This is a genomic window from Bacteroides sp. Phil13 (genome assembly GCF_001940965.1).
In the GTDB taxonomy this organism is placed as follows: domain Bacteria; phylum Bacteroidota; class Bacteroidia; order Bacteroidales; family Bacteroidaceae; genus Bacteroides; species Bacteroides intestinalis.
Genome location: NZ_MSHA01000096.1, coordinates 1 through 57671, shown reverse-complemented (window position 1 = coordinate 57671; position 57671 = coordinate 1). Strand labels below are relative to the sequence as shown.

The following is a 57671-nucleotide window of genomic DNA, read 5'->3' as shown; positions in this document are numbered from 1 at the left end:
TGCCAGCGGTGATACACAGAGTTGGAAACGTGTTTCCATCATCTACCGTTTGGCCGAGTTCTACCTGTTCTATGCCGAAGCACTCAATGAAATAGATCCGGGCAATGCGGACATCATCAAGTATATCGACATAGTACGCGAACGCGCAGGTATCCCAGGCTACCAGACCATGAACGATAACGGCATAAAGACCGGTATAATCGGCAATTATGACAAACAGTTCGATGCCATCCAGCACGAACGCTACGTAGAACTCTATTGTGAAGGACAACGCTACTTCGATATCCGCCGCTGGATGGTCTGCGGTGACGAGGGCAGAATAGGTTGCGACCAGACACGCTTCTACGGAATGAATATGAAGGGCTCGAAAGATAAAGCTCCGGGCGAACCTACCTCCTACTATACGCGTACGAAGCTGGAAAACCGCCAATGGACAGACAAACTTTATCTCTATCCTATCCATCAGAATGTGATAGAATTGTCCGAAGGGCGTATTCCGCAGAACTACGGATGGTAAAAAGACAGCTTTTTTGATTCGTTTTCAAAGGATATAAGTAGAAAGATTGAATGAAGGTTTGGAGGCAGCAACTGGCATAACCGGCCTGGTTACTGCCTCCTTTCTTTCTCAGCTAACAAATCAACAATAAATATACCATGAGTAAAGAGAAAACATTTCCAGCCCGGAAACTCCGGATACTGATACCCATGATTCTGTTCCTGTCCCAGACAGTTTGCGCACAACAAGAAAGTAAGACAATCAACGACGGTTGGAAATTCCATAAAGGTGAGTGCGAGACCGCAGCCTCTCCGGCTTACGACGACAGTGCGTGGAACAGCATACATCTCCCGCACACATGGAATACGGATGCATATACCGAAAAAAAGTATTACCAGGGAACAGGCTGGTATCGCCGTACACTGATGTTGCCGCAACATTGGCAAGGCAAACAGGTATTCCTGAAACTGGATGCAGCCAGCAAGGCCGCTACCATCTACATCAACGGTAAAGAAGTAGGCGAACATAACGGCGGATATACCGCCTGCACATTCGATATCACTTCGCTCTGTTCGTTCAACTCTCCCAACTCTCTCGCTATCCGTGTAGACAACGCCCGACAGGATATCCCCCCTATCTCCGCCGACTTTACATTCTTTGGCGGCATCTACCGGGATGTATGGCTCACAGCAGTCTCCAAACAGCATTTCCATCTGACCAACCACAGCTCGGACGGGATATTTATCAGTACCCCGCAAGTGTCCGAAGAAAAAGGCACGATACTTATTCGCGGAGAGATCAAGAACGATGCAGTACAGAAAGCATCTCTTGAACTGGAGCATATCGTATACAATCCCGACGGAAGTATTGCCCAAACCCAGAAACAGTCTATCCAGATAAAAGGTGGAGAATTATACTCTTTTCATACCGAAACCACCCCTATCCTGTCCCCCCGATTATGGACACCCGAGACACCTCATCTCTACAGGGTAGAAAGCATTCTGCGCGATAAAAAAACAAAAGTCATCCTCGACCGCAGTAATCATCATACAGGTTTCCGCTGGTTTGGCTTCGATGGCAAGACAGGCTTCTCCCTCAACGGAAAGCCTTATAAATTACGCGGCATTTGCCGCCACCAGGACCAAAAGCCCATCGGAGTCGCACTGACGGACGAGATGCACCGCCGCGACATGATGCTGATGAAAGAAATGGGCGCCAACTTTATCCGCATCTCCCATTATCCGCAAGATGATGCCCTGTTGGAAATGTGCGACAAACTCGGTATGCTGGCCTGGGAAGAAATACCCATCATCGACATTGTGCCCGACACTCCGGGTTACGCAGAAAACTGCGAAAGCAATCTGCGAGAAATGATACGCCAACACTATAACCACCCCTCCATCATCACCTGGGGACACATGAATGAAATATTGCTCGTCACCCAGCGCCGCTATAAAAAAGAAGAAGAACTGAAGCCCGTGCTGGAACGGACACTGGCACTCGCCAATCGTCTGGAGAAAGTTTTGAAAGAAGAAGACTCCACTCGTGTCAGCACTATGGCCTTTCATGGCAGCAACAGTTACAACGAGGTAGGATTGGGCAGTATTACCGATATTGTCGGCTGGAACCTGTATCAAGGCTGGTATGGAGGCAACCTTACAGGCTTCGAACGCTTCCTGGCAGAACAACACAAAAAGTTTCCTTCGCACCCCATGATTGTCAGCGAATACGGTGCAGGTTCTGACAAGCGCATACATTCGCTACAACCGAACGCCTTTGATTTCAGCATCGAGTATCAGCAGAAGTACCTGGAGCATTACCTGCCCGTACTGGAAGAAACGCCCTACGTCTGTGGCGGAACGCACTGGAACTTCATCGATTTCTCTTCCGCATTGCGTGATGAGTCTATGCCACGGATCAACAATAAAGGATTGGTATACTCAAACCGTACTCCTAAGGATATATACTATTATTATAAAGCTGCCTGGCGTCAAGACATTCCAGTATTACATATCGCCAGCCGCGACTGGACACATCGTTCCGGTATACAGCATGGGAAAGAGCCGGTCATATTACCGGTTAAAATATATACTAACCTTCCTGAAGTAGAGCTTTTTATTGATGGGAAGTCTTTGGGCAAACAGAAAACCAAGAATTTTGCAGTAACATTTGAGGTGCCATTCTGCCAAAAAGAACACTTTATCGCTGCTAAAGCAGAAAATAGAAAAGCCGTCCAAGATATCTCTTTTGTAGAAGACGGAATCCGCTTAAACTTTACCCCTATCCCTGCAAATTTAAATGGAACAAATCTACGGGACTTAGAACTTGCCATCAATGTAGGAAGTTATTGTTTCTATACTTCAGACGAAAGTAATCTCACCTGGCTACCCGATCAGCCTTATACTGAAAATGGCTGGGGATATATTGGCGGAGAAAGTAAAAGTAGCCAGATACAAATAAAGAATACCAATGACGGACCTCTATTTCAGACTCTTCGCAACGGAATTGAAGGCTACCGTTTCGATGTTCCCAACGGAGTTTATGAAATAGAATTTCTTTTTACAGATATATTCCGCGAGAATGCAACAACAGTCTACCAATTAGGTCGTAATTCTGATGTGGAAAACCGTGAAAACAGATTCGACATAATAATCAATGATCAAACTATCGAAGAAAGCTTTTCCCCTTGTCGCGAAAGTGATTATTTTCATGCTCTGCGGAAAAGATACAATATTACAAACTTTCGGAATAAAATTGAAATACGCTTCTCTGTTCGGAATGGAAAAAGCTTTCTGAACGGTATAAAACTCAGGAAACTTTATTAACTTCAAAACAAAAACACCATGAGAGTCAGAATTAACTTATTCATTATCTGTTTATTACTTGCAGTAGGCCATATTCATGCACAATCTATTTGGGATGGAGCACATCTGCAAAAAGTAAAACAATCATTACATCAACCTTACTTTGCTACCACATATCAAGAGTTGGTAACAGAAGCAGAAAAATTACTGGATGTACAACCTCTATCTGTCGTGATGAAAGAGAAGACGCCCGGCAGCGGAGATAAACACGATTACATGAGTCAGGCACGCTATTATTGGCCCGATCCCTCCAAACCTGACGGTCTACCCTACATCAGCCGTGACGGTGAGTCGAACCCGGAACTGAATAAGCTGGATCGAAACCGTCTTGGAGCAACTGCCCAGCGCGTCACCACTCTTGCACTTGCGTGGTATTTCAGCAATGACGAGAAGTATGCTCAAAAGGCAACTGAACTGATTCGTGTATGGTTCTTTAATAAAGATACGCGCATGAACCCGAATTTAGAATATGCCCAGATGATACCGGGACATCATAACAACAAAGGCCGCTGTTATGGTGTCATCGATACTTATTCGTTCGTTGAGATGCTGGATGCCGTACAACTATTGGAGAAGTCGAAGGCTTTCACACCCAAAGACAGTAAACAACTGAAAGCATGGTTTGGCAAACTGCTGACATGGATACTGAATAGTCCGCAAGGACAGGAAGAAGCTAACCAGGCTAATAACCACAGTACAGCACATGATGCACAAGTTATTGCTTTCGCCCTATATGCAGGAAATGTGAAAGTGGCACAGGAAGTCATCAATGCTATCCCCCAAAGACGTATCTTCACTCAGATCGAGCCGGATGGTAGACAACCACATGAGTTGCGCCGTACCCTTGCATTCGGTTATTCACAGTTCAATCTGTCCCATTTCATCGATATTTTTCTTATGGCTCAGAAGATTGGTATTTCAATTGATAACGCCACATCAACGGACGGCCGTAATTTCTACAAGGCAATGGACTTCTTAGCCCCATATGTTGGCAAAGATGTAAAAGACTGGCCCTACCAGCAAATCAGCGAATGGGATTACAAACAACAAGAATTCTGCAAAGACCTGTATCGTGTTTTCCTGTTAAATCCGGAACGTACGGACTATCTGAAACTTTATAGAGCACATCGCACCATTGATTGGAAGGATCGTTTCAATCTATTGTGGGTAAAACCTGATGATGTAGACAATGCATATGCTTTTGCTTGTGGCCAACTGCAATTTGCCATGAAATGTGCAAATAAGGCCAGAAAAGAAGCTGAGAATCAATGCAAACACCGCGTAATTCCCCGGAGTATCAACAAAGACGGTTCACTGCGAATGATACATCCGCACGACTGGTGTTCGGGCTTCTTCCCCGGTTCATTATGGCAAGTATATGCTTATACAAACGATGATTTCTGGCGTCAGGAAGCTATCAGCAATACCTGGATGATAGAAGAGGCTAAGTGGCACAAAGGTACTCACGACCTGGGTTTCATGATGAACAATAGCTTTGGAAAAGCTTATCAACTAACAGGTGAACGTTCTTATAAAGATGTAGTATTACAAAGTGCCAAGACTTTGATTACCCGCTACAATGACAAAGTAAAGAGCATTCGTTCATGGGATCATAACCGTGATAAATGGAAGTATCCCGTCATCATCGACAACCTGATGAACCTGGAAATGCTATTCTGGGCTACCCAGGAAACCGGCGATTCCATCTACTGGAAAATTGCTGTAAACCATGCCAATACTACCATGAAGAATCATTTCCGTCCGGATTACTCTTCATATCATGTAGTAGATTACGACCCCGAAACAGGAGAAGTGCGTGCCAAACAGACAGCACAAGGCTATGCCGATGATTCTTTCTGGAGCCGTGGACAAGCATGGGGATTATACGGATATACCATGTGCTATCGTTTCACAAAGAATCCAGCCTATCTACAACAGGCACGCCATATTGCAGACTTCTTTTTTGGCTTACCGAACCTGCCGGAAGACTTTATTCCTTACTGGGATATGAAAGCACCTGGTATTCCCAACGTCCCCCGCGATGCCTCTACTGCTGCCATCATGGCTTCAGCCCTGTATGAACTCCGAACCTATGTTTCAGCAGAAGATAGCAACCGTTATCAAAGCATTGCCGACAAGATCGTAGATAGCCTCAACAAACACTACCAAGCTGAACCGGAAACAAACTATGGCTTCCTGTTGCTACACTCCACCGGACACCATCCGGGAGGTGATGAAATCGATGTTCCTCTCAACTATGCAGACTATTATTACCTGGAAGCATTGGCCAGAAAAGACGCTTTTAAGCAATAATTAATACTTTTTAATATAGGAGTTCACCTTTTTGAGACGTTTGTTATAGTAAACGAACTACTTTTCCACTACTTTTGTAGCACAGAGATTTAGAATAAACTTATAAATGAAAAGACATGAAAAACTTATTCGACATTAAAGACAAAGTGATTATCGTTACCGGCGGTTGCGGTATCTTGGGTAAAAGTATTGCTAACTACCTTGCAGAACAAGGTGCCAAAATCGTAATTCTCGACCGTGTAGAAGAAATTGGTAAGGAACTGGAAGCAGAACTGAATCAGAAGACAGAAGCCATGTTCCTTGTAACAGACGTTCTGAATAAAGAAATATTAGAAGAAAACAAAAAAGCCATCCTGGAACGTTTCGGTACCATTGATGTCTTGCTGAATGCTGCAGGTGGAAATATGGCAGGTGCTACTATTGCTCCGGATAAAACCATTCTTGACCTGGAAGTAGATGCTTTCAGAAAAGTAGTAGACCTGAACCTTTTCGGTACGGTATTGCCTACAATGGCATTCGTAGACGTGATGGCAAAGAATAAAAAAGGAGTTATCGTTAACTTCTGCTCTGAATCAGCTCTGCGCCCTCTTACACGTGTGGTAGGATATGGTTCTGCCAAAGCTGCCATAGCTAACTACACCCGTTATATGGCTACGGAACTGGCCACTAAATTCAGCCCTGAGCTTCGTGTAAATGCTATCGTTCCGGGCTTCCTGCTGACCAACCAGAACCGTGCCCTGTTGACTAACCCGGACGGGTCTTATACTGATCGCGCAAAGACTATCATCGCCCACACCCCATGCGGACGTTTTGCCGAACCGGAAGAACTGTTCGGAACCATCCACTACCTTATCAGCGATGCTTCCAGCTTCGTAACGGGTGCCTTGTCTGTAGTAGACGGTGGTTTTGACGCTTTCTCTATCTGACACTTACAAAGTGAATATGGAACACTTACGTAGTACAAATCAATAAATCAAGCCCATTCATTATGATATTATGTGAACAAACCTGGCGCTGGTACGGTCCTAACGATCCGGTCAGCCTGTGGGACATCAAACAAGCCGGTGCAACCGGTATCGTGAACGCCCTGCACCACATCCCCAATGGCGAAGTATGGACAGTAGAAGAAATCATGAAACGCAAAGAAATGATCGAAGCTGTCGGTCTGCGCTGGTCTGTAGTAGAAAGCGTACCTGTACATGAACATATCAAAACCCAGACGGGAGAATTCCAGAAATACATTGATAACTATAAAGAAAGCCTGCGCAACCTCGGCAAGTGTGGCGTGAACATCGTAACTTACAACTTCATGCCCGTACTGGACTGGACGCGTACCGATCTCGCTTATGAACTGCCTGATGGTAGCCGCGCCCTGCGCTTCGAACGTGCCGCTTTCATTGCTTTCGACCTTTTCTTGTTAAAGCGTCCCGGTGCTGAAAATGACTACACCGACGAAGAAAAAGCAAAGGCAAAAGCCCGCTTCGAACAAATGACGGATGCCGACAAGCAACTACTCGTTCGCAACATGATTGCCGGACTGCCCGGTTCGGAAGAGAGCTTCACACTGGAACAATTCCAGCAAGAGCTTGATCGCTATAAAGACATCACTCCGGAAAAGTTGCGTGCCAACCTGATTTATTTTCTGCAAGAAATCACTCCTGTTGCCGATGAAGCCGGTGTAGAGTTGGTTATCCATCCGGACGATCCTCCTTGTTCTATCCTTGGATTGCCGCGTATCATGAGCAGTGCTGCCGATTTCCAGGCATTGATTGACGCTGTTCCTAATAAGAGCAATGGTCTTTGTCTCTGTACCGGTTCTCTCGGAGTCAGCAGTTCCAACGATCTGGAAGGTATGATGAAACAATTCGGTGACCGCATTAACTTCGTACACTTCCGCAGCACACAGCGCGATGCAGAAGGTAATTTCTACGAAGCCAACCACCTGGAAGGTGATGTAGACATGTACCACGTTATGAAAGCTTTCCTCGAATTACAGCAAAAAAGACAAGTATCCATTCCTATGCGTCCCGACCACGGCCACCAGATGGTAGACGACCTGAAGAAGAAAACCAATCCGGGATACTCCTGCATCGGTCGCCTGCGCGGATTAGCAGAATTAAGAGGTTTGGAAATGGGTATAGCAAAATCTATCCTCAAAAAATAGATTCTCAAACCATATAGTTCAGAATGAAATAATAAGGGTATGCCTAAGGAGAAAAGCACATCTCCGGCATACCCTTCGCTCATTTCATAGAGAACTTAAATCAAAATAGAGAGCTTATATTAAATCACTACAACTTCTTCTGGCAAGGAGACTTACATATCTCTCATCAAGCACCTTCAATCTTGTTGGCAGGGTATAGGTAAAATCAACCTTTCCGCCTGCGTGAATCATCATTACCGGGGAATATTCTCCCGGCTCCAATGTGGGCAGGATCACCAACACCTCTGTGTCAGTATACTTAAACACTCTTTTAACATGTATCAATGTGCCCTTATCGGAGACGGGAGAAAGCCCCAGGTAAATGGTTCCAAGTGAAGACAGGCACAGGTTCTCACCTGTAATGACTACCGGAGCATTAGGAGTAATAGTACCGTCACGCAAACCTGTCAACGGATCATATATCTCCTTAATAACAGGAACATTCTTTCCGAGAATTACCGGATATTCATTTCTTTCCTGTTTATTATGATGCAACTCAGCCACTATTTTTTTTCTATCTTTCCTCACCATTCTATTCCTTTTTAGTTAGTCATTACAGTTTCCTAAACTGCACTACAAAATTACACCACAACCCGTATACTTTTGTGGCAAGAAAAAGAAAGGTCAAGCAATCCGGCTTTCTATATATGACTAAACAAGCTTCACCAAACATATTTTTCGGAAATACACCCTATCTCGAAAAGAAATGTTACGAATTTCGAAACAAGTAAGCTGCCAAAAGTGTTAAATAGACAACAGACAAACCTCTAACTCAAACAGAAGATTATGATAACAAACGAGTTAAATACAGGATTAGTTAATGCTGTCAGAGAGAAACTTCCATCCAAAGAAAATCTTGCCAATACTTTAATGGACATTCTTTATATAGGCAAAGAAGCTATCTACCGCCGGCTTCGGGGTGAAGTACCCTTCACCCTAGCCGAAGCAGCCGTTATATCCCGTAAACTGGGTATATCGCTGGATAAGATGATAGGCGTGAGCTTCCAGAACAATGCCGTTTTCGACATGAACATAGTGGATAGCAGCCAGCCGCTCGAAACCTACTACTCCATCTTGGAAAAGCAGGTGGAGCTGTTCCGGAAAGTGAAAGAAGAAGAGAACTCGGAAATCGGGACTTCATCCAACATTATTCCGCTAACTCTCTCATTGAACTATAATATGCTTTCCAAATTCCGGCTATTCAAATGGATGTATCAGAATGAAAACATAAAATGCAGGCATTTTGAAGAAATGGAAATTCCGCAGAAGATAGTAGATAAACAAAAAGAATATGCCAGTGCGGTAGCCCATATCCGTTCTGTAGATTATATCTGGGATAATATGATCTTCAGTCATCTGGTGAATGACATCCAGTACTTCTGTGATGTACACCTCATATCCGATGAAGACAAGAACCTCCTGAAGGAGGAACTGCTCTCGGTAGTAGACGACCTGGAAGAGTTGGCTGCCCGGGGAAAGAGCAAAACGGGCAACGACATCAAGATCTATATTTCGAATATCAACTTCGAGGCTACCTACAGTTATCTGGAGACTGACACAATACAGCTCAGTCTGATCCGGATATATTCCATCAACTCCATCACCACGCAAGATAGCGAAATGTTCCGGGGCCTGAAGGAGTGGATTCAGTCATTGAAGAAGTTCTCCACGCTGATATCGGAAAGTGGCGAAATGCAGCGCATCCAGTTCTTCAAGCAACAGCGAGAAATTATCGATGCACTATAGCTCCTTTTTTCCGAAAACTGAAATTTTTCAAATAATAAGTGCCTGATTTCGAAAACAGATAGAACTACTATCTGTTTTTTTTCATCTTTCAACTATTTACCTTCGCATTCTTTTCAATCAGAAAAGACTATCGTTTTCACCACATGATTTCAATCACAAAAGTTCCGTTAACAAGCTCTATATTTGTATATGTCACAAATTCGTCCTATGACATTTGATTATTAACAAAAAAGAAAAGGCTATGACCAAAAATTACATTGTAAAAGAGTTGATTAACGAAATGAAAGAGAGAATTCCCCCAGGGCAGAACTTAGCCAATTATCTGACAGATACATTATATATGGGGAAAGAGGCCGTCTACCGCAGATTGCGGGGGGAAGTCGCATTCACCTTTGATGAAATAGCCGTAATTTCCCATAATCTGGGTATTTCCATCGACCAGATTATCGGAAACCATCTATCCAACCGGGTCACTTTCGATGTGAATCTTCTGCATTCACCCAATTTATATGAAAGTTATCATGAAATAGTAGAGCGTTACCTGCGAATCTTCAATTCCATGAAAGGAGACAGTGCCACTGAAGTGTATTCTGCAACCAATACAATTCCTTTTACCTTTTACTCGGCCTATGAGTATTTGTCCAAGTTCCGCCTGTGCCGGTGGATTTACCAGAATGGGAAAGTGAAGACTCCCAATTCTCTGAGCGACATGCATGTGCCCGACAAAATAGTCGCTTCTCACAAGAAATTGAGCGAAGGATTAAAGAGAGCCGGAAAAACCTACTTTATATGGGACAGCAACGTATTCAGTTCTTTTGTAAAAGAGATTAAGTATTTTGCCGGATTGAATCTGATATCTACGCCAGACGTCATGTATCTGAAGAACGAACTGCAACAGTTACTCATCGACCTGGAACATTTATCAGTGAAAGGAGAGTATAGCAATGGACATGAATTGTACATTTACCTGTCGAACATTGATTTTGAAGCGACTTATACCTATGTTGCCAATAAGGATTACCAAATCAGCCTTTTTAGGGTATATTCCATCAATTCCATGGATTCGCAAAGCCCGCAAATCTGTGAGATACAGAAGAACTGGATACAGTCGTTGAGAAGACATTCTACTCTGATTTCAGGTAGTGGAGAGGCACAGAGGATTGCGTTTATCGAGAAACAAAGAAGTATTATTGAGACGTTATAGAAAAAAGGAACACCGAAGTAGTATAAAAATGAGTTGTATCAAGATGCTTTTGAAAAGTATCTGATACAACTCATTCAGGTTTTAATCTACAACAGACCGCACACAGCGATAGCTGGGCCAGGTCGATGTTCCTGCACCTGTCCATGCACTAAATTCATTACGACTACGGGCTGACTCCCAATTATATCCTACTAACCAATAAGTATTATCCCGTGCGGTCAATGCCCAATGCATGGTGGCAATTTTTTGAAAATTAGTTCCCCAGTCTGCCGAAGCACCAAATCCTTGATTATCGAGACTAAGTTCAGTTCCCCCCAGACTAACGATCATATACATTTCGCGCTGGGTAGGCAGACGCCATCCGGTCCCTATACTCTCACACGCTTCCTTTGCTTCTGACCAACTCTTACCGCTGAGACTGGTGTTTCCCACCAGAAGTTTCGGAGCAATCTTATTCATTTCATTACTTGTATCAGGAGTATCACCCGAAGCAAACAATAACGTAGGATCTACTCCTCCATCCGCATCGCGGGAGACGATAGTAACTCCTGAAGAAGCTACCGAGAGATAGGGATACTTTTTCCCGCTATTTTTATTATCTCTCACACAACGAAAAAAATTAGTGGCAGACCCTGATTTCGGGTATCCTGCTCCAAAGTCGAGTTCAAAATATGCACCTGTACTTCCTTCGGAATAATACGAGGACGACCAATAATTACCTGTCCAATTCTGATACCATCCATATATATTCTGCCCATATGCTTCACTGCTTCCCAACGCATTACCACCCAACGCATCTGCATAGGCAAATGACAGCAACAATTCACTTGCAGTAGGCAAACGCCAGCCATCACCTATATTATTACATATAGTTTCCGCATCAGAAATACTCGCCACACGTCCCTTGTTTTGACCACTCGTAACCAGGAGCCGATTGTCATGCCTGATAGGGTAAAGGTAAAAAAGAGGGTTTCCGGCAGTTGTATAAGATTTTGTTTCAGATACCATCTGAAGGTCAATCGTGCGATAAAATGGGAAATATTCATTCGCTACAGTATGCATCACATTCTTAAATGTTATTCTTATCGTTCCGCTTTTTCCTTCCTTCCATTTTCCGGGATGGAGCTTCAGTCTGAAGTCATATCCACGGTTTACCACATCATTAGCCTTACCATCATCATCATTATCTACTACAGAGCCCTGATACATCTTCGACTCCGCATTCGTTCTGCCCACAACTATATCGCTATCTGCGTCAGGTCTGAGCAATCCGGTTCCGTCATCACCAACAATGTTCAATTCCTCAACGTTCTCAATTGTCCAGTTATTATTGACAAACAACTGCAAATATTGCTCCGCCCCTAAATGAACTTTATAGGTGCGACTATTGTCAACAGTGGGGTAATACCGGAATGAGAACTGCAGTTCGCCCTGATTGATTGGCAAAGTAATAGAACCAGTATAACTGCCATCCTTATCATAGAGATAGAAATTGAATATATCCCAACGCCACCACCAGCCAGAGGTACTTGCACTGGTGCCATCCCCCGCAAGCCTCGGATTGGGATGCACTGTAAACGCTTGCACCTTTTCAGTGAATGACTTCCTGCTGTCTCTGTACAATTGTGGAATAAGACCATCTGTAGGATACTGAATCGTGGACAGATCCTCAGATCCAAAAAGCTGGACATTGATTTTATCCACAGAAAACATCACATACACCGTCTGTGGCTCGATAGGCAATTCATCTCCATCAGGATTTCTGATAGGGAAGAAAAGGCCATTTTCCAGTTCATTCCCGTATGCATCGACAAATTTGATAATCCCCGGGTCTATCACTCCCTGCGTCACTTTAATATCGTAAGTTAACCGACCCGCTGTCAGCGTAACCGTTGCCATACGGGTCATTCCGGTAATTCCGTTATTAAAATAAGGAATCCTCAATAGAAGTTGCGTGTCTGCATTCGCAGCCCCTGAGGCCTCGGCCATTCCACCTGTGAAACCAAGCCAATCATTACCTTCCGTAACAGTAGCCTTCCAGCCGCCGGGATTGTCAGTAAAAACATTGATAGCGTAACCATTATTCTGATGTTGCGTCACACTGACCTCCGATTCACCCACACCAAGCATATACTGCCCATTGTAAACCACATCCTTGACCATATCCCGGTCATAATGTATCAACCGGAACTTAAGATTGGACATGACTGTATAAGATGCCAATGCCTCCCTGAAACTTTCATAGCCAATGCCCGAAGCTTCCGTTACGGTGATGATGTATTTATAGTTTCGCTTCAAAGACAGATATTCAACTTCCTCTCCTATCTTTCCGGTTTTTGTGAAATCCACGCGGTAAAAAGTGGATTTACCATTACCAATCTTTCCCTTCACAATCAAGCAAACAGCATCCTTGCGGCTCGAAGCTCCGTCTTGCCCCACACCGCCGGCATCCACTGCAGCAGGTGCTTCGAATGTATAAATCTCCCCGTTGTAGGGTGTGCTTCCATCCACGGAATAAAGAATTGCCTCCCCTTCCCCCATCTTCTTGCCACCGTCAGCCGGAAGGTTCGTAGCATCCGGAGCCGGATCGATAACCTTTCCGGCTGCATCCCATGCCGGAGCAATATATCCTATGGTATTGTAATTGGCCAGATAAACTTCCTCTACTGTGAAGTTAGATGCAGAATTACGAATATCAATACGCGCCAGCATGCGTTTCATATTGATGCCGGTTATCGGGTTCATCGAAGGAGCTATTTTCGCTATTTCCTTTTCACCGTACATAGGAATCCGTGTGTAACCACCAGTCGTCGAACCGTCTGCCGTCCATTTGCCGGTGTGGGTATGGAGCAGTGCTTCCATCGCCTCAACTTTAGTGGTTTCCCCCTTCTTGAATTCCGACGCAATACCGTCAAGTTCCCTATTTGCCACAACCACGATGCATGTCGATTCGGTAGTGGGATAAAGTACGGCAGAGAAATTCACAGTAGAGTTATTATTTGCCAAATCCTGTGTAACTCCCGTGCCACGAACCCATTCCAAAAATACCACAGGTGTTTTTGACGCATCAAATACAAGGACATCTACAGTCTTTATTTCGTCTTCTTTCTTGGCTGTCCCCGCTCCGGCCATTGTGCGCGAAGTCACCGACGGAATATCCACATCAGGAACCGTCAAGGTGAATTGTACTCCATTCCCTGTTTGGGGAGGCATTGGTTCAAAGTCTTCTTGTACGCATCCGATAAACCCCATCAATGCCAACAAAGCCGACAAAAGAAAAATCGTTCTGAATATTGAAGTCCTATATTGCATATTTTTATTTCCTTTCTTAATCTATTTCTATATCCTCCATTAGGGTACAGTCAATGTTACTGTCATAGGGGGATTATCACCATTCGTATTGTTTAATGTCAGCGTGGCCGTCTTATCGGATATTGCGTTAGCCTTGAAGTAGAAAAAAACCGTACCACCGCTCGAACCGTGTGCTTCTATCATGGTCTCACGGTTAAGCAAGATATCATCCGGATCATTCACATCGGTTATTTCCCACTCCCACCAGCCAGGGCTACCTGAAGTAAAAACGATCTTGCGGCGTTGCATGATTCCGGTTCCTGTATCACTGCTATCCAGTTGTACATCATAATTCATCCATATTCCGTCTCCGCCCCATTGCTGAAGAGCCACCTGATGATGCAGATTACCTGCTTTAATGTAGCACCTTGTCCACCGCTCGGTTCCTACTCCCGAATCAAACTCAGGCATCACAACACTAACATTATAAGTATACACTCCATCCGAAAAGGACGTCTGAGTCATGTTGACCGTTACCCACAATTCCATACCATTCTTATCCAGCAATGCACCCGCCGGATAGCCTGTATCCGGATTTGCATCATAATTTGTTTTCACCTCTATATCAACAGTAGCAGCATTACGGGCTGTCTGCACCTTGGTCTGCGACAACTTAAGATAGTACTGTTTGTCGAAAATCACATTTACCGGACTCTCGTCCCACTCAAGGGGAGTGGCTGACAGTTGATAGGTCTCGTTTGATATCGTAAGGTTATAGTTGATATACTCTCCTGACTCCCACGAGTGTGGATTAGCATCGAGAATATCCTTGAGCAGGAATTCCCGTTCACCAAAATTGGTAGTAATAACAATCTTGGCCGTAGCAGGAAAGTCGTCGGCATCAGTGGGTAACATAAGAAACGTGTCCCCCATCAGAACGGCTTCTTCGGTCACCGTGTTGTTGTCGGCGAGAGTAGAAGAAATGTTCCCTGTCGTGATATCGTTCCACACGAAATCAGGCTTGTTATGTTCGGTAGTGGTAGCCGGTATATTGGGAATAGTAAGTTTCCCGCTTTTCCCCACATTTTGGAACTCTATCTTTTCGATGGTTACCACATCGGGCACCGGGTCTACCTTTTTAAACGTGAAGGTAACCTTGGTCAGCGTGTGGTAGAAATGTATGCTCACCCCTTCGCTCCATGCAGGTTCCGATATAGCAGCCAGCACATCAACATGGTTGGCGGCATCGGTGTTTGCCGTATAATTCAGCACCATTTGCCCAAGATTGGAGAAGTTCGCAGTGGGTGCACCGGTTCCACTGTAGGGATACCACGAGAAAAACTTCATACTGGCACCCAGCAGTGCCGGCCAGTATTGTTCGGGCGATATGGTTGCCGTGAGGTCGGGATTCACCACGGCACTTGCATTGAAGTATTGTTCCGGAGTGGATGAGGCAGGCGTCAAAGAGGCAAAAAAGCCGAATGTCTCCCCTTTCAGATCGGTATTTGAAGAAATAACCGTACCACGGGTTCCGGCATTTCCACCTTCTCCGATACGTTGCACGACAATCAACTTCCCACATGGCATCATCTCTTCGCCGATACACGAAAAGAGAATGAACGGAAGGATAGCCGCCATTACAGTCATCTTGATAGTATTTCTAAACTTTATCATCGTAATTTCTTTTCCGACATAAACAAAACATCCAGTGAAATGTATTATAAATCCATATTCAAATCGATGTTTTTTACTTCACCCCAGTCTTCCACCGTTATCGTCAATATCTGAATACCGATTTTCCCTACCCGGGCCGTTATCTGATACACATTATTCCTCCGTATTTCCGTAAAAGGTTGTGCTACCGGGGTCCCTTTATCATCAACTTTTGTTATTGTCTCTATCACCTTCCCAGTTACTCCGGTAACATCCGGAGGTCCCTTCAGGATGTTGGTCATGCTGACGGCCAACCGGTCGGAATAGTCCGGTCTGAACGTGCGCTCGGCAACATAGAACGAACTGAGCAGTTTCCGGTTCTTAGCTCCGGTAGCAGACGAATATGCCCACATTTCCGAGGTTGCCGCTGTCCAGGTTCCCGTTAATAAATCGCTTTGTGATACGTTACCCTTCACTTTTCCATAATTTTTCGAAGGCTCAGTATTATCGCGCGTACCATTTGCCTCGTTTCCCATCACAAAATAACTGTCATGCGAGAGGTTATGCAAAGTGACACTGGTGCTACCGGCAGTATATCCGGTCATCGCTCCACCATCTATGGCTTCGAGAAATATATCTACTCGGGCCACGGCACGTTCGATAACCATTTCTACTTTTTGGGTTTCATCAGGTGCTATAGATATATCCCGAATCACTCCTGTCATGGGCATACCAGTCGTAGAAATTATCTGCCCGTCATTGTTCAGTATATCAGCAATATCATAGACCATATCTTGTAACGCCCAAAGACTGGCAATACCATTGAGTTTGCTCGTGAGACTCTGTGGTTCGTTGGCAATAACTACGACCAGAATATCATTGCTGGAAGTCACTTCGAGAAGCTGCGCATCTATATCGGTAGCTGTTCCCGGAGTACTCAACAGGATGTGCTTATTCACATCCAACCTCACACCACTGGGCGTGCTGCCGAATACGATAAACCGCATGGAGTTTATCTCCTCCTGTTGATCCACCTCACCGTTGTTCACCAAGTTGATGCTAAGTTGTGCCCGGGTAAGGGCAGGCAACTCGTCAGTCGCATCTCTGCTGCATGAGAACAAAAGGATTGTGGATACCAGACAAATAATATGTAATAGTCTTTTTCTCATTCTTAAATTTCAATCCCATGAAGCCAGTAAATCCAAGTGCCTACCACAAGTCCGATCTGGATAAATTCTCCTCCTCCGGACTTCTCGGTGACAGTGAATATCAGATTCCATTCGCTCTGGCGGTCAAGGTATTCCTGGAAAGGAAGTTCTGTTCCGTCATGACGGGAAGTCGGTCGGGCAATACTCAGTAACTTCATCAGGTCGTAGCTCCATATTTTGGTTCCGGTATCCGCATTTTTTATAATGAACTGGTAATCCCATCCATCCCTGTTGAACAGGCGCATGGTGTTGAGACGTGCGGATACAAACACGTCGGAAGTTTCTCCCTGACCTGTATAATGAGGCACGTAATGAACCGGTCCTTGGTGTGTAGGTTCGTTCTCCCAAGAATAGGTTGCACTTTCCGGTGCCTGAATTTCAAATGTATATTGTGTTCCGTTCTTTTGGCCTTCTCCATACTTCATCAATGCGATATTGAACCGATTGGTGTTGCGTATCAGATTCACCCGGTAAACCTTGTGGTCGGTATTGGATGGCAAATGGTCCACCTCCACCACACCGCTAAAATAGAGATGCTGGAACTCGAAGTCTACAATATCCGATGCACGCTTCAGGGCTACAGTTAGTTGTCGGAGGGTTGTTGTTCCCGGAACCAATTCACGCCCGGCATTGTCCAAAGCATGGAAGTTGTCGGACAAACTACCAACGGTCAACACTTTGTAGTTTCCGAAATCGAGTTCATTGGTCAACGACATACGGTTGCCGCCAATCAGTGCGGTAGCCTCGGCTCTTTTGGAAAAGAGCAGTTTGTCATCGCTACCGAACACGAATACGTCCACCGATTTCACCTGTGGGTTGAATGCGTCCGCATATTCCATATTATAGTCGAATGCAAATTCCAGCCAAAGTTCACACCGGGGCAAGTCTTCGCGTATAGTGTCACACGAGGCCATACACAGCATCGAGGCGATGATAAGGAACAGCTTAGTTTTTCCGAACATATCTTTTCTCTTTTTAGGGGGCAGCGTTGTTCAACTGCCGTTTATATTGTCAGAGGAGATGTTTAATGACCTCCGGTTACTTTCACTTTTAGGGGCGCTTCTCTATTCATACTATTTAGAGTGCGCAAGGGGGTTCAGTGCTGTTTTTGGGAAGCCTGTCACCGGCTCGTTTTTCACTCTTATCGGCGGCCAGTACCACACAAAATGTTCTATAAAGAAAAAGACAGGGCAGGCAGTCCGCACTACCCTGTTCTTTTTATAAAAAAAGTATATTAAATTTCAAAATTGGTTTGCCAGTATACCCACGGAGCAACTTTAATCTCGAAGTGGAGGTAAGCCCCCAGCTTGTCGATGTCTTCTTCCTCCTCCGGATCTTCAGGACCATCACCAGGATACCACGGTGTACCGTTTCCATTTACTTTCGTCAATGTCAACGTGTAGTAGTTATTACGCACTACACCATATTTTCCATACTCCATATGATCGTTAGCTGCGTTATCATGACGAATCTCATAGTAGTAATAGTTGAGACTATTCTGGTACCAGTAGATACAGCCATCTTCTTTAGTCAATTCACCACCGTTTGCACTAATATTGTCAAGAATATCTTGAGTAAGAGCTGCAAAGCTACCCGGATCATTACTGCCAAGTGCTGTTTTTACCTGTGTATAGAACTTATCGCATGCATTCACCAGGAGTTTCTCCAAAGCGGTTCTAGCATCTTCATTTTTGGCAGCAGCAGGTGTGTAAGCATCCTTCAATTTAGTAAAGTTCTTAAAGTTTATAGAGTTAGTACCATTGGAAAGGCGATACCAGTCATCACCTAAAGTAAAATCGGCATCATCCTTCCAAGGTGCATACTTGCCTTTAATCACCAAACGCGTGGCGGCACCAAATTTCTGATAGTCTTTAGCCATTGTATTTTCGATACAATATCTGTAATTCTCACCTGCAATCGAACTTTCACTAACCCAATCTACTTTAGGTTCACGACTTGCATCAAGTACATTCTTTATAATGCCTGTCAGGTATTCGGTGCCGCTGTTTTTTGTAAAGTTCGGGTCAACCGTGTAGAAGTTACTCTTGTAGAACCCGGTAGTATGGGATGATCTTGTCTTTGTCTTCTGTGCAAAAGGAAATAACAAAGAGTTGTAATAATCAATAGTCCAGTTTCCGAACTCAAACTGACCAAGAGAATTACCAGTACCTTCTTCAAAAGGTCCGATTTCCAACACATTGAGCATAACTTCCAGTTTAGATGCAAGACGCTCTATATCCAGTTGAGCCGGTTTACTTTTTGCCGCATTTAAGGCTTCCTGTTCGGTTTTATAGTCACTGGCTTTAAAGATGTTGCCCGATACATCGAGTAAGCAGTCTGCCTTCCATGCATGGTTATTAGGATCTAAATCGCTATCATCATAGAAACCGGCATTAATCATTGCGCAACCATTGGCGTGCACCACCTCATCTACAAGATAAGAATTATTAGCTTCACCGCTCTTTGTAGTTACTGTTATCAGAGCGTTGATATCATTAAAAGTTGCACCATTCGCAATGTTATCCAGACGTGCCTGCAGCACAGTTCCCGGATTGGCAACCACAAGTAAATACTGGGTATCCGTACTTACCTTAACCGGAGTGTTCGGAGTAGTAATTCCAGCATTTGTTCCAAATTCAGTTGTTCCCAGCACAGTAGCATACTTAAGTGCATCTGCGTCTTTGACTACTACTTTACTTGCGTTAAACGTAATCACATACAGTTCTTTAATTGCACTTTCTTCCGGCAAAGACGGTTGCTCGCCAGAGGCACGTGTTCCCGATGTTTTAGGATTAGTCAGACTGATTGACACATAAGCTACATCATAACCTTTTGTCACCCCGCCATCAGAATCATCATCGAGATCATTTGAACAACTTGCCAATGCCGCAATGGCCAGCAACGACACTAAAATTGATTTAATCTTTAGCATAATACAAACATTTTATTAGAAATTAATAGATATATTTATTCTCTTTGTTACAGCATCAGTTAGTGCTGTTTTATTTATTACTGATTTTATTTATTCTTCTTCTCTATTTCGGCCGCATTAGCCTTCTTTTTAGCTAATTCTTCCAGATTTTCCTTGGCTACACCCAGCCCTGACTGCGCTGCAACCTTCAAATACTTCTCCGACGATTCATAATCTCCTTTCATTAATGATAATACTCCCATTGTATTGTTATATTCAGATAGGCAGTCATCCGGCTTCACTCTTTCCAGATAGCGTTCCGCAGAAATCAGGTCATTGCGTGAAAGGGCTGCGGTAGCCGCATTCATAGCAGCAACCTCACTTTCCGGATAAAGGCGGACTGCTGTCTCAAAAACATCGATAAACTCCTGTGAACCCTTCGGATAGGTATTAGCCACCATAAACATCTCGTTCAAACTCAGATTTTGCGGACGTTTCTTTATCACTTCCTTCGCCTCTTCCAAATTGAAGTTTCTGACATCATAGCTCACCTTACAGATAGCTACGCGCAGACTTGGAAATAATTCCTTCAACATAAGCCGATAGGGCACACCACCACGAAGCTGCATCAACTTCGTTTCCCTTCCTTTTTCAATAGGAACATTCGTGATGATATCCAAAACCTCTTCTTTATAATCCATCTCAAACGTATCCAGTGCCTTCACCAATCCATCCCAGTTTTCACCACCGAACATGATATAGTATTGATTACGCGGGAAATCATACCGGGCAGCCAGATAGTTGCGCAATGCCATAGCACGCCCTTCGGATAAACGTTTGTTTGCAGCCAACGTTCCTTCGGGAGAAGCATAACCTATGATATCCAGACGCTTCACATTTATATTGGCATCAGACTTCAAGTCATCAATCATCGCACGGATTTTTGCCAATTCCTGAGGATTGTTCATGTATTCAGGACGAATATCCACCTTGTTCACCTCAAAGTCCAGAAAACATTCCGCCTGTATATCACGACTCTTTATCTCCTCTACTTTAGGCTCCACGTACGAAAGATGAGGAGTCACCACATACGGCACCAGCATACGTTCGAGCGTAACCTTATCAAAAGTATGCTCCACATTCATCAGCGCGCTTTCGCCACAACCACACTCATCGCGCTGCACATTCAATCCGGCATCTGCCATCCAAGGCTCATACGGCAATGTATATCTGCAACGGATAACCCCACTTTTCTTCTTCTGATTTTTCTCTATCAGATAAGGTGCCTTATAATTTTTCTTCGCTTTAGCACTCATCACTGCCAGTCTGCGTTCATAAACCAGATACTCGTTCTTTCCTTTGATGGAAACCCGTGGAAGCTCGTAAGTAGTGGTAGGAGAAACTAACTGCGGGATAAGGTCTATCCCATGCGCCGGTTTCACCTTCACATCTTTCATCAGGATATCGAAATCTATATGGACAGTTTCTCCCAATTGCTCCAATCGCACAGGTACTATGGTGATAGTTCCTTCATAAGAACGATCCTGAGCTATAGCTCTATTTACATTCAGGCACAAGACAGCCATCACCAATGTGAAGAATGTCATATTTCTTTTCATCATTCTCATTTTATTTTATTACATAGATAAGTGATACACTTGCTTTTGTAGGTCCCACATAATTCTTACTGGTATCTTTCAATTTAGTGCCACACGTTGCACAAGGATACTTCTCATATATAATACGTGCATACCCCAACCCAAGGGAGGCCTCAATACTCCAGCGCTTCTTCAATATCCATGAGTGCCCTATCGAAACACCACCTCCATACAATTGACCCTGATAGCGCATATTCTGCATATTCTCACTGATAAGCGGCCAGTCGGGTAACCCACCTACATTAAAGTCAACATAGTGAGCATGCAAACCAATAAACGTACGATTGAAACTTTCGCAAAACCAGTAACGAAGTTCGGGTTGTATACCCCAGTGTTTCATGCGAGTATCATCAAACTTCCATGGATTATAATTAACCGGAATATCTAATGTCCACTTACGCGCCAAAGCTACTTCCAAGCCAAGATTCATAGTAGTAGTGGCATCATAAAGAAGATTACTTTTTACAGCAATCTTCTGGGCCTTACTTTCGGCTGGCAATAATCCCAATATGAATAGTATGCATACTAGTATTTTCTTCATGTAATTCTCATTTTTATTTTAAAATCATTCATCGGCCAAATCTGTGTTCCAGCCCGGAACGAACCGAAAATAGCCTAAAATCTCAGTATGCAAATATCGGAGTAATAAGGGAGACAGTAAATTGTATCTATTTCTGTTATAAGCACTAAAAAAGCTAAGAGACTACTATTTAAGTGGTTCTTCAATAGAATAGTTACTAAAACAAAAAAAAGGGAGTCTTCAAAAATTTTATTTTCAATATATGAATATTAAAATCAAAACTGTTTCAATATATGAAACTTATGAGAGAAATAATATCAAATTATTTAATATATGAAAGGACAACAAACCACCACTATATACAAGTTTTACATACATCAATATACAAGTTTAGGGATTAAACATGCCTTACACACATTTCTAAAGGCTATTACAAGATATCAATACAATTTTTTATAAGAAATAATTTTGTATTAATTACGACATTATACACTTTATATTCTCACCTCCATTATAAAAATAAAATAGGGCGTTAACCTCATGGTCTCGCCCTATCGTTCTACTCTATCCTTGATAATAACTAATGAAAAGAAGAATCTTCTTTCAGCACGTCTATTTTAATTCAAAAGGTACTACACCTTTTATATCCGCTGCCGAAGCAGCAATAATCGCCTCAAACTTACCCGGTTCAGCTACCCAAGTATGCTGAATATCATCAAAGTAACTCAAAGCTTCTTTATCTATAGTAAATGTGACATCTTTCTCTTCGCCCGGAGCCAGTTTCACTTTTTTGAAACCTTTCAGTTCCTTTACCGGACGAGGCAAAGAAGATTTCTTATCGCTGATATATAACTGTACGACTTCGTGACCTTCACGTTCACCTGTATTCTTCACAGTTACAGTAAAGTTGATCTCATCATTAACAGATATTATCTTCTTGTCAGCAATAGGCCTGCTATAAACAAATGTCGTATAAGACAATCCATACCCGAAAGGGAACAATGGTTTCACCTTCTTCTGTTTGTCCGTCCAACGATAACCTACAAAGATGCCTTCATTATACTTCATATCCACTACTTTCTTACTACGGTCAGCGAAATACTCACCTACACTATGAGCCGGAACATCTTCCAAACGTGCAGGGAAAGTGAAAGGTAGTCTACCGGAAGGATTGACATCACCCATCAATATAGCTGCAATGGAACTCCCTGCTTCCGAACCCAAAAACCAGGCTTGCAACACAGAAGGAACTTCCGCAATCCAAGGCATAGCTACGGCATTACCGGAGATATTAATAACTACAAGATTCTTATTAGCATTTGCCAAAGCCGAAATAACATGATCCTGTCCATAGGGTAAATCCAGACCGGCACGGTCAGTATCCTCACAATCCTGATTATTACTCTTATTCAGTCCACCGATGAAAATTACATAATCAGCATCTTCTGCAACCTTTACAGCTTCGGCAATCAGTTCCTCCGGTGTACGGTCGTCTTTCAAATTCTGACCTGTTACCACACCATTATATTCACCACGGGCATCACCTACGTAACCACGAGCATAAACGACTTCTACTTTATCCCCTACACGCTTCTTTATACCATCTAATGGAGACAACTCACGCTGAACTTTCAAAGAAGAACTACCACCGCCTACAGTCATCATCTTCACAGCATTCTCGCCGATAACGGCAATTTTCTTTGCTTTATTCAAGTCAATAGGCAACAAAGCACCCTTATTTTGTAACAACACAATCCCCTCCTCACCAATACGGCGGGCAGCCTCATAATGTTCTGGAGAAAGCATGGAACCCAGAGGACGGTTCATATCCATTGTTGTACGGAAACTCAGGCGCAAAATGCGGCGCACCTTATCATCCAATTCATTCGTACCCACTTTCCCGGATTTAATGCGCTCCAGATAAGGCATAGCCAGATAATAATTATCATAAGCATTACTGCTGCCATTTGCAAGACCATCCGTCCAACTACCGAATTCCATATCGAGACCATTCTTAATGGCCTGATCCGTATCATGCACACCACCCCAGTCGGAAACCACAACACCATCAAATCCCCACTCACCTTTCAAAATATCATTCAACAAATACTGATTATGACAAGCATGCTGTCCTTTATAGAGATTATAAGCCCCCATTATGGCCCAAGTTTTACCTTCCTGAACAGCAGCTTTAAAAGCCGGCAGATAGATTTCATAAAGAGCACGGTCGTCCACTATAACATTGGTGGTATGACGGTTGATTTCCTGGTTATTCAGCGCATAATGCTTTACACAGGCAGCTACACCATTTTGCTGTACGCCTTGCACGTAAGGAACCACCATACGAGAAGCCAGATAGGGATCTTCACCCATATACTCAAAGTTACGTCCATTCAGCGGAGTACGGTAAATGTTGACACCAGGTCCCAAAAGAACATTCTTGTTGCGATAACGCGCCTCTTCACCGATACTTTTTCCGTAAAGCAGGGACATATCGGGATTCCATGTAGCAGCCAGACAAGTCAATGCCGGATAAGCTACACAAGAGTCATTGGTCCACCCTGCCTGATCCCACTCATCCCAAAGTACTTCGGGACGGATACCATGAGGACCATCTGTCATCCAATTTTCCGGAATACCCAAGCGGGGCACTCCTGCACTACTGAATTTACTTTGTGCATGTACCATAGCTACCTTTTCTTCCAAAGTCAGCCTTTTCAACGCATCTTCTACTCTTTCTTCGATAGGTTTGGTAACATCCAGATATACGGGTTTCTGCTGCGCCAAGAGTGGAAGAGCAACAGTGAATGCCAAACCGAATAATACTTTTTTCATATGGATAAATAATTAGTTTATTAGTGATTATTTCATACCTAACGACTGAATATACCCTTCCTGCACCACACAGTTCTTCAGTTTGCAAGCCTCAATGAAATCCATCATTGCCTTGCGTACCATCATCTGGTCGGGACGGGCATCCCGGATTTCTTTATAAGATGTGCGTGGAGATTCGGAGAAATAAAGGATATTCGCCCAATTTTCCGGCGGAGTAATACCTACAAAGCTGGAACCATCCATCTTCTTATACGGCCAGAAGGTATAACCGATATTATTCTCACGCATCGTCTGGCAAAAAGCAGCTTGCCATTCGTCCGTGTTATGTCCTATCTCACCCATATACATTGGTAAGTTCACACTGTCGCGGAAGTCTATTATAGTTTGAATAGCATCTTTAGTAGGATCACCTCCATAACGATGGCAAGTATACATTATTTTATCATCAAACTTAGAATCCTTGAACGGCTTGAAGTTACCGTTCCACTGAGCGCCACCCAACAGAATAATATGGTTATTGTCCACTTCGCGGATAGCAGCTACCCCTTTCTTATAAATATCTTCCAGTTTACCGTTCAATTCTTCCATATTCGGAAAATACGGAGCGATAGGTTCATTGAAAAGCTCATAACCGAGAATCACCGGTTCATTCTTATACCGGTCTGCAATCTTGCGCCAGATATCGCAATACAATTGCTGGCTGGCCTCACTTTCAAACAACCAAGGATATCCGTAGCTATCATCTATATTATCACCCGTTTGCCCACCCGGAGCATCATGCATATCAAGAATCAGATAAAGATCGGCTTCACGGCACCATTCCACAACACTGTCTACACGGGCAAAACCATCCTGACCGGCAGTCAACCCCATAAAGTCCTCATCCGTGAAAAGCTTATAATGGAATGGAAGACGAATGGTATTCGCACCTGTATTCTTAATAAACTGAATATCTTCACGAGTGATATAATTGTCTTTGAAAGCTTTCCAAAACTCAGCAGTAAAGTCGGGTCCTACCAATTGGCAGAACATTTCATTGATAAACCGGGGAGAGTTCGTTTTGCTAAACTTAAACATATACCCTTCTGGATTCAGCCAATTGCCCAGATTGGTACCCATGATAAAGAGTTTCGTACCATCAGGTTTTATCAGGTCTTGCTCCTGAATGGTTATAAACGCAGCAGAATCCTGTATTTTTTCTGCCTTTTCACCACAACTCCCCAACATCAGAGAAGCTGCTAAAAGGGATGTACCCACTAAAATCGATTTCAACATGATATTCTAATACTATAAGATTATTTCTTCCAGCGATAAGAAGCTACTGCTTTGGCAGGCACCACACAATCTACATAATTCTTTCCATCCGTTACAGTCAGGCGAGTTTCCTCATTTCCCTCATTCAAGAGTACAAAAGCAACGGTTCCATCGGGATTTTCAAATGCAGAGTACATTAATCCTTTCTCGTCAACACCTTTACTTTCCACACGAACTGCACCCGGTTTTACTACGGACGACAGATGCCCGATAATATAATAATGAGAATTGTAAGTCATCGTCTTATAGTCCCCACGATTAATATCAACAGCTCCGTAGCAGGTTTTACAACCACCTTCACGCCAGGGGCCACGTTCATCGTCCAGCATCAGATTCCAGACAATGACGCCTTTACACCAATTGTTTACCGTACCAAGAGCCACCTCGCGCATATCCTCCATCAAACGCCTTTCCAGATTGCGTCCGTCATTCCACATGCCGATAGAAGTTTCCGTAAAGATAAGTTCTTTATCGGGACGTTTCTGCTGAATGTTATTCAATTCCTCACGTCTGCCTCCATAGTTGTGATAAGCAGCTCCGGTAAGGAAAGCAGCAGCCACTTCATCATCATACATTCTAACAGGATACTCCTGCTGATCGGCCATATTATCATAGTTGTAATTATGGTCGAAAGCATAAATCTTCGTATCCAGTCCGGCAGCCTTGAAAGCAGGACCGAGAGCATCGCGGATAAAAGCTTGTTCTTCTTTCCAACCCATGAACAAAGAAGCAGAATTGCCCCTATTTAACGGTTCATTCTGTGGAGTGACGGAGTAGATTTCAATACCTTCATCACGGAATGCCTGTATCCACTTCACAAAGTAAGTAGCATAATCAGAATAATAATCCGGATTCAGTTGTCCGCTTGTCCAGGAATCAAATGGTTTCCTTTCTTCCAGGTTATTCACCTTCATCCACTTGGGGCATGTCCACGGAGAACCTAATATTTTGATAGTGGGATTAAGAGCAAGAATATCTTTTAAAATAGGTATTACATATTCTTTCTCTTCAGTTTGCAGAGCGAAATTCTCAATTCCTTTTGTATCGCAACAGGTATACTCGCTCAGTGAAAAGTCGGAACAACCAATAGAAATGCGGATATAACTAAATCCCAGCCCATTTTTATCAGAAAACGTTTCAATCAGGAATTTCGTACGGTCGGTCGGTGTCATCTGCATCAGATTATAGCAGGTAGAACCTGTAACAGCAGCTCCGAAACCATCCATCTCCTGATACCGCACCGTAGGATTTATAGTGATTACAGACTCAGATGCAGAGACTTTGGAAAGCTCTTGAGTTATGTGGTTAAAGCTTTGCTGCCGATCGGCAGTCGTAATGTAAACTTCCGCTTTGTTTTTTCCCGGAGCATCCTCACCCAATGAACCGGAAGTCCCGGCACAGGTTGTAGTAGCAACCAACAAACAGCATCCTAATAAAAGAGGTAATTTCAAATTCATGGTATGTTTTTCAAGGGTTAATTAATCTCCCCCAAAGGTAGGCAAGATAAAGGCATTACGTACCTCCGCATTATGAATATGTGGATAAGATGAAATATACAGCGAAGATAACCCTCTAAAGAACAGGCAGATAAAAATCAATAGAGAAAGTAAAAAAGTGGATAGGAAATAAGGTAATGACGTATGCTTAGCGTATCTTCATAACGCATGTTTCAAAGTCATCGCGCGAAACACAAGCTTTGTTTTTCACTTTGGCGCGGTAATTATAGATTGTATTGACGGAGTAACGGAGAAATTCGGCAATCTGCGAACTATCGTCAATGCCCAATCGGATTAAAGCAAAAATACGTAATTCAGTATTCAGAAGTTCGCCTTTGCGGAGTATGATCCGCTCTTCCGGTTGAAGCAGTTCATTGAATTTTCCTACAAAATCAGGGAAAAGGTGCAGGAAAGCCGTATCAAAGTTCCCATATAATTCTTTCAGATCCGTGTCGAGCACATCTCGTGAACGTACCATTTTCAGAAGTTCTTCCATCTGCCCGCCGGTAAGCTTCTTGTTCACCATGCGCCGGTAAGCATCCAGTCGGTCGATGTAGGTAGAACAGAGTTTCAGGAAGCGCCCGATATATTCTTCTTTGATATGATTAGACATTTGCAACTGTTCATTCGCCTGCTCCAAATGAGCCCGGGCAACAGAGAGATGCTTCATCTGCCTGTAAATCCAGACAACAGCTACGACCAACAGCAGAGATAGAATACTAATCATCCAGAGATAAAAACGAAGACGTTCATTCTGTTTCTCCTGCATAGCCTGATAGGTAAGATCTATAAGCGATAGAATGCCGGCTGTCTGCAAACTGCGGCTACGGGCATTGTAATGATTGGTTTCATTCCACGAAAAACGGATATAGCGATAAGCACGTTCGATGTCTCCTTCCTCATAGAGCAATTGTGCCAAAGTCCACAGGGAGGCATGGTCTGTAATCGCAAGGCGGATATCCGTCAAAGCGGACAAAGCCAGATAATATTTTGCTTTCTCTAGGTCCCCCAGGCGATGATACAGCAAAGAACGGTGATACGTTACCAACGCATACTCCGGAGTATCGGGGCGCACACTTGCCAGGCGGTCATCGTTTATCTTCAAAGCTTCCTCCAACCTACCGGCAGCAGCTGCCTGCATCTCTCTGCGTTCCGGATAAAGGGCGGAGGCAGGGGAAAGCACCTGCATCAGTGAGTCCTCATAAGCGGCAGACAAACCATAATAGCGGTTACGACGGAAAGTATCTTGCGTATATGCCCCCAATTCACCGTATAAATGACGGTAATTTTCGTAATAATCGGGCAACAGACGGGAAGAGAGTCCGGAAGGATTTATCTGTTCCAAATCCTCAGAAGCTTCCTTATACATACCTGCCGAAGACATCAGGTGCGCCCGTCGGATGCGGGTTTCATCCACTGCTTCCTGTTCACCGTGGCGCTGCGCCCAGCGCAAATTGCGGCCCAGATAAAGAAGGGCTGAATCGCATATATATGCCTTGTATTCCTGAAACATTTCTCCATTCAGACGGAAATACTCCGACGCCTCCATATCTGTCTGCAACAATTGCTGCCTCAAAGCTTCAATACGAGCTTCCCGCACTGCCACATATTCCTGATGCGCCCCGATAGCCTCATCCAAGGCATCAGTCCAGCCACCCATTGCAGGAACATCGGCCGGAGCCGACATTCCATGAATGCCTACTAAAACCAGTCCGAGAAATATCAGCAGTTTTACCTTCATGGGGACAAATATAAAAAATTAGTTTCCTATATTTGCAGCATTAACCCCCAAATGTATTCTATAATGAAAAACTTAGCACCTCAACGAGTGGCCGCGGTTGATGTATTCCGCGCACTCACCATGTTTCTCATGCTCTTCGTGAATGACATCCCCGGTCTGAAGAACATCCCCCACTGGCTCGAACATGCCGAAATGAACGAAGATATGCTGGGTTTTTCCGACACAATCTTTCCCGCATTCCTCTTCTGTATGGGTATGTCCGTTTCCTTTGCTATCCAGAACCGCTATCGAAAGGGAGACACTACCTTGCAAGTGATTGCTCATATTTTCTGGCGCACGGTGGCTCTGATTGCCATGGGACTGTTCTCACTCAACTCCGGTGGCATAGAGGGCGGCATCTCCCATCAATGGTTTTGCATACTGATGGTTATAGGTTTCTTTCTGGTCTGGGCGGTCTATCCCAAGGCCGAAGGTTCAAAAAAGTACCTATTCATCGCAATGAAGGTGCTTGGTGTGGCCCTGCTGGCATTCCTCGTACTATATAAAGACTTAAACGGAAAACCTTTCCATCAGGGTTGGTGGGGCATTCTGGGACTTATCGGTTGGACTTATGTCGTATGTGCCGGTATCTATCTGTTTACCCGCGAAAGTCTGCGCAAGAATGTAATAGCATGGCTGGTAGTTGTGCTGCTTGCCGTAATCAGCCATTTCAGCCTGATACCGCAGGAGTACGGATTGCGTGTCATCCTGCTGCCTTTCATCCCCAGTGACTGGACACTGCATGCATTCGGCATGTCGGGCGTGCTCACTTCGTTGTTAATGCAGAAATATGCCGACCGCGAACATCCGCGTAAGTTCATCACTATGCTTTGTGTATTGGGTGCTGTCATGCTCATTGCCGCACTTTGCTCGCATCCTTACTGGATTATCTCGAAGATACAGGCCACTCCGAGCTGGTTGTTCTATTGCCTTGCCGCATTCTTCCCGCTGTTCGGATTGTTCTATTGGCTGACGGATGTGAAAGGCAAAACGCCGTGGTTCGATATCATCAAACCCGCCGGAACTGCAACACTGACATGCTATATCATTCCTTATCTATGGTATTCCGTACAGCAGTTATTAGGGTTGTACTATCCCGAAGTGCTGAATGCCGGTACACCAGGTTTACTGCGTTCGCTCATATTCTCCCTCATCATCGTCCAACTGACCGGGTTGCTGGTGAAGGCTAAAATAAAACTGAAAGTATAACTTATAAGATTTATGTTAAAGTTACAAACTCCCAACAACGAAAACAAGGTGCTGCTTCATTCCTGTTGCGCACCTTGTTCTTCCGCCATTATCGAATGTCTGCTTGCCAACGACATCCGTCCTACCGTATTTTATTATAATCCCAATATCTACCCTCAGGAAGAGTACGAAATCCGGAAAGCCGAAGCCATCCGCTACGTCCAGGGTCTTGGACTCGACTTCATTGATGGTGACTACGATTACCAGTTGTGGCGTTCGTCCATGCAGGGTATGGAAAACGAACCCGAACGTGGCAGCCGTTGCCTGAAATGTTTCACCCACCGACTGACGGAAACCGCCCGGTATGCTTCAGAACATGGCTTCACCCTGTTCACCACCACCCTCGCCTCCTCCCGCTGGAAAAGCCTCGACCAGATAAATGAGGCGGGACACCGTGCCTCCTCCCTCTATCCGGGCACCACCTTCTGGGAACAGAACTGGCGAAAAGGAGGATTACAGGACCGGAGGAACCAACTTCTTAAAGAACATGAATTCTATAATCAGCAGTATTGCGGTTGTGAGTTCAGTATGCGGAGGCTTGAAGAAAAAGAATAAAAACATTCGATCACAACTTATATTTTTCTATCAGTGACTTCACTGCATCTTTTTTAAAGTGATACAGAAAAAGCACGGGATTATCATCCTCAGATAAAGAATCAGCCAATTCTGATAAAGCCTTACTTCCCGCTGAATCCTCTTTTTTTTCACAAAAGAATTCTGCAGAGAAATAACCTACGTGCTCATCAGAACTCCCTCCCGTTAAAAGTGACGAATAGAGGTTTAGGTCCGAATTATAGGTAGTGGAAATCAATATCCCCTTTTCTCCATCCCAGACCAACGCTTTTCTATTATCAATCAATGCAAACAAATAATCGGAAGAAGCCTCTAGAGCAGTTATGCCCGTACTTATATTCTTCTGGCTCATTATCTTTAACAGTTCAAAAAAGTCCATCCCTTTGTGCTCATCCAGAAAAGCCTCATTAGGAATGGCAGCGAAGGCATCGATACAATAAACAGGGAAAACCTTGCCATTCTTATATTGATAAAGTTCATTAGAAAACACAGACGCCAAGAAATGCTTATCGCTGAAGGTCACCATGGGAAAATACAAGAAAGGGTAAAAAGCATCTTTAGTTGTCAACGACTTTGCACTCATTATTTTTTCCGATACTAATGTATCTCCTTTCTCTCTGAAAACTCGATACTCGCTATCTATATGAAAAAGATCATTAGGCAAAGGATAAAATGCTAAAAGTTCTCCTCCATCACACACCATTACCGACTCTATATTGGCATCTTTAGGCTCAAGGTAGCTCATAGATACGTAAGTGCCATCATACGCATATCGTAATATTCGCTTTTGCACATTGTTGATAATGCAGACTTGCTTATCCTTACGGTCCAAATAAAAATTGTCCATATAAAGATATTCCCCGGGGGCATTTCCTTTGTGACCGATTTCATTCAGAAAACGTCCGCCTTTACCAAAGACAAATAACCCTTTAGCATCTTCGACAAAATAAAAATCACCATCCCTCTTGATTCTTTGAAGCTCGCCCAACAAGCACTTCTCCGAAGTTTCTAAAGGAATATAACTAATGCTGTCCACTATATCGTATATATCCAATTCAATAGGGCGGTCTGTATTTACTATATTGATTGCCTCTAAACCATTTAACAACGGTTGCCGGCGGCAGGATGACATAAGAATTATGACTGCCACTATTAGACTATATGATATTCTATTTATGTTCATTTCCAATTATGTTATGAATCAGTTTTAAATTATTTTATTCCTATGTACAAAGAAAGACCTTCTCTATCGATTTCAGGTAATAAACTCAAGCCAAATAGAGGGTACAAATGATTCACTTCATTATAAATGTCCATTATGTATGCATGCTTCTTTCCAATATTACAAACTATAACCGTGAAAATTAAATAAGAGGTAGCTACATTATATTTGCTGTATATACAGGTCCAGGCTATCCGTAGCAGATAAGGACAATTTATTCTTTATGCGCTGCTTGGTTTTCAATACCGACTGGGAAGTGATATTGAAAAGAGCTGCAACAGCCTTGTTACAGAGTCGGGCACGCACCAGATAACACAGCTTTAATTCCTGAGGTCCTAAACAGTAATCAACCAATTCTTCTGACAGGCAGTTCCCATAAAACCAATCGATAACGGTAAACAGGTTTTGCCATTCGGTATCATCCCTGACAATGCCATAAGACGGATGCTGATGAAGTCGTAACAATTGGCTCATGGCCAATAATAAAGAGGATGAGCAATCTGCCAATACTGATGCTTCCTGATAGTTTTTCAGTTGTTTTGTCAGTTGCTTATTTCTGAACAGTAAGCAAGCATTCCAACCATCACTGTAAGTTTCCATATACATCTCTTGTTTTTATAATATTTTCCTAATTACTTTTCCAGCCCCTTTGCTATTTTCTCTACCTCCCTGCGCATCTCCTCAATAGCCGTAGAATGAACTTTAGGCGCTTTCATCAGCACTATTCGTTTCATCTCCTCAAACTTCTCCCTATTCAGAAATTCCGGTTCGGCATATAGCTTCGCCAGCAAATAGTAAGGATAAATCCGCCCGGGCAAACGATGGACCGAAGCCAGAAGAAGTTCCTCAGCCCAATTGTAGCAACGCAGTGCCTGATAATTCTTGCCAATGACATTCAGTATCATCGGATCAGCGCAATATACCAGGGCCTTATCCAGATATTTATTAGACTCATTATAAAACCCTGCCTTATGAAGGCTATGCCCATATTCAAACAAGAATGTCCCTTTCTCCCTCAGTTGCGGATAGAGCTTATCATAAGCCGTATTTGCCGCTGTATAGGCTCCCGCATGATAAAGTATACGGGCATTCACCCAGTCCCGACAAGCATCCTTTTCCCGTTGCCACTTGTCATGAAAACCGCCTACCCATATAATAAGACAAGCAGATAAAACAACCGGTTTAGCTATTATATCTCCTATCCCACAAGCCAGCAACAAGCACACATAGGCTACAATGCAAGCAGGAAGATGCATAGGATAAGAAGAAAAAGAAAAAATAAGCAAAGCGATAATTGCACCGCATACACCGTAGCGTCTGAACTGTATCCCCGCCCATAAACAGGCAAAAGTAATCACTATCAGCATTATACAGATAACAGGTCCCTGTGTCAGAATCAATTCCAGATATTCATTGAATGCATATTCCGGACTTCCGGCCACCCTTTCCTCCCACCCGGCATAATCTCCCTGGGAAAAATAAGCTTCCTGCGCTTCACCGTATGCAAAAGCGAATCCCTTATCACACCCCATAGGATACTTAGCTATGGCCTGGCAGGTTATTTTCCACAAAAACAAGCGTCCCAAAGCAGAGTCCGGCTTCAGGAAGAAAGCTCCGGCACCTCCCACTATCAACACAAAAAGTATCCCTATCCCATAAGAGATATATCGCTTTTTGTACCTTCTCCATAGTATATTCCATTTATGCCTATCCCGATGCATGTATATCACCCATACACAACCTATCACGGCAGCCACCCAGGCCGAACGGCTCATTGTAGCCGGTAATACACAAAGAATCAGTACTCCCACTACTCCCGCCGCCACTTTTTCCAACTTCAAAAAAGCGTTCACCCACTTCCATGCCCCGAATTGCATATAATAATGCAGACAGACAGGTAGTACCATTGCCAGATATCCGGCATACGGACCGGGATTAAAAAAAGAACCGGTGAGTGCATAACGAAAATGACCGGAAGCAGAAAAGCCATACAACTGACGTAGTCCCCAAACGGCTTCAATTCCTCCAAGAAATATCAGACTCCATGATACACAAGCGGAAAAACACGAAAAAGATAACATCTTCTTCCGAGAAGAACCGTCGAAAAGCTGAAGCAGACAGGCTGCAACGATACAACCGGCTGAAAACAATACAGCCTTTCCAAACCAAACCCATTGCCCGATAGTTTCTCCGGCAGGAAGTTCAGGTGTTGTTACGCAGACCAAACTCAATGGAGAGCAAACTGCAAGAAAATGTAACAACACAACGGCTGTATCTTTTATTTTATGTATCCATATCTTTATTCTATTCTCTTCCATATTCTATCCCATCTTATCCTATCCTTCTCCCTATCTACCGACTTCCATATCCTGACAGCCTTGCCCACGATAAAAGGTTCCGGCAACAGTCCCCAATAGCGGGAATCCTGAGAGTTCATCACTTTATCTCCCATAACAAAGTAATAATTCTCTTTAAAGCGATAAGCACATATCACACTGTCATTCAGCAGAACGGTATCTCCACGCAAGAAGAGTTTCTTTTTTTGTTCCCACTCTATTACATTTTTATAGAAAGCGGCATGTTCAGGATTCATTTCCACTTCATCTCCTCTAGCGGGAAGATACAAAGGGCCGAAATTCATAATATCCCAGTTTACCAATTCATTATAAGGATAACCACTCATGACAATCCCCAAATCCCTTTCTCTCCCATTCTCTATGATACGCATCAATCCATCCTGAGCATCTACATTTCCTAACGGCACATTACAACCGCACACTTTATAATGCGCCTGACTTATTTCAAATGTATCGCCCGGCAATGCCACACAACGCTTCACATAATAAGTCATCAAATTCAGGCCGATACTGTCCCACTGGGCCGGATAAGGAAAATTGAAAACCAATACATCGTTTCTCTTAATCTTGCCTAATCCCGGCAGGCGGGAAATCCTAACTTCTTTTCCTTCTGCGGCATCCCAGATGTTGAAGATACGGGCACCCATCACCCACTTATTCACCAGAATGTTATCCCCCGGAAGCAAAGCAGGCTCCATGGAGTCCGAAGGAATCTTGAAAGTGGCAATACAGGTTACTTGAAGTAATACCCATAGAGCCACTAATCCACAGCCTATCAAAAACAAGTTTAACAACTTGTCGACAAACCAAGAGAGTTTTCTTTTCAAAGCCATCACATCTCCTTCAAGGATAAAGCTATTTTTTCCATTTCTGGCAACTCTTTAGCCCAAATCTGCTCCTCCATTGTAACAAATGAAATTAAATAAGTATTCTTTTTTCCCTGAGCATACCATGTCTTTATCTTCAATATCTGACTCTCTCCTGTTTCTGAATGCTTATTAGCTTTATATGTCAGCACCACTGATTGCTTCACTTTCTCCGAACTCTGTACATCCCAAACAGTAGAGCTTATAGAAGTATCTTTTAAGTAATTCAAGCTATCCTGCTTCTGTATAAGTTTGTAAAATCTACATCCTTTAAATCCCATTATAGAAATAGATGCTCCCATATCCTTAATTGAATTCTTGGGACGTATCCGCATTATTTGAGTCGTTTCATATCCTCTTACGGTTCTCCTTGCCGGTTTCTTATATAGTTTTTCTCCAGTAGAAAGTTCCCATCCCTTGATCATATTCATGACATAAGTATCACCCCGCAATGTTACATAAGAAACATTCTGTGCACTAACACAGGTGCAGAATATAATTCCTAAAAGAAATAAGTAATTTCTCATAGCCAAATTGATTAACCGTTAACATTTCAAGCATTCATCACTACAAACTATCCAGATTGAAAGTATATATAGAACTTTCATCTTCTGCAAACACTCCATAAACTGTCCGACTGGCCTCATCGATCGTAAAAGCACTTATATAGCAATTCAATTTATATTGTTTCAAAGGTTTACCCTCCCACGAAAAGACTTGCAGAGAAGGATTATACTTTCTAGCATATATGTCCTGAGGAGTCATATCTAAATTTAAAGTATAAATATAGTTTTCAGTAGCATAAGCCCCAATAGCATATATATACCTCTTCTCTACTTCCAATGGAACCTCTTGTTCTCCCGGTAAAATATTCAACTCTATATCATGTAGCATATTCCCGGATATATCATATATCCGCAATTTTCGAGAATTTGTATAAAATGCCGCAAAATACTTACCGGATGGATGAGCTACCTTGATTTTGGTATAAGCTTGATTTCGTGATAGCAAATTACCAAAGCGTTCTATCCCTTTAGGATAAACTCCCCATTTTTTCAGTTCTCCATTCGGATAAATAAATGCATATTCATTCTCTTCTTCTAAACCGGCATCACAGATATATAAGGAATCGGTTAACTTAATCAAACCATTATAAAACGGTTGAGTACCAGAAAACTCTAAGTTGGAAATAGTTGGTTGATCATTTACAAAAGATATCTTCTTAAGCCGATTCATATCTAACACAATCGTTTCATTATGATTATTAGCAACCAATTGACTTACCGGCAATATTAAATCATCAGGTCCTTCTCCTTTAATGCCAAAAGCATACTTATATCCAAAACCAATTTTATCAAATACCTGAAAACAGGTATCTATCTTTTCATTGAAGACCACCAAAAAAGAATCTTTTAGAAAGATATTCTTAGGGTATAGCATTATTGGGGGAATATCATGTTTTTCCCCTAATAAGGAACCTGTTGCATCAAATGAATCATATATTTCAGTTGTTGACCTTACAGTACAGGCAGACAGGCCTATCAGTAATATCATAAAAGTAAATATCTTCTTTATACCTTTTCCCATATTAAAATCAAATTATTGCCACTTCACCAAAGACTTGTCCTTTAGGTATGTATATTTATCTTTCAACCCCGTTCATTTAGCCTCTCCTGTAAGCTTCAACAAAATAGGCGAAGATTCTGCATTACAATACACTTGTATGGTTTTATCAAAATGTTCCGGTTGTTCCGCTTTATACGTTACCAGTAAAGAAACAGAGCCCTTTGGACGAACCGGCTCCCCAGAATAACCGACCGTAACACAACCACAAGAAGTAACCACATTATCTATCACCAAAAGCTTATCACCTGTATTTTCAAGAATGAACTCAACCTTTTGTTCTTGATTCCAATCAAAAGTACCTAAAAACAAATTAATATTTTTTACATTGACCTTCGTTTTTATCTTCTCATTCTCATAAGTCATCTGCTTTCCCTGAATTATATCTATATATAAATCCCTAACTTTATGATTATGAATGGGATTTCCCATAGCAACAACTCTATTTTCCTCATTCAACAAAAAAGTCTGAAAGTCTATCTTATCAGGAAACTTATTCAATTTATTGAAAGTGTCATTTTCATCAATACATATCGGATGATCAAAATAGTTACTTGCCAATAAATTTATCAGTTCATCCCTATTTGTAGGGCATAGGAAGAACAAGACTGGGATTTCCTCTCCATTGGCAGGACTTAACATGGATATGTATTTTTTCCACATATGAGGTTGTAACTTACAACTTGTACATCCGACAGAATTCATATAACTAACTATTGAATAGCGGGAATGTTTCATCGGATATTTTACGGTATCTTTTCCATATATCGTAAAATATATTTCTTTCGGAAAAAGAATTTCCCTTCCGTTCCATTCGGATATTAAACGAGTTATCTCATCCTCTTTTTTTATGTACGTGCAAGAAAAGAAAAGTATTGCCGTAATGGTAAACGATATAGTTACTAATAATCTCTTCATGACAAATTGCTTTATAGTCTCAAACCATAATAAACTAAAAAGTAAACTTCAAGAAACCATCTTCAAAAAATTCACTATTATAACCATAGATAATTCTATTCTCTTCGTCCACATCAAAAGGATTTGGCATAATATCCAAAGTATATTTAGCTATGGAATGACCTGAGTAATCAAAAACTTCTATAATACATTCTTTTTTCTTTCCTTCACCTCTTGCATAGAAATAACGCTTACCCGCAATCAGTTCATTATAATAAACCACACTATTTTCTAAATCACCAATTACTATGCGTGGAGTTATATCATCCCCTACAAGCCTTTTACAGAGTTTCATGCTATCCACACTATAAAAATCAATCTGCTTCTTATACTTATATGCATAAATAATCAGAGAGTCGTTTGCAATCATAATTCCACTATTCTTATAATAGTATTTTTCAGAATGATCATCTGGCTCAAACAAAATCTGTCCCATTTCATGCAGGGTATTCAAATTGATTTTCTTTATGGCGAGTTTGTCTGTCTCATTATATATATAGAGAGAGTCTCTCACTATATGCCTATCATTAGGAATATCGCTAGAGATGGGCAACTCATGTTTTTTTTCAAAGGAAAGATGGCATGTGCTATCCATCCTAAAACTCTTAAGAGAGAATTCTGTGTATCCTCCTATATAAACCTTATCAGTCAATGTTCTCCAAATTCTGGGATAAACTTGAAACTCTTCTTCTGCCTGCCCTTTTGCACCACCTTCATAAATACACTTAAATTCAGGCAAAGAGTATTGATACAGCATGGCATCATAATTTCTACTGTCCGTAACCAATATACTTTGCTTTTTCAGTACTATCTGCTCTGGACTTATAATCTCATCTACTCTTATTCTATCTGCATAGAGCAACATTTCCACAGGAAATGATTCCATTTTTTGTTGTAACTTTCGTTCAGCACATGCCATAAACAGAACACTGAACAGTAAATACAAAACATACTTCATAAATAAATATTTATCTCCTTCTAAAGAGGATTATTAAAATAAATAGCTGCCAAAACAACTAAGGTCTTAGGACTGAATATTGCAGTCCTAAGACCCATTTTAGAGTTAATGACTACTCCTGAATACCTCAGGTATGTATAAATCTCTTAAAATACATAAGCTTAAAAATGCTGTACCCACCACATTTTTACAGGAATACATCAATAGCCCCAACAATGAGATCCCTGTGAAACACTCCTAGCGGGTACCATAGTGCAATTTCCACAATACCGTTTATCTTCTAAACGTCCGTTCCCATTTGTTGATATAGTCTGCCAGCACTCTCTGCTACCCGCTGATTCTCCCTGTGCTATTGCTTCCACATTAGCCAACATCAATTTAGATATTGGTTCTATTTCCTGTGACTGATAAATATTGTAGCCTGCAAATGTCACAACTACAGCGACTATCAGAACCGCGAATAATCTTCTTTTCATTGTTTTTGTTTTACGGAGTTAATATATTTAAAGCTAAAATCCATCTTATAATTATCGCTATCAAACACATATATTGTGCAGTCAAAAATTAAGATACAGAATATCTTATAAGAGCATTGTTCACACTGTACTATCGTCACAGTTGAAACCTGTTTCCGTTTTCGCTTAAAATTTATATTTTTGCCAGGCTTCTAAATTTTAGTAGTCACGGAGCATTCGATATTCTATTGCACCTACAAGTAGTTCATCGTCTACTCCTTTAATAATTTAACTATCACTCTCCATACAGTTGATGCTGTATTCCATTATCATTTACGTAGAAATTAATTGTAGCAATTTTAATTTTGTTTTTCATGTTCTACCCATATCATGTTCTAATATAGGTTCATCCCTATTTACATCTGTAATCATAATAGTTCCCTTCTGCTCATCCACAAACATACCATAAATAGCATAATCCAATTCATATTTCCTCAACAGTTCCCCCGTCAGGTTAAACACATATATATACCTTCCCCCATCCGCCATATCACCTTTCTGTGCCGCTTCTGCAATCTCTTTGAATGTACGTCCCTGAAACACCGCATAAATGGCATCATTCGTAACCTGCACATCGCAAAACCCCATAATCCCCGTAGGAATACCATAGCCTTCCGAAACCTTGAACTTCGGTTCGCCATTTGGACCAATGCGTACTACATGCGTACTATCTTTCAAGTTATAGATTTCAAGAATTTCTCCCAATTGAGTTACAGCAGCCAAAACCCCATTCCGAGGATTATAGTCAATGAAACTACGCCATGCTTGCGCAAGCGCAGGACGAGCCTGCATCAAAGCTTCTTCATTTGTAGAAGGAATCTCCCCCATCTTACGTAGCAACTTGCCTTTCCGGTCTACCCAGCAGAAACGACTTTCTCCTGAATAATCAGGAATGATAAAAGTGGAGTCATCATATACCACAAAGTCTAATGCCCGGAGAATTTCTTTATCCAGACTCACCACTTCCTCACGAAGGAGTGAGTCGCCAGATAAAGACAAACCATACCTGGTTAATTGCGATTTATTTGCATCTAACGTCCACAATGAATTTCCATCCCAACGGAGATTCTCGGCAGAAAGCATATCTTCCGGTGAATCTCCGCGCCTGCCCAAAGAAGCTATATATGAGAAATCAGGATAATGAAAAAGCTGAATGAAGTGCTCCGAAGCATGCAAATCCAGTATAGCTACGGTATCACCCTGTACCCGAATCCGATAAGGGAAACGAAATATGGCAGTATCTAATGGTACAGTTTGTCCCGATAACTGTTCCATAACCGGAAAGTCATTATAAGGAATTCCTTTCTCAGGCGCAGAGGCACATGCCGAGACAAGAAGCACTATTAGCAATATGTCAGTACAAGTCTTCAAAGCTATAGCCCTCCATTACATACTTTACTTTCCTAAATGTATGAGGACAATCTACCGTACCGGAACCCAAGCAATTCACAGGACCCTCTATTTCTCCATACGCCAACGCCTCTACATTTTCCAACAATAGCATATTTGTACTATATCGATCTTCACGAGCACAAAAAGTTACTATAACGATTGTTACAACAATCAAACTAAAAATAAGAATACTTTTTCTCATAGTATTATTCATTTATATATTTACATATCCCAAAGAAGTATGTCGGCAAAATTAACGAACATCTATTTATAAGCCTAATTTTTCATCGGACATCATCGGACAAAAGGATATTTCAGCGATTTGTCCGACATTATCCGTACATCTATTTATTATCACCGCCAGGGATATCTTCGATGAAATGGGGTATTTTAAGCTGATATGCATGGCTAACATTCTCAATAGTTATATTTGATATTCCAGAAAGAGATAGACGCAAACGTCCCACTATTTTATGAAGTCTACCATTCGTACCCATACCATTCCAAAGTATTTTATCTATTTCGGATAACGTAAGTCTATGTTCCTCTGCGTCCAAAAAAGCTTTCATCAAGATAGAATGAAGCTTTGTCAGTACGACTTCCCCGCTTCCATTTCTGAAAATATGCGTATTAGCGTCATAAAAGCAATTACTCCCTAACTGATAAATGCATTCTTTTTCTTTCTCCACCGAAATTACAGGTATCGGAACAAGAATCTCTTTTTCTACAATTTTCTTTCTAATGAAATAATCATCTAAAACGGCTTTAATCTTTTTGCAAAAAACATACACTAAGATTACAATAAACAAAAATAAGATAAAGATGCTACACCAGAATGTCCCTAATATATGCCACCAGCAACATTGCACAAATCCTGTTACTTCAGCCTCACATCTATAACCTATATAATAAGACATCAGACTATCCGACGGAGTAAAAAAAGAATAATTGTGTGAACTGGTAACAGAAACATTTTCTTCATAATCAGCAATAGAAATACGTACTGCTGTGTTTTCTAAATTGCCAGACTTCTTCATTAATTCACTCCAACGCATATTTAAAGAGTCCGCAATCAAAGGAGATTCTTCTATAATAAAACTACATAACATCCGTTTAGTAGTCTCCTTCACTATACTATGGTTGTATTTATATAGAGGAATAAGATATTCTCTTCTTCCTTTATCTATAGTCACTGCCACTCTTTCCGGGACTTTATCTTCAGAAGAAGGAATTTCCGTGGTTCCATAAAATTCGACTTCAATCCCTCCCCTTTCATGCAGTTCTTCTTCAATAACATCACTGAATGCCTTTCGTACCTGATCATTCCAATTACGAAACCGATACTGATACACAGCCCAGAAGGCCCAACAGGTTAAGATCAATACAACAACCAATATCAAGCGTTTTATCACATTTTTATTACCCATAATCCACTCTATTTTACATTTCCATAAGACTACTACCAAAACACCTGTTCCCCGTCCACACACTCAAAGATCCGTTCGTCCACCCCGCCCGAATGGTTCTTCAAATAAAGCAACGCCCCTTTAGGAACATTATACACCAGCGAGTCCGAATCCGCCACCGTCACTCCCGCAGAAATCCAGCCTCCCTTTCCGGCATAAAAAAGCTCATACTTATCGCCTTTGCGAATAAAATTAACGCGATTCCGCGGAGTAAAGACTATCTTACCAACAGATACAGGCTTTCCAAAGTCAATCCCCGCCCAACCGCCATCCGGCTGTTTATAATCGAAGGAAGTATAAGGGTCACCATCAAAGGCACTCATATACCAATGTCCCTTATCGCCATCAAAGCTGCCCGGTGTACCTATCACCTGCCCCTTCAACGGAATAGTATCACCCGTTTCTCTATAAAAGCCTACTTCCGATATATTACAATAACTTCCCGCAGGACCATAATAACGAAAATAGCGATACCCCTTCGATTTATCCACATAAGCCACATTACAGAGTCGAACCGGCTTCTCCTCTATCAAATACAGCGTATCCTTTTTCCGGAATCCCGCATCATTGCTACCCTCGAATGCCCCACCCACCATACGGTCGATAAAAGGTTCTATAAACAGATTGAACTTATGAAGTATAATCACCTGCTCCATCTCTTCTCCGTTTCCGAAATACCGGAAATATTTCAGTTCCTTATGCACCCAAAAAGGAACGCTTATCGGCAGCAACTTCTTATCACGATAGACGGACAAACAAAAAACAGCGTTTCCATCGACATTTTCAAAACTTACCTGCCCATCCTTGCACTTGCTGACTGCCACCGGAACCCACTCCATACGAGAAGGAAGACACAAGTAAATAACCTCATCCTGCTCCGGCCGGATAAGAAAGCGTGACTCAGGAATGTGGATCGTCTGTTCGCAATCAGAATAAATGTCTGTCACGTCCAGCATCAACGGATAGCGGAAAGTAGGATGTATTTTCTCCGGCGGTTGGTTCATCATTTTCATCATATCCCGGTTGACACTGAACATCCGGCGATAAACCTTTCCCTGCGGTGCGTCGTAAGTGTGCGATTGGATAAGAGGACCGGGATAGAGAAGCGAGCAGAAGAAAGCGTCGCAATGATCATCCAGTACAAAGTTCCAGTAATGGGGCACATTGTTATCACCACGCATCAGCATCTCATCACAACCACTCGGAATGCCCAGAGAGCGACAGATGTAAGTAAACGCATCCGCCAAATCTTCACAGTTACCGGACAGCCAGTCCGCAATTTCCGGTCCTGCGCTATGCTTGGCATAAGAATAAGAAACAAAACGGGGAGAACGTTTCTTCAAAGAATCCAGCAATACATCCGCCACAATCCAGGGATAGACGCTCTCAGGTTTAAGACGAATGCTGTCCAACAGAGAATTATATTTATTGTAAAGCCGTTCGCGCCATTCCACCGGACATTCATCCCCTACGCGATAAGGAAGCACGTACTCACAAAAGTTCTCAAAAGAAACCTTCTTGCCCCAAGGCTGCTCACGCCAGACTTTGAATGCCCAGTCTATATTGTGAACCAAATAGGCGGAATCCACCTCCCGAATATCATACTTCAACTCTGTCCTGCCGAACTGTTCGTTCATTCTCCCACGGTTCAGAGAATCTGCAATCGCCTCCGGCGACAAGGTCGCTTCATGAAGCATCTTGAAAAATTGTTTTTCATAGTCCACCTCTTCGCCCGTATAGTAGTAATGATAGGGCATATTCTCGATCAGGAAACAAGCTGCCTTATGCTTCAGCGAATCCACAGCATAATGATTTAACACCTTTTCCAACTCCGCGCGATTATCACCTGCCTGTATCAGTGCCGTCTCTAAATTCGTCTTGCCGCCACAAGCCATTACTGCGATGGAAAGGAAGGTTTGTGTTTTTATTCTCATTACCGTATAAGAGAAAGGAAGGAATTCGTAATCGAATTGCTCTCCAAACTCCCGGAACTCACTCTCACGCGGATAAATGCGTTTCGGCTCCTCCGCCGTATTCTCATCCATGCCGGTAGCGGCCGCCAATGTAAGCACGCGTCCTTTTGCCTCAACCCGTGTACCTCCCGCAAGATGGAACCTTACTTTATAAGGCGTATCTGCCGCATTAACCACCTTCACCACTGTCTCTCCCGTCTTTTCATCGTATCCGGCTGCATAAAACTGCCGGGGCATGACCGGCTTATAGCCAATTACCAATCTTTTATTCACATAAAACTCTACACCTTCGGACGTACTCACCAGTTTCACGTCATACCAACGGTTGTTCTTCAGATGCCAAGGCAATATTTTGGTCACTACCTCGCCCTCCGTATCTTCAATATTGATAAAGCGGTTACCCCATCGTCCCACATTGACGCAGTATCCCTTTTTCCCGTTTGCCGATAGGCCGTAATAGAGAAAAAAGCCCTCATTGCCCTTTGTACGCCGTGTCTTGAACGTAAGCACATATTCGTTCCCGATAAAATCAGGCAAAATGGCTCTAGTACGCAGTTGTCTGGAAGTTTGCATCAATATGCCATCCTGTACTTTCCACTCCCCGCTATCGGCTCGGCAACAGGACACATCATAAAGAATGTTTTTTCCATCCGCCTCTATCCGAATATCTTTAAACTCTACCTCCGTATCCCATGAACCAAATCCTATCATACCCTTTTCCATTCTGACAGGCGATGGAGCACTTTGCGTTTTACTGATTTCTACGATGTAGGTCGGGGTATTCTCCATAGACATGGCTCGTGCATAGTCGGCGCTGAGCCTACTCTCATTATCATCCTTTACAATTAATGAGTCGAAGTCTATGCGAATCAAATCACCGTTCCGCTCCATCCCCATGTGCCAGGCTGCTTCGGCCAGCGTAGCCAGCATATTACCGCTATCGACTTCACACACATATCCATGCGCATGGAGCAAAAATTTCCCGCGTGGTTCTTTGTCAAACATCGCAGAATTAGCAAAGAAGAACTCCGGACTTCTACGATAACAAGTGTCAATCACATTCTCAACAGGAATCGTTTCTATAGACATATTCTGATAAATATTTATATAAACTTCATCATCAACAGGAGGCGGACAACAAGAACTGAGCAGGATAGCTGAAAAAATAAAAGTATTCCATACATGACTGTGTATTTTTCTTAATAGTATCATAATATAAGTTTTAAAGGTTTTGTCATTTCCAGCCACAAAGTAAGCTATTTTTATTCGTCTCTTAGGTATACAATCAAACCAATAAGGGGATAAAAACAAGTCTTACCTACACAAATCATGCTCCTTCTTCTCTCTTTAATACCAATAAACCTCCCCATTCTCATATACAAAAGGGCGCACATGTTTCCGCTCCTTTTGAGAAGAAGGTCTGATCAACCATAATGCATTTTTAGGAACATCTGTAAAATGCAGAGGCTTCCCTCCTTTACCACTCGTAACAACCTGCCAGCCATTCTGCCATATACAAAGTTCATAAACTTCATCTTCCTTATACTCCACATCTAGATAAGGGCAAAAACTCACCTCAGACAACAGACAGCATTCCCCTAAATCCAAATCTACATAATCTGCATCAAGCGGCCTTCTGTAACCTGTGGAAGACCATGCATCAAATATATTATCAGCAGGTTCCCCTTTGAAAGACAAAGGCAATGATGTCATCCAACGAACACTCTTCACAAGCTCCTTGCCTGAAAAAGTTTCTTTATAGAATTTCAAATCGCCTAGCGCCATTCCTTTAGTAGGCAACATCATCCGTACATAACGTACCGAATCTTTGGATTGCACTTGCAGTCGCTGACTGTTCAGCTCTATCCGCTCCGGGAATACACACAACGTATCTCTCCATCTACCATACACCTTCCCTCCTTTAAGTACTGTTCCGGTTATGATCCCGTTATTATACCTGTTCAATGGATAAGCCAGTACACCTGTATACTGTGTAGTCACCATTTCTTCCCGTGTATCCTCCGGATGAAGTATTCGTACCTTTCCATCTTTCTGTACCAATACGGGATCAGCCGCTACTACCATCTCCCCGTCCATACAGTACATGGGCAAATAAACAATATCTTTCCCCATTCCCGAAAACAATGCCACATCCTCGGTTATCTTTCCCCAATGAACAGGCTTCCAGTTATTATAATTCCACACGCACAGATACGCATACTTCGTGCCGGAAGGCACCTTACGCAGCTTTATCCTCACATTCACCGTATCAAAATACTCATGCGAAACATCTTTCTTCCTTAAACTTCTGAAGGCTTCCGGTATATCTTTAGCGGGCACTCCATCTGCCAGCGGCCCTTCCATATAATATCGGTATGTCTTCCTGAAAACCTTAGGCAGACGGAAGCGTCCCCAGTATTTATGATAATCCATATTGTTGTAAAGGCGCTTATACTGCCACAAGTTCTGTTCCCAAAAGGGATTAAAAGGATGAATATCTCCCTCTTCAATCAATACACTCCACGAATGGGAACTTCCCCTATTGGCCCATGCCGGAACGATATCAGTGGCAACCGCTATACCTAAAGAAGAAAACAACAATGTGTTATGCCAACATTTGTGCGTGCAAAGTCCGTGACGTAACTTCTCTAAGGTAGCAACATCCCATATAGGAATACCGGTGGCATGAAATCCCGAATGCCCTATGTAACTATACAATCGTAACAGGGAATCCGCTTCTTCTATCATATTTTTTCCGGGATTGACAAAAAACTGTCCGTGATGCCTACTGTAAAATACCTGGCGTGCACTATTTACCAACAAACCATTTTCCTGGCGATAAGGCAGAATGTAATCACAAAAAGTTTCAAAAGAATAGTTTCGGGTATAGACATTCTCTTTCCATACCCGAAATGCCTGCTCAATTTCCGTTATTAACCGGGAAGCTTTAATGACCTTAATATCAATACACATATCCTTTTTCAGCTTTTCATTATTAGAGCTGGAATATGCATTCCACAAGCTGTCTATCTGCCTACCCCAGTCTTTACCCCTAGGATACTGGTCGTATATAGACAGAGAATCATAATCGTAGGTATGCGACAATGAATCATACATTTGGTAGAAAGGCCGGCAAGCTGCCACAATTTCTTCGTCCACGGCAAAAGCTCCCGACATATTCTCTATAAGAAAACAAGCCGCCTTATACTTCAAACTATCTCCCCTGAAGTAATCCAAAACCAATTCTAACTCTTTCCGGTTCTCTCCGGAAGCGGCTAATGCGCGTTCTAACGAACTTTCTTGCCGACATGCGACGAGAAAAATCAATACCAGATATAAGGTAAACCTCAAGTTGCTCATTACTTTTTTAATATCTATGTTTTATTAAAGAGTTCTATTGAGACCTTTCACGAAAGGCATAGTGCTTTATTTCATAAACACAAACTATAACAATCACAAATATAATAAATAATATTACTATATATCCAATAAATTATAAATATATAATTGAATACCCAGATTATACATTAAATGAATTCATATTACAAGCAATAGATTTTAAATACAGCATCAATATTTTACGAATTCACAGTTGAAAATCAATTAACCGGAATTATCTTATAACAAGAGTGTTTCATTGCAATACAAAACCTATCCTCGTTATATCCGGGATACACCTGCTCCGTACCTTCTCCATTCACAGGTACCTCTGACCGAAGAAAATACGGCCTTGATACGGAGCAAGTGTATCCCAGATATAACGAGGACAGGTCATAATACAATAAAGAAGATCAAAGCGTTATCTACGCAAAATGACGCAAATGAACGCAAAAATCACAGGAAGCGGGTTGAAGAGATCTATTTTCCATAGATTTGCACAGTAACAGAAACAAATAATTAAAAACACAATATCATGGGAATTATCAACCAGGGCATTCTCGGAGGCTTCTCCGGTAAAGTGGGACCGATAGTAGGGTTCCGCTGGAAATCAAACTACTATATACGTGCACGAGCCGCCAAAGTCAGCAATCCGCGCACACCGAAGCAACAGGAGCAACGCGGTAAATTCGCTACGGCATTCAGCTTCCTGAAGACTATAAAACCTTTCATACGTATTGGCTACAAGGAATTTACACAGGATAAATCCGCATTCAACTCCGCTATGTCCTACACTCTGAAAAGAGCCGTGACTGGCAGTGGAAAAGAAATCAAAATAGACTTTGACCGGGCACTGGTTTCTATGGGAACCCTGATACCGGTATTCGAAGGTGCAGCCACACAAGACGGAAATAAGATGCACTTTAACTGGCAGGACAATAGTGGCATGGGAAATGCAGAAGATACGGACATAGCCATGTTATTAGTATATAACAAAGACAAAGAAACAGCTGTTTACGATACGGAAGCCACCCTACGTTCCACACGACATGCAGAATTTCAACTTCCTTCCGACTGGCAGGACGATGAATTGATAGCCTACCTCAGTTTTCGCAGCGCCGACGGGAGTTGCGTGGCCAATAGCATTCGCCTGACGGTAACAGTAGACAAAACAGCCCTACCTGCACCGGACCAGGAGGCTTCCGCCTTATGTACTTCATCAGATCGGATTCCGCTTTATCCAAAACCTAAACAGCCGATCATTAATAACGTACCCGTCAAGGGTCTTACCTACCATACCCTTACCGGAAAGCCCTTTCAGGGCAGACTGTACGGAACTGGGTGATTTCAGATGATATCTTCGCACAAACTCACCGGAAGTCACATTGGCAGCAACATTTTCGGCAGCTATCGCACGGAGTATCTCACGCTGGCGCTCCGTTAAATCCGCAAAGATGGACTGATAGATGAAATTTTGTTTTCTGATAAGGGAAGCCAGAGCCATTTCGAAATAAGCCGATGTAGCCGTCCCTCCCTTTTCCGTCAGCAGGAACACCTCATTCATCAGCATTTGCAGGTAAAGAGTGATGCCTTCAAAACTCAGATATATCACTTCCACCAAACCGGCATCTAAAACTTTTCCATACTCACGAAAATGCATTTGGGCAAATTCTATATATTTATCCAAAGGTATACTCTCAAGATGCAAAGTAAAGGTGCTCTGATAGAAAGGACGGTTGGCACTGTTAAACATATCCAACAGCAAGCTGGGCTCGCTACCGGCAAAGATGAAACGTGCGTTCGGGCAATGTTGTATCTGTGTACGCAGCAGGGCCTCCATATTCTTTTCCGCATAATGGTTTATTTGCTGAAACTCGTCAAACGCAACAATACAGGGTTTATCGGCAGTATTCAGATACGCAAAGATTTCATCTAAAGTAGTATCGACAGAAGTCACACTGCCCAAACCTATTTCCAGCGTAGGTTCACCGGTCAGAGCATCTATTTTCACAGCAGGGCGCAAAGAAGTTATGGTTTGCAAAAAACGATCCAGAAACTTCCTGCCACGCGGCTTCAACTGGTCAATAATGGCATTGCCGAAAGCATATACAAATTCACGGATAGAGGCCGTCGCAAAGATATCTATAAAGAAAACATTATAATGTTTACTGATTTTCTCCTGATGGAAAGTATGTAGTATCAATCCGGTCTTTCCCATACGTCTTTGGGCAATCAATACTACATTACGCCCATTCGTCAAATCTTGGATCAGTTCATCGGTTTCCCGCTCACGGTCGCAAAAGTAATGACTGCCGGCATAGGCACCTATGATAAAGGGATTCACTTGTATACTCTTCATGATTATTCTGCTTTAGATTATTGCAAATATAATAATTATATTCGTAATAATCATTCTAACTTGCTACGAAACTTTTGGAAATGCGGAAAGTTACTACATGGACAATAGAGCCACCTTTCCCGTATAAAACCGGCAGGTGCACCGTAATAAATTCCGTAACTTTGCCATCAGTTAACGTAAAAAACGGAAAAACATGAAGAAATTTACCATTACATTGGCGCTCTCCATTATGACAGCGCTATTGATTACCACTCCTTGCAATGCCAAGGGAAAAGCAAAACATGTCGTATTAATCGGTTTGGATGGTTGGGGTGCCTACAGCGTTCCCAAAGCTGATATACCTACTATTAAACAATTGATGGCAGACGGAGCCTATACGCTTGAAAAACGTTCGGCACTCCCCTCTTCCAGCGCCATCAACTGGGCTTCCATGTTCATGGGTGCCGGACCCGAATTGCACGGATACACACAATGGGGATCCAAAACGCCTGAGCTTCCTTCACGGATACTCAATCAGCATGGTATTTTCCCTACTATTTTTCAGCTATTGCGTGATGCACAACCCAAAGCAGAAATCGGTTGCCTATACGAATGGGATGGTATTAAATATCTGGTAGACACCCTCACATTAAGTCACTACAAGCAGGCGCCCGATTATAACAAATATCCCGAAGCTCTGTGCACAATGGCAGAAACATACATCAAGGAGAAAAGACCAACCCTGCTTGCCGTCTGTTTTGATAATCCCGATCATGTAGGACACCAGGCCGGACATGATACTCCCGAATATTATGCCAAACTAAAAGAACTGGATGCTTACGTTACCCGCATCATTCAAGCCGTAAAAGATGCCGGTATCTTGAAAGAAACCATTTTCATTGTCACTTCCGACCACGGAGGCATTGAGAAAGGACATGGCGGCAAAACCATGAATGAAATGCAGACACCTTTCATCATTTCCGGTAAAAATGTGAAGACAAGCGGTGAATTTCAAGAAAGCATGATGCAATATGATGTTGCTTCCACCATTGCCTATATCTTCGGACTGGAACAACCGCAAGTTTGGATAGGCAGGCCCATGAAGCAAGTATTCAAATAAAAAATCAGCGATAAATTAACGTCGACAGATAATCTTCTGCAAACATCTCATTCGCCACTTCCAGCAAAATCTCCGGAGTAATTTGTTCAATACGTTGATAAACTGCTTCGGAGCTTTCATACTTATTATAGTGCAGGAAAGTCTTCGCCATGCTGAGAGCATTGTTCTCATTATTATCTGAAGCCACACCTATCTGTCCGATGAGTTGCTTCTTGGCAGCAGCCAGTTGCTGGGAAGTCATCTTGGTATCACGCAAGCTTTTAAGTTCCTTCATTACCAATCGCATACATGTATCCACATCTTCAGGATCGCATCCGAAATAAGTGCAGAAGACACCTGTATCCGTATAAGAAGTCAGATTGGACTCCACATTATAAACTAATCCCCGGCGTTCACGCAGAGAAACGTTCAGACGACTATTCATACCCGGGCCCCCAAGAATATTGTTCAGCAGATAAAGGGCTGTACGTTTATCATCATAGGCATTGTATCCACGACTGCCAATCATGACATGAGCCTGATGCGTATCTTTATGTATAGTGAGTTTCTCAGGCGTATAAAGAGGAGGAGGCATACGACGGTTATCCACCGATACCGCAGGGACATCTATAAGGAGTTTCTCTGCCCAACGGATGACTTGCTTGAAATCCAAATCGCCCCAAACAAAGAAAACCATATTGCCCGGATGGTAAAAGCGGGAAGTGAAAGCAGCAGCATCTTCACTCCGGAACGTTTTCAGTAATTCAGGATTACCCAAAATATTACGTCCCAACGGATGTCCGCGGAAGATCAAATCCTCGAAGTCATCGAAAATAAGTTCGGAAGGCGTGTCCTCGTAAGACTGGATTTCATCAATGATTACCTCCGTTTCCTTTTCAATCTCACGTTGCGGAAAGGTGGAATGAAATACAATATCCGCCAGCAGTTCAAAGGCCCGGCCGAAGTGCTCAGTAAGGAAAGCAGAATAGATAACCGTCTCTTCTTTATTGGTGTAAGCATTCAGGTCACCACCTACATTCTCCATACGATTGAGAATATGCCAGGCTTTCCGCTTCTGTGTACCTTTAAAAATAAGATGTTCCACAAAGTGCGCCATGCCTTGTTCATTCTCAAGCTCATCACGGGTTCCGGCATCAACAGCAAAACCACAATAAGCTACATTGGAATAGGCCGGTTGATGGATAATACGCAAACCGTTGGCAAGTGTATATTCGTTATGTCCCGGTAAAGGGAAAAGTGCTAACTTCTTCATTCTTACGTTCAAAACTGATTGAGGGCGCAAAGATAACTCAATTTGATGAGCTCCCCCTATCTTCGCAAAGCAAAAATACAATAAAACTTATTGCCATTTATGGAAAATTGCAGATATTTGTAGGCTATAACCTAACTACTAACAAAAATAGTATAATGATTGAATCCATTCAAGAGCTTTTGCAGAAAGAAGCACAAGCTGTTCTAAACATCCCCGTGACAGACGCTTACGAGCGTGCAGTAGAACTTATCGTGGAACAAATTCACCGGCGGAAAGGGAAACTGGTAACTTCGGGTATGGGAAAAGCAGGACAGATTGCCATGAACATTGCAACTACGTTCTGTTCTACCGGAATCCCTTCCGTATTTCTGCATCCCAGCGAAGCTCAACACGGTGACTTAGGTATCTTGCAGGAAAACGATTTACTGCTATTGATCTCTAACTCCGGCAAAACACGCGAAATCGTGGAACTCACACAATTAGCTCATAATTTGAACCCGGAGCTTAAATTTATTGTTATTACCGGAAATCCGGATAGTCCGTTGGCTCATGAGTCTGATGTATGTCTCAGCACAGGAAAGCCCAAGGAAGTCTGTGCTCTGGGAATGACGCCCACTACCTCGACTACTGTAATGACCGTCATCGGTGACATTCTTGTAGTACAGGTAATGCAACAGACCGGCTTTACAATTGGAGACTACTCCAAACGTCATCACGGTGGGTATTTGGGTGAAAAATCAAGAAAATTATGCGAAAAGTAATCGGTATAGGAGAAACTATCCTTGACATCATTTTCCGCAACGGGCAGCCGACAGCAGCTGTACCGGGTGGCTCAGTATTTAACGGCATCGTGTCATTGGCACGGACAGGCGTACCTGTGAGCTTCATCAGCGAAACGGGAAACGACCAGGTGGGCAACACAATTCTGCAATTCATGCAGGATAGCGGCATGTCTACCGAATATGTCAATGTGTTCCCCGATGGCAAATCTCCCGTATCACTGGCTTACCTGAACGAACATGGTGATGCGGAATATATTTTCTATAAGGATTATCCCAAGCAACGGCTGGATGTAGTCTTCCCAAAACTGGAAGAAGACGACATCGTAGTTTTCGGTTCATACTTTGCCCTGAACCCGGTGTTGCGCGATAAAGTTCAGGATCTGTTGGAGCAGGCACGTGAGAAGAAAGCAATTGTCTACTACGATCCTAACTTCCGCTCCTCGCATAAAGATGAAGCCATTAAACTGACATCAACCATCATCGAGAATCTGGAATATGCCGACATTGTACGCGGTTCTATAGAAGATTTCTTCTATATGTATAATCAAAAGGAAGTGGATAAGGTCTACAAAGATAAGATTCGTTTTTATTGCTCTAACTTTCTTTGCACTGCCGGAGCGAAAGAGATTTCACTGCGTACGAAAAGCATTACCAAAGAGTATGCTATTCCGCCATTGGAGGCAGTCAGTACTATTGGAGCGGGTGATAATTTCAATGCCGGAATCATCTATGGCCTGCTGAAGTACAATGTACGCCACTGCGATCTGGGACAAATAGATGAAGCCACCTGGGACAAGATTATCCGTTGCGGCATCGAGTTCTCGGCAGATGTATGCCGGAGTTTTAACAATTCCATATCACCGGAGTTTGCCCGCCAGTTGCCTCCCATTAACTAAATCCCCGTTAAAGGAGAAAAAACTCTGTGAAACTCTGCGCCTTGAAGTAACAAAAGTCAGCAGAATACATATCTTTGCAGTATACGCTCAGACAAAAAACTATGTATAAAAATCTGTTGAACTTGCTAACATGTGTATTACTGCTACCGGCTTGTAGCGGCACAGCTCCCCATATCTCCGTCGTTTGCGAAGAAAACAACGTTGGAAATAGTATCGTCAAATGGGAAATGGCCCCTCTTATTAAAGGAAACGTAAAGGTATATGCCTCTACCGACCCGAACTATATTCCCGAAGATTCTCCGGTGGCCATGGCAAATATTGCCGACCAACGAATGACAATTGTTACCACGGACCCTACCAGACGGTATTACTATACCCTTGTATTTAATGATAAATACCGTGTGAAGATTGCTACCCGTAATGTCAATATCCCTGGTATACAGAACTTCCGCGATATGGGAGGATATCCATCATATCCTACCCAGAAACAATTGCGCTGGGGTATGCTTTACCGCTCAGCCCAGATAGACAGTCTGGAATGCTACTCGCGCAGAGAACTAAAGAATATAGGCATCAAGACTATTATAGACCTACGCTCCGAATCAGAGTTAAAAGGACATACCCCATTACAAGAAGGATTCAATGTCGTACATATTCCCATAAAAACGGGAGATATGGAAGATATTCTGAGAGGTATCCAGGAACAAAAAATAAAAAGTGATACTGTATACCGTATGGTGGAACGAATGAATCGCGAGTTAGTGATGAACTACCACCATGAATACCGGCAGATATTCGATATCCTGTTGGACAGTGCTAACTATCCTGTCGTCATTCATTGTTCCTCCGGTAAGGGACGCACCGGCATTGCTTCGGCACTGATACTCGCTTCTCTTGGTGTGAACAGCGATATTATCATGGAAGATTATCGTCTCAGCAATGACTACTTTAATATTCCCAGCGCCTCACGTTATGCCTACAATCTGCCTGCACGTTCGCAAGAAGCCATCACGACTGTTTATTCAGCCAGAGAAGATTTCCTGAATGCTGCCAAAGAAGAAATAGAACGTAGGTACGGTGACGTGGAGACCTATCTGGAAAGGGGCATCGGACTCAAGAAAGAAGAAATTAAGAAGCTGCAAAGTATTCTTTTAGTGAAAAACGATAATTAATCACTAAAATTGTTCTATCTTTGTGCCCGAATATAAAGATATACAAAGATTTAATGAAGAATTTTGAAGAGCTCGGTCTGTCGCCGGAGATACGCCGCGCCATTGAAGAAATGGGATATGAGTGTCCCATGCCGGTACAAGAGGAAGTGATTCCTTACCTTTTAGGAGAAAATAATGATGTTGTAGCACTTGCACAAACAGGAACGGGGAAAACCGCCGCATTCGGCCTGCCACTTATCCAAAAAATTAATGTAAAGAACCGGATTCCACAATCCCTTATACTTTGCCCTACACGCGAACTTTGCTTGCAGATTGCAGGTGATTTGAATGACTATTCCAAATACATCACTGGATTGCGGGTGTTGCCCGTATATGGTGGTTCATCCATAGATAGCCAGATACGTGCCCTGAAACAAGGTGTACATATCATCGTTGCCACCCCGGGACGACTACTCGACCTGATGGAACGTAAGACTGTATCGCTCACCACTATCCAGAATGTAGTGATGGATGAGGCGGACGAAATGCTGAATATGGGATTCACGGACAGTATTAACGCTATTCTTGCCGATGTGCCTCAGGAGCGTAATACGTTATTATTCTCTGCCACTATGAGCCCAGAGATTGCACGTATCTCAAAGAAATACTTACGTGACGCCAAAGAAATCACTATCGGACGGAAAAATGAAAGTACAAGCAACGTGAAGCATGTAGTCTTCACCGTTCATGCCAAGGATAAATACGCGGCTCTGAAACGTATTGTAGACTATTATCCGCAGATATACGGTATCATTTTCTGCCGTACGCGCAAAGAAACGCAGGAAATTGCCGACAAGTTGATGCAGGACGGTTACAATGCCGATTCACTGCACGGTGAATTAAGTCAGGCGCAGCGTGACGCCGTAATGCAGAAATTCCGCATCCGTAATCTGCAAATCCTGGTTGCCACGGACGTTGCTGCACGCGGACTCGACGTAGACGACTTGACACATGTTATCAACTATGGTCTGCCAGATGATACCGAAAGTTACACCCACCGTAGCGGACGTACAGGACGCGCCGGAAAGACCGGTACTTCTATCGCCATCATCAACTTGCGCGAAAAAGGTAAGATGCGCGAAATAGAACGTATCATCAGCAAGAAGTTTATTATTGGTGAAATGCCTACCGGCAAACAGATTTGCGAGAAACAGCTCCTGAAAGTGATTGACGATCTGGAAAAGGTGAAAGTGAACGAAGAAGACATGGCTGACTTTATGCCTGAAATATACCGTAAACTGGACTGGTTGAGCAAAGAAGACCTTATCAAACGTATGGTTTCCCACGAGTTCAACCGTTTCTCAGAATACTACCGCAATCGCGAAGAAATAGAAATGCCTACCGATAGCCGTGGCGAACGCAAAAGCAGAAGTGACAATGAACGCAGTGGTGACCGCAGAAGTAGCAGCCGCAAAGCTGAACCGGGATTTACGCGCCTGTTCATCAATCTGGGTAAGATGGATAATTTCTTCCCCAATGAACTGATCAGTCTTCTGAACAGTAATACCCGTGGTCGTGTGGAACTGGGACGTATTGATCTGATGAAGAACTTCTCATTTTTTGAGGTAGACGAGAAAGAAGCGGGAAATGTAGTAAAAGCTTTAAACCGAGCCAACTGGAACGGTCGTAAGGTTTCTGTGGAGATTGCCGGCGAAGAAGGCAAGGAAACTCCTAAAGGCAGACGTAAAAGCGAAGGAAGCAGTTACGGAAAAAAGGAGTTTGATGGCAAGAAGCGTAGCTTCAAAGACGAAAAACGCAGTGATACATCTGGAAAACGTAACGATACGCCCAGAAACAGTAGAAGTAAATCTGACAATGCTCCGACTGACAAAAAGAAAGGCAAACCGAGCCGCGAAGAACGTGGCTATACTAGTGCCCGTGGCAAGAAAGACGATTGGAGGCAATTCTTCCAAAATGACAATAAGGAGTTCCGCGATAAAGAACCTGACTTCAGTGAAGAAGGTTGGGCAAGACGGGCACCGAAAAAGAAATAATATACAAGGAAAAAGGTGATAAAGCAGTGTCTCCACGGCACTATAAAATATTTTGTGT

General features: G+C 42.8%; 42 protein-coding genes and 1 pseudogene (1 of these 43 running past the window's edge). 15 read left to right on the top strand and 28 right to left on the bottom strand.

From position 1 onward, the window contains the following. From BWI44_RS19000 to uxuA, 5 genes are all read left to right on the top strand, one after another. On the top strand, positions 1–517 hold the final stretch of the coding sequence (locus BWI44_RS19000) for a RagB/SusD family nutrient uptake outer membrane protein (RefSeq protein WP_286815969.1). It extends 1460 nt beyond the left edge of the window; 517 of the gene's 1977 nt are visible here — the last part of the coding sequence; the start codon falls outside the window, past its left edge; the stop codon is at positions 515–517. Between the two features lie 137 nt (positions 518–654). Beyond that, positions 655–3321, top strand: a complete 2667-nt coding sequence (locus tag BWI44_RS18995; RefSeq protein WP_138292803.1) for a glycoside hydrolase family 2 TIM barrel-domain containing protein — start codon at positions 655–657, stop codon at positions 3319–3321. Positions 3322–3339: 18 nt separating this feature from the next. Next, entirely contained in the window at positions 3340–5673 is a 2334-nt protein-coding gene (locus tag BWI44_RS18990; protein WP_195208524.1) for an alginate lyase family protein, read from the top strand. 116 nt (positions 5674–5789) lie between these two features. Beyond that, positions 5790–6599 carry an SDR family oxidoreductase gene (locus tag BWI44_RS18985; RefSeq protein ID WP_118420680.1) on the top strand — a complete coding sequence of 270 codons (810 nt, stop codon included), beginning with the start codon at positions 5790–5792 and terminating at the stop codon, positions 6597–6599. 62 nt (positions 6600–6661) lie between these two features. Beyond that, the gene (gene uxuA / locus BWI44_RS18980) at positions 6662–7837 is read left to right on the top strand and encodes a mannonate dehydratase (protein ID WP_195208525.1); all 1176 of its coding nucleotides are present in this window, start codon (positions 6662–6664) and stop codon (positions 7835–7837) included. A gap of 114 nt (positions 7838–7951) precedes the next feature. Here uxuA and BWI44_RS18975 read toward each other — a convergent pair whose 3' ends face one another. Next, on the bottom strand, positions 7952–8407 hold the full coding sequence (locus tag BWI44_RS18975; RefSeq protein ID WP_229036086.1) for a DUF4469 domain-containing protein: 456 nt from the start codon (positions 8405–8407) through the stop codon (positions 7952–7954). A 255-nt stretch (positions 8408–8662) separates the two neighbouring features. Between BWI44_RS18975 and BWI44_RS18970 the strand changes: the two genes are divergently transcribed. Together BWI44_RS18970 and BWI44_RS18965 are read left to right on the top strand one after the other, a co-directional pair. Continuing rightward, on the top strand, positions 8663–9622 hold the full coding sequence (locus BWI44_RS18970) for a hypothetical protein (RefSeq protein ID WP_117691338.1): 960 nt from the start codon (positions 8663–8665) through the stop codon (positions 9620–9622). 241 nt (positions 9623–9863) lie between these two features. Beyond that, a complete protein-coding gene (locus BWI44_RS18965) occupies positions 9864–10826 on the top strand; it encodes a hypothetical protein (RefSeq protein ID WP_117691339.1) in 963 nt (320 codons plus the stop codon). A gap of 81 nt (positions 10827–10907) precedes the next feature. Here BWI44_RS18965 and BWI44_RS18960 read toward each other — a convergent pair whose 3' ends face one another. From BWI44_RS18960 to susR, 11 genes are all read right to left on the bottom strand, one after another. Continuing rightward, positions 10908–14138, bottom strand: coding sequence for a fimbrial protein (locus BWI44_RS18960; protein WP_195208526.1), 3231 nt, complete (start codon positions 14136–14138; stop codon positions 10908–10910). A 39-nt stretch (positions 14139–14177) separates the two neighbouring features. Next, positions 14178–15791 (bottom strand): fimbrillin family protein, encoded by a 1614-nt coding sequence (locus BWI44_RS18955; protein WP_195208527.1) that lies wholly within the window; start codon positions 15789–15791, stop codon positions 14178–14180. Between the two features lie 44 nt (positions 15792–15835). Next, positions 15836–16939: a hypothetical protein gene (locus tag BWI44_RS18950; protein ID WP_118216214.1), complete on the bottom strand. Its 1104-nt coding sequence runs from the start codon at positions 16937–16939 to the stop codon at positions 15836–15838. Positions 16940–16941: 2 nt separating this feature from the next. Further along, a complete protein-coding gene (locus BWI44_RS18945) occupies positions 16942–17940 on the bottom strand; it encodes a FimB/Mfa2 family fimbrial subunit (RefSeq protein WP_117691343.1) in 999 nt (332 codons plus the stop codon). A gap of 272 nt (positions 17941–18212) precedes the next feature. Then, entirely contained in the window at positions 18213–19910 is a 1698-nt protein-coding gene (locus BWI44_RS18940) for an Mfa1 family fimbria major subunit (protein ID WP_118216215.1), read from the bottom strand. An 86-nt stretch (positions 19911–19996) separates the two neighbouring features. Further along, positions 19997–21511, bottom strand: coding sequence for a DUF3868 domain-containing protein (locus BWI44_RS18935; RefSeq protein WP_181982142.1), 1515 nt, complete (start codon positions 21509–21511; stop codon positions 19997–19999). Between the two features lie 7 nt (positions 21512–21518). Continuing rightward, positions 21519–22088 carry a DUF3575 domain-containing protein gene (locus BWI44_RS18930; RefSeq protein ID WP_117691345.1) on the bottom strand — a complete coding sequence of 190 codons (570 nt, stop codon included), beginning with the start codon at positions 22086–22088 and terminating at the stop codon, positions 21519–21521. A gap of 591 nt (positions 22089–22679) precedes the next feature. Then, on the bottom strand, positions 22680–24902 hold the full coding sequence (locus BWI44_RS18925) for a glycoside hydrolase family 3 C-terminal domain-containing protein (protein WP_115502350.1): 2223 nt from the start codon (positions 24900–24902) through the stop codon (positions 22680–22682). A gap of 27 nt (positions 24903–24929) precedes the next feature. After that, positions 24930–26177 (bottom strand): glycoside hydrolase family 5 protein, encoded by a 1248-nt coding sequence (locus BWI44_RS18920; RefSeq protein WP_195208529.1) that lies wholly within the window; start codon positions 26175–26177, stop codon positions 24930–24932. 20 nt (positions 26178–26197) lie between these two features. Continuing rightward, positions 26198–27673, bottom strand: coding sequence for an endo-1,6-beta-glucanase (locus BWI44_RS18915; protein ID WP_138292811.1), 1476 nt, complete (start codon positions 27671–27673; stop codon positions 26198–26200). Positions 27674–27860: 187 nt separating this feature from the next. Further along, positions 27861–29453, bottom strand: a complete 1593-nt coding sequence (susR, locus tag BWI44_RS18910; RefSeq protein ID WP_138292812.1) for a SusR family glycan utilization regulator — start codon at positions 29451–29453, stop codon at positions 27861–27863. A gap of 63 nt (positions 29454–29516) precedes the next feature. Between susR and BWI44_RS18905 the strand changes: the two genes are divergently transcribed. Beyond that, positions 29517–30701, top strand: a complete 1185-nt coding sequence (locus BWI44_RS18905; RefSeq protein WP_138292813.1) for a DUF5009 domain-containing protein — start codon at positions 29517–29519, stop codon at positions 30699–30701. 12 nt (positions 30702–30713) lie between these two features. Beyond that, positions 30714–31295: an epoxyqueuosine reductase QueH gene (locus BWI44_RS18900; RefSeq protein WP_195208530.1), complete on the top strand. Its 582-nt coding sequence runs from the start codon at positions 30714–30716 to the stop codon at positions 31293–31295. 10 nt (positions 31296–31305) lie between these two features. Here BWI44_RS18900 and BWI44_RS18895 read toward each other — a convergent pair whose 3' ends face one another. The 14 genes from BWI44_RS18895 to BWI44_RS18830 form a co-directional block, all read right to left on the bottom strand. Then, complete coding sequence (locus BWI44_RS18895; RefSeq protein ID WP_195208531.1) at positions 31306–32496, bottom strand: DUF4934 domain-containing protein; 1191 nt, start codon at positions 32494–32496, stop codon at positions 31306–31308. 201 nt (positions 32497–32697) lie between these two features. Beyond that, the gene (locus tag BWI44_RS18890) at positions 32698–33135 is read right to left on the bottom strand and encodes a helix-turn-helix transcriptional regulator (protein ID WP_138292816.1); all 438 of its coding nucleotides are present in this window, start codon (positions 33133–33135) and stop codon (positions 32698–32700) included. Between the two features lie 32 nt (positions 33136–33167). Continuing rightward, positions 33168–34853: an O-antigen ligase family protein gene (locus BWI44_RS18885; RefSeq protein WP_195208532.1), complete on the bottom strand. Its 1686-nt coding sequence runs from the start codon at positions 34851–34853 to the stop codon at positions 33168–33170. After that, positions 34835–35725, bottom strand: a complete 891-nt coding sequence (lepB, locus tag BWI44_RS18880; protein ID WP_138292818.1) for a signal peptidase I — start codon at positions 35723–35725, stop codon at positions 34835–34837. The genes BWI44_RS18885 and lepB overlap by 19 nt, the downstream gene beginning before the upstream one ends. Next, positions 35725–36285, bottom strand: a complete 561-nt coding sequence (locus BWI44_RS18875; RefSeq protein ID WP_138292819.1) for a hypothetical protein — start codon at positions 36283–36285, stop codon at positions 35725–35727. Before BWI44_RS18875 ends, lepB begins: the two co-directional genes overlap by 1 nt. Before the next feature lie 40 nt (positions 36286–36325). Further along, a complete protein-coding gene (locus BWI44_RS18870) occupies positions 36326–37345 on the bottom strand; it encodes a BF3164 family lipoprotein (RefSeq protein WP_138292820.1) in 1020 nt (339 codons plus the stop codon). A 72-nt stretch (positions 37346–37417) separates the two neighbouring features. After that, the gene (locus tag BWI44_RS18865; RefSeq protein WP_286079259.1) at positions 37418–38023 is read right to left on the bottom strand and encodes a DUF1573 domain-containing protein; all 606 of its coding nucleotides are present in this window, start codon (positions 38021–38023) and stop codon (positions 37418–37420) included. A gap of 310 nt (positions 38024–38333) precedes the next feature. After that, a complete protein-coding gene (locus tag BWI44_RS18860; RefSeq protein WP_138292822.1) occupies positions 38334–39296 on the bottom strand; it encodes a hypothetical protein in 963 nt (320 codons plus the stop codon). A 200-nt stretch (positions 39297–39496) separates the two neighbouring features. Next, positions 39497–39772 (bottom strand): NVEALA domain-containing protein, encoded by a 276-nt coding sequence (locus BWI44_RS18855; RefSeq protein ID WP_138292823.1) that lies wholly within the window; start codon positions 39770–39772, stop codon positions 39497–39499. A gap of 351 nt (positions 39773–40123) precedes the next feature. Beyond that, the gene (locus BWI44_RS18850) at positions 40124–41182 is read right to left on the bottom strand and encodes a BF3164 family lipoprotein (protein ID WP_138292824.1); all 1059 of its coding nucleotides are present in this window, start codon (positions 41180–41182) and stop codon (positions 40124–40126) included. Next, complete coding sequence (locus tag BWI44_RS18845) at positions 41166–41405, bottom strand: NVEALA domain-containing protein (RefSeq protein WP_229036087.1); 240 nt, start codon at positions 41403–41405, stop codon at positions 41166–41168. The genes BWI44_RS18850 and BWI44_RS18845 overlap by 17 nt, the downstream gene beginning before the upstream one ends. Positions 41406–41547: 142 nt before the next feature. Next, positions 41548–42630 (bottom strand): hypothetical protein, encoded by a 1083-nt coding sequence (locus tag BWI44_RS18840; RefSeq protein ID WP_195208533.1) that lies wholly within the window; start codon positions 42628–42630, stop codon positions 41548–41550. Positions 42631–42662: 32 nt separating this feature from the next. After that, on the bottom strand, positions 42663–45854 hold the full coding sequence (locus tag BWI44_RS18835; RefSeq protein ID WP_229036088.1) for an alpha-L-arabinofuranosidase C-terminal domain-containing protein: 3192 nt from the start codon (positions 45852–45854) through the stop codon (positions 42663–42665). A 135-nt stretch (positions 45855–45989) separates the two neighbouring features. Further along, positions 45990–48002, bottom strand: a complete 2013-nt coding sequence (locus tag BWI44_RS18830) for a hypothetical protein (RefSeq protein ID WP_195208534.1) — start codon at positions 48000–48002, stop codon at positions 45990–45992. Between the two features lie 553 nt (positions 48003–48555). Here BWI44_RS18830 and BWI44_RS18825 point away from each other — a divergent pair. Beyond that, positions 48556–49113 (top strand): annotated as a pseudogene (locus BWI44_RS18825) (DUF6266 family protein); the annotation flags it as partial. Between the two features lie 126 nt (positions 49114–49239). On the opposite strand, the gene BWI44_RS18820 reads toward BWI44_RS18825, so the two are convergent. Continuing rightward, positions 49240–50379 (bottom strand): AAA family ATPase, encoded by a 1140-nt coding sequence (locus BWI44_RS18820; protein WP_138292828.1) that lies wholly within the window; start codon positions 50377–50379, stop codon positions 49240–49242. Positions 50380–50572: 193 nt separating this feature from the next. Between BWI44_RS18820 and BWI44_RS18815 the strand changes: the two genes are divergently transcribed. After that, entirely contained in the window at positions 50573–51478 is a 906-nt protein-coding gene (locus BWI44_RS18815) for an alkaline phosphatase family protein (protein WP_138292829.1), read from the top strand. A 4-nt stretch (positions 51479–51482) separates the two neighbouring features. Here BWI44_RS18815 and BWI44_RS18810 read toward each other — a convergent pair whose 3' ends face one another. Then, positions 51483–52730 (bottom strand): M16 family metallopeptidase, encoded by a 1248-nt coding sequence (locus tag BWI44_RS18810; RefSeq protein WP_195208535.1) that lies wholly within the window; start codon positions 52728–52730, stop codon positions 51483–51485. Positions 52731–52885: 155 nt separating this feature from the next. Between BWI44_RS18810 and BWI44_RS18805 the strand changes: the two genes are divergently transcribed. The 4 genes from BWI44_RS18805 (at position 52886) to BWI44_RS18790 (ending at position 57613) form a co-directional block, all read left to right on the top strand. Next, positions 52886–53491, top strand: coding sequence for an SIS domain-containing protein (locus tag BWI44_RS18805; RefSeq protein WP_021967858.1), 606 nt, complete (start codon positions 52886–52888; stop codon positions 53489–53491). Beyond that, a complete protein-coding gene (locus tag BWI44_RS18800) occupies positions 53479–54408 on the top strand; it encodes a carbohydrate kinase family protein (protein ID WP_007661382.1) in 930 nt (309 codons plus the stop codon). The genes BWI44_RS18805 and BWI44_RS18800 overlap by 13 nt, the downstream gene beginning before the upstream one ends. 101 nt (positions 54409–54509) lie before the next feature. After that, on the top strand, positions 54510–55580 hold the full coding sequence (locus tag BWI44_RS18795; RefSeq protein WP_117707648.1) for a tyrosine-protein phosphatase: 1071 nt from the start codon (positions 54510–54512) through the stop codon (positions 55578–55580). Positions 55581–55633: 53 nt separating this feature from the next. Further along, positions 55634–57613, top strand: coding sequence for a DEAD/DEAH box helicase (locus tag BWI44_RS18790; protein ID WP_118308331.1), 1980 nt, complete (start codon positions 55634–55636; stop codon positions 57611–57613). Positions 57614–57671 lie beyond the last annotated feature (58 nt).

Excerpts from the sequence above, each read along its gene's own strand:
- BWI44_RS18895 (WP_195208531.1), bottom strand. The coding sequence starts at position 32,496 with ATGAACATAAATAGAATATCATATAGTCTAATAGTGGCAGTCATAATT.
- BWI44_RS18995 (WP_138292803.1), top strand. The coding sequence starts at position 655 with ATGAGTAAAGAGAAAACATTTCCAGCCCGGAAACTCCGGATACTGATA.
- BWI44_RS18905 (WP_138292813.1), top strand. The coding sequence starts at position 29,517 with ATGAAAAACTTAGCACCTCAACGAGTGGCCGCGGTTGATGTATTCCGC.
- BWI44_RS18875 (WP_138292819.1), bottom strand. The coding sequence starts at position 36,285 with ATGAGAAATTACTTATTTCTTTTAGGAATTATATTCTGCACCTGTGTT.
- BWI44_RS18795 (WP_117707648.1), top strand. The coding sequence starts at position 54,510 with ATGTATAAAAATCTGTTGAACTTGCTAACATGTGTATTACTGCTACCG.
- BWI44_RS18950 (WP_118216214.1), bottom strand. The coding sequence starts at position 16,939 with ATGAGAAAAAGACTATTACATATTATTTGTCTGGTATCCACAATCCTT.
- BWI44_RS18810 (WP_195208535.1), bottom strand. The coding sequence starts at position 52,730 with ATGAAGAAGTTAGCACTTTTCCCTTTACCGGGACATAACGAATATACA.
- BWI44_RS18955 (WP_195208527.1), bottom strand. The coding sequence starts at position 15,791 with ATGATAAAGTTTAGAAATACTATCAAGATGACTGTAATGGCGGCTATC.
- BWI44_RS18915 (WP_138292811.1), bottom strand. The coding sequence starts at position 27,673 with ATGAATTTGAAATTACCTCTTTTATTAGGATGCTGTTTGTTGGTTGCT.
- BWI44_RS18940 (WP_118216215.1), bottom strand. The coding sequence starts at position 19,910 with ATGCTAAAGATTAAATCAATTTTAGTGTCGTTGCTGGCCATTGCGGCA.
- BWI44_RS18790 (WP_118308331.1), top strand. The coding sequence starts at position 55,634 with ATGAAGAATTTTGAAGAGCTCGGTCTGTCGCCGGAGATACGCCGCGCC.
- BWI44_RS18960 (WP_195208526.1), bottom strand. The coding sequence starts at position 14,138 with ATGCAATATAGGACTTCAATATTCAGAACGATTTTTCTTTTGTCGGCT.
- BWI44_RS18805 (WP_021967858.1), top strand. The coding sequence starts at position 52,886 with ATGATTGAATCCATTCAAGAGCTTTTGCAGAAAGAAGCACAAGCTGTT.
- BWI44_RS18890 (WP_138292816.1), bottom strand. The coding sequence starts at position 33,135 with ATGGAAACTTACAGTGATGGTTGGAATGCTTGCTTACTGTTCAGAAAT.
- uxuA (WP_195208525.1), top strand. The coding sequence starts at position 6,662 with ATGATATTATGTGAACAAACCTGGCGCTGGTACGGTCCTAACGATCCG.
- lepB (WP_138292818.1), bottom strand. The coding sequence starts at position 35,725 with ATGGCTTTGAAAAGAAAACTCTCTTGGTTTGTCGACAAGTTGTTAAAC.
- BWI44_RS18975 (WP_229036086.1), bottom strand. The coding sequence starts at position 8,407 with ATGGTGAGGAAAGATAGAAAAAAAATAGTGGCTGAGTTGCATCATAAT.
- BWI44_RS18800 (WP_007661382.1), top strand. The coding sequence starts at position 53,479 with ATGCGAAAAGTAATCGGTATAGGAGAAACTATCCTTGACATCATTTTC.
- BWI44_RS18985 (WP_118420680.1), top strand. The coding sequence starts at position 5,790 with ATGAAAAACTTATTCGACATTAAAGACAAAGTGATTATCGTTACCGGC.
- BWI44_RS18855 (WP_138292823.1), bottom strand. The coding sequence starts at position 39,772 with ATGAAAAGAAGATTATTCGCGGTTCTGATAGTCGCTGTAGTTGTGACA.
- BWI44_RS18830 (WP_195208534.1), bottom strand. The coding sequence starts at position 48,002 with ATGAGCAACTTGAGGTTTACCTTATATCTGGTATTGATTTTTCTCGTC.
- BWI44_RS18870 (WP_138292820.1), bottom strand. The coding sequence starts at position 37,345 with ATGGGAAAAGGTATAAAGAAGATATTTACTTTTATGATATTACTGATA.
- BWI44_RS18885 (WP_195208532.1), bottom strand. The coding sequence starts at position 34,853 with ATGGAAGAGAATAGAATAAAGATATGGATACATAAAATAAAAGATACA.
- BWI44_RS18900 (WP_195208530.1), top strand. The coding sequence starts at position 30,714 with ATGTTAAAGTTACAAACTCCCAACAACGAAAACAAGGTGCTGCTTCAT.
- BWI44_RS18865 (WP_286079259.1), bottom strand. The coding sequence starts at position 38,023 with ATGTTAAGTCCTGCCAATGGAGAGGAAATCCCAGTCTTGTTCTTCCTA.
- BWI44_RS18840 (WP_195208533.1), bottom strand. The coding sequence starts at position 42,630 with ATGGGTAATAAAAATGTGATAAAACGCTTGATATTGGTTGTTGTATTG.
- susR (WP_138292812.1), bottom strand. The coding sequence starts at position 29,453 with ATGAAGGTAAAACTGCTGATATTTCTCGGACTGGTTTTAGTAGGCATT.
- BWI44_RS18920 (WP_195208529.1), bottom strand. The coding sequence starts at position 26,177 with ATGTTGAAATCGATTTTAGTGGGTACATCCCTTTTAGCAGCTTCTCTG.
- BWI44_RS18845 (WP_229036087.1), bottom strand. The coding sequence starts at position 41,405 with ATGAGAAAAAGTATTCTTATTTTTAGTTTGATTGTTGTAACAATCGTT.
- BWI44_RS18835 (WP_229036088.1), bottom strand. The coding sequence starts at position 45,854 with ATGATACTATTAAGAAAAATACACAGTCATGTATGGAATACTTTTATT.
- BWI44_RS18990 (WP_195208524.1), top strand. The coding sequence starts at position 3,340 with ATGAGAGTCAGAATTAACTTATTCATTATCTGTTTATTACTTGCAGTA.
- BWI44_RS18930 (WP_117691345.1), bottom strand. The coding sequence starts at position 22,088 with ATGAAGAAAATACTAGTATGCATACTATTCATATTGGGATTATTGCCA.
- BWI44_RS18965 (WP_117691339.1), top strand. The coding sequence starts at position 9,864 with ATGACCAAAAATTACATTGTAAAAGAGTTGATTAACGAAATGAAAGAG.
- BWI44_RS18945 (WP_117691343.1), bottom strand. The coding sequence starts at position 17,940 with ATGTTCGGAAAAACTAAGCTGTTCCTTATCATCGCCTCGATGCTGTGT.
- BWI44_RS18860 (WP_138292822.1), bottom strand. The coding sequence starts at position 39,296 with ATGAAGTATGTTTTGTATTTACTGTTCAGTGTTCTGTTTATGGCATGT.
- BWI44_RS18820 (WP_138292828.1), bottom strand. The coding sequence starts at position 50,379 with ATGAAGAGTATACAAGTGAATCCCTTTATCATAGGTGCCTATGCCGGC.
- BWI44_RS18935 (WP_181982142.1), bottom strand. The coding sequence starts at position 21,511 with ATGATGAAAAGAAATATGACATTCTTCACATTGGTGATGGCTGTCTTG.
- BWI44_RS18925 (WP_115502350.1), bottom strand. The coding sequence starts at position 24,902 with ATGAAAAAAGTATTATTCGGTTTGGCATTCACTGTTGCTCTTCCACTC.
- BWI44_RS18970 (WP_117691338.1), top strand. The coding sequence starts at position 8,663 with ATGATAACAAACGAGTTAAATACAGGATTAGTTAATGCTGTCAGAGAG.
- BWI44_RS18815 (WP_138292829.1), top strand. The coding sequence starts at position 50,573 with ATGAAGAAATTTACCATTACATTGGCGCTCTCCATTATGACAGCGCTA.